Genomic DNA, 56,252 nt, shown 5'->3' on the forward strand with positions numbered 1-56,252 from the left:
TTTTCCTTAACAACTTCAACCACTTGCGCTTCCGATCTCTCGTCAGCGGGAGGCGAATTCTACAGCGTTACACGCTGCTGTCAACACCTCTTTTTCAACTCCCTTTTTGGCTTCGATGACCTGAAGCAACCCACTGTCGAAAACTGCGTAACTCGTTGTTTACCAAGGAGTTTTCCGTTTCGACTGCGCCGGAAGTGGGGCGAATTATAGACACCTGAGATCTGTCGTCAAGCATTGATTTCGCTTTTCTACTATTTAGGACTTAAACGCAAGAAACACAGGCTTCTTCTATATAGAAGAAGAGAACGACACTTGAGGATTTGAGCAAAAGCAGGCGCCTGACGAGCGCCAGACAAGGAAGAGAGGCAAGAAATATGGTGTCCCAGGGCAGGTTCGAACTGCCAACCTTCCCCTTAGGAGGGTCAAATCAGGGTCAACAGAATCAAGGTCGCGCCCGCTGCTACTGGGATTTTCCGTCCGGTTGAGTCCGTACAAACACACCGGTATAGTGTTTTTTGCTGCCACCCTGCTGTCACGGTCGAACCCTTGAAAACCAAAATCACTCAAAAGCTGATCGGCAGCCTGGCCGCCGAGCCGAAAGCATACCGCGTGCATGACACAGTGCAACCGGGCTTCTTCATTCGCGTGCTGCCCAGCGGGCACAAGTCGTACATGGTCACCTGGGGACGCAACAAGAACGCCACCTTGGGTCGCGTCGGCGTCCTAACGCTCGATCAAGCCCGAACCGAGGCCGCCCAGTACCTGGCAGACGCGCACGCCCACGGCGAGCCCTTGGCAGTCGCCCAGGGCCGTAAGGGGATCGCCCTACCCTCTCTGCGCGAATTCATCGACGACACCTATATGTCGTGGTTCAAGGCCCACCACAAAGGCCATGAAAAGACCCTGCATACGCTCGACAACAACTTCGAAGCGATCATGTCTCGGCGCCTGGGCGATATCACGGGTCGCGATCTGGAGCAGATCCGCACCGGATGGATGCGGGCCGGCAACAAGCCTTCAACGGTGAACCGAAAAATGGGTTCAATCAGCGGGGTATTCAGCAGGGCGGTCGAGTGGGACTACATCGCTGATCACCCGATGGCCAAGCTGAAACAACTCAAGGTCGATTCCAACGGGGTTATTCGGTACCTGAGCGCCGAAGAAGCCAGGCGCCTGCGTGAAGCACTGGATAACCGGCAGGACGAGGCGCGCGCCGAACGTGAGACGGCGAACAAGTGGCGCGCAGATCGGGGAAAAAAGCAGTTGGCCAGCCTGCTGCAGATCCCGTACACGGATCATCTGAAACCAATGGTGTTGTTGTCCCTGAATACGGGCATGAGACGCGGCGAGCTGTTTGATCTGAAATGGCCTGTTGTGGACTTCGAAACCAGGACGGTTACGGTCGCCGGCGACACCACCAAAACAAGCGACACGCGCCACATCCCAATGAACAAGGAGGCATTCGGAGTGCTGGAAGAGTGGAAAAAGCAGAGCGGGGATTCCCAGTATGTGTTCCCCGGGCAGGACGGCGGCCGCTTTGAGGATGTGAAAAGCGCCTGGCTCAAGCTACTGGAGCGGGCGCAGATCGAGGCGTTCCGATGGCACGATATGCGCCACGACTTCGCGTCACGCCTGGTGATGGCCGGCGTCCCCCTAAACACGGTGCGGGACCTGTTGGGGCACACCGATATCAAAATGACTTTGCGCTATGCTCACCTAGCCCCAGGCACGAAGGCTGCAGCGGTCGAACTGATTTAGAATGGCGGCTCGAACGGAACAATGGTTCGGCTATCTTTGTGTTCATCTACGTGCTCAAGTAGATATGCCCACCAAATACGCACGCTTGAGCGGTCAAGCCGACCAAGCCCCTCGACCTCCCAAAAAGTTTCCATAACGGTTGCATCTGTGGCCAGGAAAACTTTAGACGCCTTGATGGTTTCCCAGATTCGCTGCTCCTCGTAAGTGAGCAGCGTAGGCAGGTGATAGCAAGTGTTGATGAATCGCTCGCTCTCATCGGTTGACCAAACTTCGGTGATTACATTAGACAGCGACCAGGTGCTTGTCTCTTTTCCATAGAAAAAAGGCACATCCAAGTCGAATGCAATTTCTTCGATTGCCGCCTCAACCACTCCCGTAATGGATTGCCGCCGGATACGCGAGATCATCTCGATCATCATCTTTACCTTCGGGTCAAGACGTAGCGTCAAGGTCTCTGTCTTCCGTGCGCCCTGGCTGGGCTTGTTCTTAGCCATCTCGTCCACACCTTTCAAATTACGCTCAAATCGAATCCTACCTTTTGCGTCCATGGAAGTCCATGCGCTCACACCAATCACATGATTGCAGTTGACGTACAGCAAATACAGCAATAGCATTCCAGTGTCGCACTCTTACTCTCGACTGGAATTTGGAGATATCTATGGAACAAGCACAGCAACAAATGGCGCCGCTGTCGGTGAGTATCGAAGACTCCGCCCGCGTCCTTGGCATCTCGCGATCATCCGTTTATGAGCTGATCGCTCAAGGCGAAATCAAGACCTTCAAGATTGGGCGTCGGCGCCTGGCTTTGGCTTCCGACCTGGAGGCGTTCATTGGGCGCGCAGCAAAGGACGGCGCACGATGAAGTGCGGAAAGAGTAAGGAGCTGGAATTGCGCAAGGCAGCGCAGGGGATTGCTAAGGCGGTGTTCGAGCACCGCCTTAGCGAAAACACACTGGATAGCACCAACGTGAAGGCCAAACTATGACACGCCATTCTTCAACTGAGCAAGACCGCAAGATGATGGAGGCCCTACGAAACGGGCCGGTATCGACCATCGAAGCCGCCAAGAACCTGGATATCGTCCAGCCACCCAATACGATCCGGCGCCTCAGGAAAAAGGGGCACGAAATCCGCACCAACTGGACGCACCAGTCCACTGAGCCGGGCCGCCCGCCTCACCGCGTCGCCAAGTACATCCTCATGCGCGAAGCGTCGTAAATCAGAGAAGCGGGGGCGCCCTCAGTCTTGAGGATTCCCTCGCGCCTGCCTGTGAGCCGCTGAATGGCCAGAAAGACAAAATACAAAGTCGACTTTGGCGGCGGCCGAGTGCTGGCCCTGCCCTATCGACTGCTGGTCAGTGACGCCTTCGACAACCTGTCGACCAAGGCGGTAACAGTGCTGATCAAGCTGGCCAGGAATTACAACGGCCGAAATAACGGCGACCTATCTTGCACTGCCTCGATGATGGCCAAGGGTAAACCCATGGACGCCAAGACGCTTGCGTCTGCCTTGGCCGAGCTATTGGAGGCCGGATTGATCGTTCGCACCAGGGAAAGCCGCAAAGGGGGCAGGGAGCAGGGTATGGCTCGCTGTGCGCTGTATGCAATTACCTGGGCGGCGATAGATGACTGCCCTGGGAAAGAGCTGGAAATTGGCCCTGGCCCGCCGCGCTTCAAGTTCATTTGATTTCGAGTTTTTCGGTGGGAATTTTTCCCTCTAGTACTGGGAAATTCTCCCAGTCACAGAGCGCCCATTGTCCGGTTACGTCCGGTTGCGTCTTTGACCTGTTCGGGTACTGGGATTTTTTCCCACTACTTTCCAGTGAAACCGGGGCCTCCAGAAGCATGGGTAAAGGGAAAATATCCCACCCTTATTAAATTACCACCACCGGGGGTTAATAAGATGGGACCAACGACCTACAAACAAGAGCGCTGCCATCACCAGCACGCGGGTAAATGTAAGCGTGCTGGTGGCTTCACTTTTATCGTTGTCGAGTTCCTGCCTTGGACGCAGATCGGGATGTGTCGCCCGTGTGCAGAAGAGGTACGGAAGGATTTGATCTATCAAGTCGAGAAAGGAAAAGGCAGGTAGTTGACGATTTAACTCGACTCGCTTCCACAGCAAAAGGCACTACCCCGTTGCAGGGTAGTGCCTTCGATACAACGAAAGTTTGACAGTTTTTCAGTCAGTGTCCGTGGGAGCGAACGGCTCGGCACCATCACTAAGCGCGCGAAGCCCAATCACCGCCGCCCTGGCAAGGCGATCGATGAATCCGATTTCGAGGCTGGTGTAGTGCCCGCCCATGCCGCAGAGCGCGAATCGGATGGCGTCGAACGCTTCAGTTTCGTCATGGAGCGCCAGGTCGCGCACCTCGCCCTCGAAGTAGTCGATTCCCTTTTGCCAGTCCGCCGGCACTCCTGGATTGTTCCGAGGCCAGTTGATCAGTCGGCCCATGCCATCGCGTGCGGTGAAACTAAGATCGTCGCGATCGTTGATAGAGGTGATCATTGCCCACCTCCAACTGGATATCCGAGGCTCTGTACGCGAAGAACATCCAGTTCGTTATCCATGCACTCTGACCACTGAAAAACCTTAGTCGACCACTCATTCACCTCGGCGATACCGAGCTGAGCAAATGCGTGCGCAGTCCCATCCTCCGGGAACGTCTCGAGCATCAAGGTAAAGATTGCGTGGATGTTGTTGAAGGCGTTCTGCACCGAATACAGATCATCAAGACCTGTCTCAGCAATCTCATAACCTGAGCGATTCATTGCCCCCCCCCTACGCTCAGTCCGATGAATGCTGGAGCATCCGGCACCACCTTGACGTTGATCGCGCCCAGGGCTTTCAGCGGGGCCAAGTCGGCGAGCTTGATCCCGGCCGGCAGAGTCATGCTGCCGATGACTTCACCGCGCGCGTCGATGATTTGGATGGTATTCTGTTTAAATTGCATGACGTGTACCTTCAAGTTGTGTCGTGCGATAGCCGGCCCGGTGGTTGCACACCGGGTTGGCACTTCTTCTCTGATGGCTCGCATCTGAGCCATCGCTTCAACCGTTACTGCTTACCCTTCTCGCTTATCCAGCCTGCCGCCCAGCTTAAGGGGTCTTTCGACTCCATTGGCTTGAGTGGCTTTCCTTCCCGCGCCGCCAGCTTGCCCTCTTCCTCTGTTTCGGAATGAATCCACAACGTCTGCTGTTTGAACCCGGCTTCGCGCTGTCGCTCCCTGAATTCGCGTTGTCGTTCCGTGGTGCTCTTAGTCTTCTTGTCGTCTTTCATGCCCGCCTCGTTACCCGTAACACAAAACGATAATGGCACGCCGTTACGGGTAACACAATAGAGTAATGCGAAATAATTGCAGACCAAACACCTTGTTGTTGTGGTGATCGCAGGCGAAGATCGGCTACCTCTAACGGAAGGAAAATAGAATGACGGCACTGTTCGGGAAACGGTTCGGCGAGCTTGAGCAACAACTGATGGAACTACAAAAAAGCGCCGTCATGAGAAGAAATGGTTTTACCGACAAGATGGAGAAATACCTGTCGTGGGATGTCGTTCTGAATTGGGGGGTCAAAGCGAGATCCCTGATAGAGCGGACGTGTGGCGAGAATTCAAGCCAGCTTCAGATGTTTAATAAATCAGAGGAGCAGCGCTCGTATGACTCCAATGTAGATCGCCTTAACCGAATGGGCGCGGTGTTCCTTGCCACAAAGGAAGACTTTGAAGGAGGCTACCTCAACTCCCTCCGAAACCTGGTGCAAGCTGAGGTCTTCAACAACGAACTCGAGCAGGCTGAAGAGCTTCTAGGCAGAGGGTATGCAACGGCCTCGGCGGTAATTGCTGGAGTGGTGCTTGAGACCGCCCTCCGCGACCTGTGCTCCATCAGTGGAATAGAGCACGGCAGCATCAATAAGATGAATGATGATCTTGCAAAGGCCGGCGCATACAACGCCAACCAGAAAAAGCAAATCACGTCTCTGTCAGCGATCCGAAACAGCGCGGCTCATGGCAAGCCAGAAGAGTTCACTAAAGACCAGGTGAGGGGCATGATCGACGACGTGCAACGGTTCCTCGTCGCACATTTTTAATCGGCCTCGTAATCCGGTCAGGCGAGCCAAATCAGAAGTTACAGGCGCATCTGACTAATCACCTGGCGCGGATCGGCGCCGGCGGCTATCGCTGAGGCTGCGTCTCGGGTGAGCTGATCGAGCGCTTGCTGCTCGAAGGCGTCGGCAAGCGATGCGCCCTTGCGCACGATCAGCAGGGCCAGCTCGGGCGGGAATTTGGTCTTGGCCGGATTGGGCAGGCAATCGCAATCGATGATCGACATAGGGGCTCCGGGAGATGTACTCAGATTTGAGTGTATCTCCGAAGACAGGCATAACCACTGCAAAACAACGAATTTACAGAGAAATATCTCGCTGAAAACCACTGAGCCGAGCTTTCGGCCCTGTTGCCATCCGGTGCTTTCCGGGCAACTATGGACGAATTCTTGACAGACCCTAGACAGATTCAGCCCATGGCCGCGCTCAACAACGAAATCAAATCCTTTATCGTCCAGGCCCTCGCCTGCTTTGACTCGCCTTCTCAGGTCGCCGGCGCCGTAAGAGAGCGTTTCGGGGTCGCCGTGTCGCGCCAGCACGTCGAAGCCCACGATCCGACCCGAAAGAGCAGCAAGGGCCTGGCCAAGCGCTGGGTGACGCTGTTCAACGATACCCGCGAGGGATTCCGTGATGAGGCGATCAGGGAGCCGATCGCAAACCGCGCCGTTCGACTGCGTGCGCTGGGAAGAATGCTCGAGGAGGCCGAAGCGAGCGGCAACCTGGTGCTTTCCATGAAGCTGCTGGAGCAGGCCGCCCGGGAATGCGGCGACATAAACACCAAGCGCCGGGCAAAAACCGAGGGAGAGCCGATGGCGCCGGCCGCGCCAGTGGGTGTGGATTTCTCTTTCGCAGGTTCCGCCGCGGTCACGGCCTGATCGCGACCAGGCCTAAGTAACGCGCCCACCGTTACCTCACCGTTACCTCACCGTTATCTAACGTTAAAACGCCCCCTGACAGCAGGTCGGAGCAGGCCTATTTAATTGTGATCCTCGGTAACCTTTAAACCTTCAGACCGAAGTGGTTTTCCCTCACTTCGCCTTGGCCGCGAACCGCCGAGGATTTCTCGGTAGTTCGAAACCCCTAATATCCGAGGTATTACCCCGCTGGGAGAAGACTCATCCAAATCTGGATCATCAAGTACGCGACACCTTTTCAGATCTGACGAAACGTGTCGCAACACCTGCCATACCGAAATGGGAGGTCAGGCTCAGCCCCCCATTTGAGTTTCCACGAATACGAATGTGTGATGGGAAATCCGGCAGTACCTTGCGGCCACAAAGCAGTGAAACGACATTTGTGGGCTAGGGCTGGCAGAAGCGAGGCAAGCAGACGATGATGGCCTCAAGCCACGCCAAAAATGCACTGGAGCAAGCCTGACATGAAGTCCGAAGATGAGGAGTTCAAGCTGTACGAGAAAATCTATATGGCGGAAGCGGATCGGAAGGAGAAGCTGCTTTCTCGCCTTAATTTGCCCTTGGCGATGATCATCGCGTTACTGAGCTTCCTCTCCTACCTTCTTCCCAAGGCGCCGCCGACGGACACAACAGCAGGGATTTATTTTTGGATTCTTTACCTTGGAGCGGGCGTTTTCATCATCAGAGCTATGTGGCATTTCGCCCGAGCCTGGCGCATCCGGTTTGACGATCTAGCGATACCAGTAGCCGAAAAGCTTGAGGACCATCGGAAGACCCTGATCAGTTATTACGATGGAAGTGTAGAGCTCGCAAACAGCTTTTTCATGCAAATCATGATGGACTATTACGTCATGGGCGCAACAAAAAATGCAACCAACAACGATCGAAGAGGTAATGAACTCGACGCATTGTCGAAAAACGTTATCTACGCTGTCATCTGGTCAATGTTCTCCTTTCTCCCAGTATTCACTTACACCCGCACCTAGGAGTTACCGATGGCTGAGCAGAAGCCCCCCCCACCCCCCCCACCGCCGATGAGAAATATCAAAAGTGACGTACCGCTTCCTCGGCGCGACCCTCCTCCACCTCCTCCGAAAAAAGCTTAATAACAAGCCCTCTGAACGGGGGCTTTTTCTTGCCCGTTGCAGTTAGGGTAACCACAACATACTGCAACGAAAAAATTATTCTCAGCACGCTCAAAACCAACTATTTCAGTCCGGGTGCGTCCACTCACGTGTAACAGCTGAGGTGCACCCTAAAAGCACTGGATATATGCTCAGATCAGACGTAATTTGGTTCTCGTAAGGCTTCCAGCAGCTCATCGAGGACAGATCATGTCGACTACTACCAAGCCCCGCGGCCACCAGGCCAAACCAACCCGCGCCGAAGTCAAAGCCGCTTGGGGGCGTCTGCGCACAGCGGCAGACCAGGGCAGCGTGCAGGCAAGCGCCCTTCTGATCGCGCTCGTTGAGAACCGCCCGCTGATCGCCACCACAGACACCCTTTCGGCATAGCGGAACTAGACCAAATGAAAAGCAGCGTCGAAGAGATCCGCCAAATCGTCCGCCGGCGTGCCCAGTCTCTCGGCATCAGCATTGATCCCGTCCCTTCAGGTGGATATCGCATCCATGGCCGTAATGGCTACGTCGACTTCCGCGTGATTGACCTGGCGGACGTAGACGTTAAAGACCTTGCGCCGAAGCGCTGGGACTGACCCTGACAAAATTGGAGAAACGAACTCAGATGAAAACACTGCGCGCTGAATCCGGTGGCAAAAGCCGCCTGGTAGGGATGTGGAAATTCCCCGAAGCCGGTCCGTTTGCAGATCTCTACGCCGTCGCTCGCGAGGCCAGAAATCACGTCGAGGGCCTGCAAATCGCGGCAATGGGCATCATCAACGACGCCCGCCGCTCGGATAGTGCGAAACAGGAAGACATACGGGCAACCGCGAAAGATCGGCTGTACCTTCTGGGCCAATTGCAGCGCGACTTTGAGAAGTACAAGGAAAAGGTCAAGGAGCGCGCCGACAAGGTGACCGCCGTTAAGCCGTACCGGGATAACGACCCTATCGCCGTCCAGATCGACCTGGCCTTGGCCGCCCAGTTGCGAGCCATGAGCCCACCAGAGCGCAACGCAACGCTTCTGGCGGGCACTGACAAAGCCTACGTTGACGCCGCACTTCGCCTCCCTCGCGAACTGAGCGGTGTCAGCAGCGAGTGGTATGCCCGAATCACCAAGGAGGCCCTGGTGCGCGCCAATCCACGAGAAGCGCAAGAGATCGCCGACCTGACCGAAGCGGCAGACGCCGCACAGGACGCGCTCCGGACAGCCTTTGGCCTGATCAGTGCCGACGCGGGCATCAGTCTCGACGAGCGTGTTGATGCGGCAGGCGAGGCTGCAAAAGAGCTGGTGCAAGGTCCGGCAGAATCCACCATTGAGCGCATCCAAGAGCGCCTGGAGCGGGTCAAGCAAGAAGAGGAAGAGTCCGACGAGGCGCTCAAGAAGCAAATCCAAGGCGAAGGAGCTTAATCATTGTCCAAGCCGTTGCCACCAGCGGAGGCGGCGCCGGGCCGAGTTGCCGGGGGGCGATTCGCTCCCGGCCATTCCGGCAACCCAGGGGGGCGTTCAGGCCAAACCCAGGCTATTCGCGCGAAGTTGGCAGAAGGCGCTGAAGCCGTCACACGCAAGATTCTGGCTGCAGCCAAAAAGGGCGATATGCAAGCGTGCCGCCTAATCCTTGAGCGGCTCGTTCCGCCGATGAAACCCACATCCGAACCTGTGCAATTCGATCTCGACGATACGGACCTCCCGAGTGCTGCCCGCTCGATCATGCGCGCAGTCGCCGACGGCCAGCTCGCCCCCGATCAAGGCAAGTCGCTAATCGACGGCCTGGGAGCGGTTGCGCGGGTGATTGAGGTTACTGAGTTGCAGAAGGCTATCGAGGAGCTTCGCCAACAAATCGGAGGCCTGCAGTGAGCGTCAGAACAGAACTCGCGAAATTGCGCCAGCAGGCGCGCCAGGCGCTAAACGACAGCGACGTGAAGGCGATCAGCGACCTGATGGATGAATTAAGCGCCGAGGCCGCCGGTGGTGGCTCGGCTCGGGAGCACGACTCCCTAACCGCCGTATTTAATGAGGCGCAGAAGTCGAGCGCCGGGAGCCAGTTATGAATTCTCATCAGGAGCGTTTCGCCGAAGCCTGCAGGACAACCCGCTTTGCACCCTCCCCTTTGAAGCAGGGCGCCGACTCTGGCTACGTGGTGTGGGATGTACAGCATGTCCGCGATGGCCAGAAGGTGACGATTGACGGGCCGTTCTTCACCGAGGATGAAGCCAGGGTGTCGGCCGATCTTCTGCGCGGCACCTTCCGGGGTGCCAGAGCCTACCAAGGGATCTATGACCGGATCTGGAACTACGACCCGCGACACGAACAGGTGACGGTCGACCAGGCGCGTATGTCGCGCGCGCTGCTCGCCATCCGACTGGGCGTTTCGGTGCCCAACAACAGCGCCCAGGGCGCCAAGGAGTAAAATATGGCTATGGCCACCAACTACGGCACCAAAACCCGAATCCTGCTGGGCGGCTCGGCCGGCAAGCTGTTTGGACGCGAACACATTTACGAGCTTTCCACCGGCGACACGCGGGAGGCCGTGAAGGCGATCGACGTCAACCATCCCGGTTTTGCGAAGTACCTCGCTGACGCGAAAATGAAGGGTCTGGAGTTCGCGGTGTTCCGCAACAGAAAGAACATAGGCGAACAGGAGTTGAAGATGGGCGGAGCGAAGGAGATCCGCATCGTGCCGGTGATCGCGGGTAGCAAGCGCGCCGGTCTGCTGCAAACAATCCTCGGTGTCGCCCTAATCGTCATGAGTCCCTTCACGAATGGTGCAACGTTGGCGCCGGGTATCGCCCTGGCAGCGGGTGGTGTGATCCAAATGCTCAGCCCGCAGGCAACCGGCCTGAAGCAGAGCACCTCCCCCGAAAACGCCCCGTCGTATGCCTTTGGCAGCGCCAAGAACACCACAGCCAGCGGCAACCCGGTCCCGATTTGCATCGGCCATCGTCGGTGGGGTGGAATGATCATCTCGGCGTCGATCTACGCCGAAGACAAGATCTAGTCGACCTGGTGTAAAGTCAGCCCTCCAAACAATGAGGACGAATCATGCACAGGATTTTGCCAGCGGCTGCCGCTATCACGTTGATCGCTGGGTGCTCAAGCACCCCCGTGGATTCTGGCTCGGCAAAGCGAGTGCCAGTCGATCGCATTTACGCTTACCAGACTGAGACGTCCGGTGGTGGGACGCTCGTTGTCAGCCGTGATAATGGATTTTGGGCCTCAGGCGGATGCTTCGTTACCTTGCTCATTGATGGGAAAAGAGCGGCCCGCCTAGATACTGGAGAGGTGGCGAAATTCCACGTCAAGCCGGGTCGACATATCGTCGGCATCGGCGGCGACGAAGACGGTGGCGGCCTGTGCGCAATGCAGATCGGCCAGCCAGTGAAAGAGACGGCGACTGAGGTTGTCGCCGGTGAAGTGCAGAAGTACCGGATATCTGGCACTCAGAACGGAACGGATATACGCCCAAGCTCGATTTAATCAGTAGCGATCAAGCCTCGCTGTCAGCCGCAGATATCGTGAGCGCAGACGGGTCCTCTCCAGCTACAGCTTTAAGAAACTCACGCACAGTCAGGCGCGCCAAGGCAAATTCTCCTTTGGCTTGGCCGTCGACCAATGAACGGCACGCAGCCCTCGTCGCAAGATAAAAAACGAAGCGGCCGTGATTTAAAAAAACGTGTGCTCGAGATTGCTTCCACTTATCCAGCATCGTCCCACGCATGAACCACTCCATCCGGTAAAAGTCACGCCCCCCGACCTCTACCCGATTGTCCTCACTGAAGTTGAGGCACGATGCAAAATTGAATGAAAGGGCTGAAGTCCTGCCCATATTCAGAAGCCAAAACATTCGATTTTCTTTGGAGTAAAACTCCTCCCTGGCTGACCGCTCCTCTTCCGAGATTGAAGAGTGTTGTAGCTCTAAGACTACCCCTGCCCCTTCTGGCCGCGGACACAAAACATCAGCTCTATGGATTTCCTTTGTCTCTGGATCTCTCATGAACACTTCACAATAGTGAGGGCTGAAGAAACCTTTCCATCCCAGATGCCATTCACCTTCGGGCTCGCTCCACGGATCGCAATCGCCGCTGTCATGACGCCAATGCGCAGCCTTGAATTGCGGGATGACGGCCCTAAGCGTGCCGCCACAGCCGGCGCAGGTGGTTTGCTCTCCTTTCGCCTGGGGAGGCCTCTTTTCACCTTCTATCATCGCTGAAATCATTCCGCACTCCATGATGGCAAGTAGCGACCATGCTATGCCTCCTCCGACGCCATCTCAATGTGCTCTTTTCTGGTATGCCTGAGCTGATACGCGCAAATTCGTCTTTATTTGCGCATTTTTCTTGATAAGTGACACTCATAGTGCAACAGTATTAGTAGAACACCTTAACTGATACGGACAGCACATCATGTTCATCCGCGCATACCTCCGAGCATCAACCGAAGAGCAGGACGCCGGCCGCGCCCGGGCATCGCTCGAGCAATTCGCCACCGACCACAACAAGGTGATCGCGAGCGTGTACCTGGAGAACGCCAGCGGCGCGTCGGCAGATCGGCCTGAGCTGATGCGCCTGCTCAAAGATGCGCGCAAGGGTGACGTCCTGCTGGTGGAGTCGATAGACCGCCTCTCCCGCCTTCCTGTGGAGGATTGGCAGAAGCTCAAGGCTGCGATCGACTCCAAGGGCTTGCGCATCGTCGCGCTCGATCTGCCGACCAGTCATCAAGGAATGCAGGACACCAAAGGCGACGAGTTCACCGGCCGGATGTTGGGCGCCATCAACTCGATGCTGGTGGAAATGATGGCAGCGATAGCGCGAAAGGATTACGAGCAGCGCCGTGAGCGTCAGGCCCAGGGTATCGAGAAGGCTAAAGCTGCCGGCAAGTACCAGGGCCGGCCAGTCGATGAGGATCTGCATAAGCGTGTCACGGAACTGCTCGGCGCCGGCCTGGGCATTCGCGCAACCGCTCGGCACGCCAACTGCTCGACCACCACAGTTTTGAGAATCAGAGACCACGTCGCCCTGACCTTAAAAAAGTAATTGAAAGCCCATAGTTGAGTGTTCGTGCATTTGCCTTGGCGAGCGGTGGAAAGTACGCATATTCTCAAAGCGCCACTCGGCGCTTGCTGCCGAGCCAAATTTCCAACCTTGCGGACTAAAGAATGGAAGCTAATTGGGTTTTCGGAATCGGTACCATCATAGCCACACTGCTTGGGCCGATCCTAGCGGTTCAAGCGCAGAAATATCTCGAGCGCGTGAATGAGTCCAGAAACCAGAAAGCCTGGATATTTAGCACTTTGATGGCTACTCGAGCCGCTAGGCTTTCGCCGGATCACGTTCGAGCATTGAACATGATTGATCTCGCGTTTAACGGAGGCCGCTCAAACCGCCGGAAGGCCTCAGAAACAGAAGTTTTGGACACTTGGCGTGATTACCTCGAGCACCTCACTCTGACGATAAATGAGGCCAACGCGGAAAGGTGGGTCGAGAAACAGCAGGAGCTTTTGGTTTTAATGTTAAGCGCGATGGCTACAGATCTGAATCTCCGGTATGACCGTGTTCTTTTGCGAAACGGCGCTTACATTCCCAAGGGACACACAGATCTTGAGCTCGACCAGCAAAAGCTGAGGCACTACGCAATTGAAGTCCTATCCGGAAACCAACCGGTTAACATGAATGTTACCGGCTTCCCTTTCAGCGAGGACATGACAAATTCGCAGTTGAAACTACAGGAAGGCCTTGCCGCAGTTTTGGCTGGCCAAGGTCACCTGAAAGTTCGGATAGAGCCCGGCAGCACAGCGCAGACTGACGAAAAGCCTCCCGCCTAACACCGGTCGAGTAAGTCGGTCGCGCATAAAAAAGCCCCATCAGATGATAATGAGTGGGGCTTTTTTTGGCCTGGTGCTGCCACCCTGCTGTCATGAAGAAAACTAACTGTCAGGAGAATGGCTTCAAAGGCCCGTTTTATATGGTGTCCCAGGGCAGGTTCGAACTGCCAACCTTCCCCTTAGGAGGGGGATGCTCTATCCAATTGAGCTACTGAGACACACGTGCCTGCGAAGAAACGCATGGCGATGGACGGCGAGCATGTTAACGACCACGCCAGCCTTTGTCATGTCGTCCTTTTGCTTTTTAAGTGTAGGCATACGCCGTCTATATAGCAGGAAGCCTTTCACTGCGGCCCAGACCTACTCCAGATATTTCCAACGCCCCTCGAAAATCAGATCCGCACCAAGCAATGCAGGGCTCGCAAACCACACAGCAAATCCCGTCAGCGCACCAAAAACCGGCTGCCATCCATCCTAAATAGCTCTCAACAGCATCCTCCCCCTAGTAAATCGGCCATTTGCCACTATCCTATAAAGGTAAGGAACAGTGATCGAATTCGGACGCAACGCCCTCAAGAGTCTTGGACGCTACTGAGGGGCAGAGACGCGATCAGCGATACGGACCAGGCAACTTTCCAACCAGTCCGCATTTCTGACAATTGGTGCTGGCAGAACGCCTTTATCCAGTTCAATATTTGTCACAGAATTGGCGCCAATGATCTGGCTACTTTGAGGCATGATGCTCGCCTCTCTCAATTCAGGTTGAACATTTGGCTGCAACGCTTGTCCTAACTGACATCCTGCGGCCAATCCCGAGAACCGCTCCCCTGAACTAACCGGTTAAATATATGCGCCCATTGAAACAGGCAATTTATTCCAGCCGTACGGCTGACAAGTTCGTCGTACGTCTGCCAGACGGAATGCGTGAACGCATTGCCGAGGTGGCTCGCAATCATCATCGCAGCATGAACTCCGAAATCATCGCACGCCTTGAGCAGAGCCTGATTCAGGAAGGTGCGCTGGGCGAAGAGCTGAGCATGCGCCTGGACAGCCCAGAGCTTTCGTTGCACGAACGTGAACTGCTGCAACGCTTCCGCCAACTTTCCCATCGCCAGCAAAACGCACTCGTTTCGCTGATCGCTCATGACGCTGAAATGGCCGCAGACGCCTCCTGAGTCAGACTGACAATCCAAGCCAGCTTAAACGCTGGCTTTTTTTTGCCTGAATTTCAGGCAAAAAAAAACCCGCCAATTGGCGGGTTTTTTTATCAGAAAAACTACAGCAGGAAGATCGTTGCCAACCCCAGGAAAATGAAGAAGCCCCCACTGTCAGTCATGGCAGTAATCATGACGCTGGCTCCCATCGCAGGGTCGCGCCCAAGGCGCGCCAGTGTCATCGGAATCAAAACCCCCATCAACGCTGCGAGCAGCAAGTTAAGCGTCATGGCGGCCGTCATTACCACGCCCAGGGACCAACTCCCATAAAGCAGATACGCGACAACACCAATAACCCCTCCCCAGATCACACCGTTAATCAGTGCAACCGCCAATTCCTTGCGCATAAGCCGCGAGGTATTACCTGTGCTCACCTGGTCCAACGCCATGGCGCGAACAATCATGGTGATGGTCTGGTTACCAGAGTTACCACCGATACCCGCCACGATGGGCATCAATGCTGCCAACGCCACTAGCTTCTCGATGGAGCCTTCGAACAGGCCAATCACTCGAGAGGCCACGAAAGCGGTGATCAGGTTCACGGCCAGCCAGGCCCAACGGTTGCGCAGCGACTTCCAGACTGACGCGAAAATATCTTCCTCTTCACGCAGACCCGCCATGTTGAGAACTTCGCTTTCGCTCTCTTCACGAATCAGGTCGACCATTTCATCGATGGTCAGTCGACCAATCAGCTTGCCGTTTTTGTCGACGACGGGCGCCGAAATCAAGTCGTAACGCTCGAACGCCTGCGCAGCGTCGTAGGCATCTTCATCCGGATGAAAGCTCACCGGATCGCTGGCCATGACTTCAGAAACCTGCTTTTCCGGATCGTTGACCAGCAAGCGCTTGATTGGCAGCACGCCTTTGAGGACGCCGTCATAATCAACAACGAATAGCTTGTCCGTGTGACCCGGCAATTCTTTGAGGCGACGCAGGTAGCGCAACACCACCTCGAGACTGACATCCTCACGGATCGTCACCATCTCGAAGTCCATCAGCGCACCGACCTGCTCCTCATCATAGGAAAGGGCTGAACGCACACGCTCGCGCTGCTGGTTATCCAGGGTCTCCATCAGCTCATGGACGACATCTCGCGGCAGCTCGGAAGCCAGGTCAGCAAGTTCGTCGGCATCCATGTCCTTGGCCGCAGCCAGGAGCTCATGATCGTCCATATCGGCGATCAGGGTTTCACGAACGGAATCGGATACTTCGAGAAGAATGTCGCCGTCGCGATCGGCTTTTACCAACTGCCAAAGCGTCAGACGATCGTCCAGCGGCAGAGCTTCAAGGATGTAGGCGACGTCGGCGGAGTGCAGATCATCGAGCTTGCGTTGCAACTCGACGAGGTTCTGCCGGTGGACCAGGTTCTCGACCCGGTCATGATGCGGACCTTCCTGGCGATGGGTCAGGTCTTCAACCACTCGCTGACGCTGCAACAGCTCAACTACTTGAGCCAGGCGGTCCTGCAAGCTTTCTTGTGTTTTCTTTACTTCAACTTCAGACATAGGCGAACTCCACTCCCAGCAGCGGGGCACGCCGGAAGGATCAATCAGTCAATTCATGATTGGAAAAACGGGGTTTTGAGTAACTACTGGGTAAGTCCATGGAGGTATTCCACAAGCCCCGGCGGGGCTGACGGGCGCAATGATACACCGCTTGGCGGTTTGAAATGTTAAAAAATCGCGGCTGAAACAAGCGCTTGCAAGACAAACTTGAGCACTGTCCTGATCCTTCAAAGTACGACGACGCATCCTGAAAAGAAAACACACGACCCGAGCAAAAGGTGACGACTACGCTAAAAAGAAATCGTCATGGAGGACGCTTGATGTCAGCTTACGTACGCTATTTGTTACTGATCGCCCTGCTCTGCAAAACGGCGACGGCAGCCGCCACCACCATCCACAGATGCGAAGCAACCAACGGGCGCATCACCTTCACAACCCTCAGCTGTACAGCTGATGAGAGCCTTTCGATACACGAAGTCCGTACGTATTCGCCAGGTACCGAACCACTCGCCCTCATGCCCGGGCCCGAGTCTCGCGCCTCATCCGGTTCAAAAAGCAAAGGAAGCAACCCAACCATTGTCGGAAAGAGCGAAGACGGCTGCGGGAATCTGATCAGCGCCAGAGAACGGCGTGAAGCGATCATCAATCAGCGAGTAGTCGCCGGCATGAGCCAGCAGGATGTCGAAAGTGCGCTAGGCAAGCCAGACACGATCAGTATTCGCAATTCGAGTACGAGCTATCGCTACGAAAGCAAGCGAGGACGCCGCGCACAAATCGAATTCGATGAAAGAGGATGCACGAAAGGAAAAGCCAAATCCCAGACGGCAAAAAGCCCGCATTAAATGCGGGCTTTCTGTTGTATGGTGCACTCGACAGGATTCGAACCTGTGACCGCTCGGTTCGTAGCCGAGTACTCTATCCAGCTGAGCTACGAGTGCATTTGTGTTTTTATACCAGGTCACAACTGGTTGAAGCCAAGTTATTCGCATCACTGCAAACAACTCTTAAATGGTGCACTCGACAGGATTCGAACCTGTGACCGCTCGGTTCGTAGCCGAGTACTCTATCCAGCTGAGCTACGAGTGCATTTGTTGCCGCGCATTATAGGCCGTCTAATCTCTATGTCAAACACTTTTTCTAGTAATTTCAACAACTTACCGAAGAAGCCAGATTACAACGTACTAAGCAAATAATGGCGGAGAACGGGGGATTCGAACCCCCGACACCCTTGTGAGGTGTACTCCCTTAGCAGGGGAGCGCCTTCGGCCACTCGGCCAGCTCTCCGCAACACGGGGCGTATATTAACCAGCTTCTTCCCCGTTTGCAAACATAAAAAACGATAAAAATTAATGGCTTGGTTCTTCGTCCTTCTCTTTCTTGATGCGCAGGTAGATTTCCTCTCGGTGGACAGCTACCTCTTTCGGGGCGTTGACCCCAATACGCACTTGATTTCCTTTGACGCCGAGCACGGTTACGGTGATTTCGCCATCACCAATAATCAGGCTTTCTGCGCACCGACGAGTCAGAATCAGCATACCTTTCTCCTCACGCCTTACATTTCAGGGACAACAGTCTGCAAAAAAAAGGCACTCGACCTACAGCCAAACCGGCCGAAGTCCTACATGCCTGAGTATTGACTAGCGCGAGCAAAAGAACAGCCTGAGGGTCGCGCCTTTCAAAAAAACAAAGGGCGCGGTCAGACCGCGCCCTTTGGCAAACGCATCACTCGCCCTGGCGGGCCGGTGCGTCCAGTTCGAAAGCTGTGTGCAGGGCGCGCACAGCCAGTTCCAGGTATTTCTCTTCGATCACTACGGAGACTTTGATTTCCGAAGTCGAGATCATCTGGATGTTGATGCTTTCCTTGGCCAGGGATTCGAACATACGGCTGGCTACGCCTGCGTGAGAGCGCATGCCAACGCCGACGATCGATACCTTGGCGATCTTGGTGTCGCCGACAACTTCACGGGCACCCAGCTCGCCCGCGGTTTTTTCCAGCACGGCTTGCGCCGCCTGATAGTCGTTGCGGTGCACGGTGAAGGTGAAGTCGGTGGTGTTATCGTGCGCAACGTTCTGCACGATCATGTCGACTTCGATGTTCGCGGCACTGATCGGGCCGAGAATCTTGAAGGCAACGCCCGGGATGTCTGGCACGCCACGGATGGTCAGCTTGGCTTCATCGCGGTTGAAAGCGATACCGGAAATGATCGGCTGTTCCATGGTTTCCTCTTCATCAATAGTAATGAGGGTGCCCGGACCCTCCTTGAAGCTGTGCAATACGCGCAGCGGGACGTTGTACTTGCCGGCAAACTCGACCGCTCGGATCTGCAACACCTTGGAACCGAGGCTGGCCATTTCCAGCATCTCTTCGAAGGTAATCTTCTCCAGGCGCTGGGCCACTGACACCACACGCGGGTCAGTGGTGTAAACACCGTCGACGTCGGTGTAGATCTGGCATTCATCAGCCTTCAGGGCTGCTGCCAGCGCCACACCGGTGGTGTCGGAGCCGCCACGACCGAGGGTGGTGATGTTGCCGTGCTCGTCAACGCCCTGGAAACCGGCGACAACCACCACGCGACCGGCCTTCAGGTCACCGCGAATCTTCTGGTCATCAATCTGCAAGATACGCGCTTTATTGTGCGCGCTATCGGTCAGAATTCGAACCTGGTTACCGGTATAGGACACCGCTGGCACGCCGCGCTTCATCAACGCCATGGCCAACAGTGCAATCGTCACCTGCTCACCGGTGGAAACGATCACATCCAGTTCACGGGGAACCGGTTGATCTTCGCCACTGATTTGCTTGGCCAGATCGATCAGACGGTTGGTTTCGCCGCTCATTGCAGACAGCACAACCACCAGGTCATCGCCGGCATCGCGGAATTTCTTAACCTTGTCGGCGACCTGCTCGATTCTCTCGACAGTGCCGACCGAGGTGCCTCCAAATTTCTGTACGATCAAAGCCATTTCAAAGCCGCCTCTGCCCATGAAGGGCGCCCAAATAATCACTCAAACAGCGTTCCGGCCCGCCACTAGACTGCGGGCCGGAGGCACTGCCTTATAAACCCTGCTCTACAAACGGAACGGCCAGAGCCAGTGCTGCATCCAGTGCGCCGGCGTCGGTACCGCCGCCTTGCGCCATGTCTGGACGACCACCGCCCTTCCCGCCCACTGCCGCAGCGGCTTGCTTCATCAAATCACCGGCTTTGAGTTGGCCAGTCAGGTCTTTGGTTACGCCTGCAACCAGAACGACCTTTTCCTCATGGACACTGCCGAGCAGGATCACTGCGCGGCCGAGTTTGTTTTTCAGTTGATCGACCAGCGCCAGCAGCGCTTTGCCGTCCTGACCGTCCAGACGCACGGCCAGCACTTTCACATCCTTGACGTCCAGCGCTTGAGACGACAGATCGTCGCCCGCCGCACTGGCAGCCTTGGCTTGCAACTGCTCGAGTTGCTTCTCCAACAGACGGTTGCGCTCCAGCACAGCCGACAGCTTGTCGATCAGGTTGTCGCGGCTGCCCTTGACCAGGGTGGCCGCTTCCTTGAGTTGTTCTTCAGCTGCGTTCAAGTAAGCCAGTGCCGCAGCGCCGGTGACGGCTTCAATACGACGCACACCCGAAGCCACACCGCCTTCGCTGATGATTTTCAGCAGGCCGATGTCGCCGGTACGGTTGGCGTGGATACCGCCGCACAGCTCGACGGAGAAGTCGCCACCCATGCTCAGCACGCGCACGTTGTCGCCGTACTTCTCGCCGAACAGCGCCATGGCACCTTTTTGCTTGGCGGTTTCGATGTCGGTTTCTTCGGTTTCAACGGCAGAGTTCTTGCGAATCTCGGCGTTGACGATGTCTTCCAGTGCCTTGATCTGCTCAGGCTTGATCGCTTCGAAGTGGCTGAAGTCGAAACGCAGGCGCTGACTGTCGACCAACGAACCTTTCTGCTGAACGTGCTCGCCCAGCACTTTGCGCAATGCAGCGTGCAGCAAGTGGGTGGCCGAGTGGTTCAGCGAAGTGGCGTGACGCACGTCAGCCTCGACGTGGGTTTCCACTGGAGCGCCAACGATCAGGCTGCCCGAGGCCAGCACGCCGTGGTGCAGGAACGCGCCGCCGGTCTTGGTGGTGTCACGCACGTCAAAACGGGCATTGCCAGCCTGCAGGTAACCGCAATCACCGACCTGACCGCCGGATTCGGCGTAGAACGGCGTCTTGTCGAGAACGATCACGCCCTCATCGCCTTCGCTCAGTACGTCGACCGATTGGCCGTCTTTGTACAGGGCAACGATTTTTGCCGAACCGCGGGTATCGGTGTAGCCGGTGAACTCGGTGGCCACGTCAACCTTGACCAGGGTGTTGTAGTCCAGGCCGAACGAACTGGCCGAACGCGCACGAACACGCTGGGCTTCCATCTCACGTTCGAAACCGACTTCGTCGATGGTCAGCTCGCGCTCGCGGGCGATGTCGGCGGTCAGGTCCATCGGGAAACCGTAAGTGTCGTAGAGCTTGAACACCACGTCGCCCGGCACCACGGTACCTTTGAGTTCGGCCAGGTCCTGCTCCAGAATTTTCAGGCCGTGCTCCAAAGTCTTGGAAAACTGTTCTTCTTCGGCCTTGAGTACGCGCTCGATGTTGCTCTGTTGCTTTTTCAGTTCCGGGAACGCTTCGCCCATCTCGGCAACCAGTGCAGCAACGATCTTGTAGAAGAAGCTACCGGTGGCGCCCAGCTTGTTACCGTGGCGGCAAGCACGACGAATGATCCGGCGCAGCACGTAGCCCCGGCCTTCATTGGACGGCAGAACACCGTCAGCGATGAGGAAACCGCACGAACGGATATGGTCGGAAACAACTTTCAGCGAAGACTGATCGCCATTTTCACAACCGATCGCCGCGGCAGACGCGCTCAACAGGTTCTTGAACAGGTCGATTTCGTAGTTGGAGTTGACGTGCTGCATCACCGCACTGATCCGCTCCAGGCCCATGCCGGTATCGACCGATGGCGCTGGCAACGGATGCAACACGCCATCGGCGGTGCGGTTGAACTGCATGAATACGTTGTTCCAGATCTCGATGTAGCGGTCGCCGTCTTCTTCAGGCGAGCCCGGTGGACCGCCCCAGATGTGGTCGCCGTGATCGTAGAAAATCTCGGTGCATGGGCCACACGGGCCGGTATCGCCCATGGTCCAGAAGTTGTCGGACGCGTATGGCGCGCCCTTGTTGTCGCCGATGCGGATCATGCGCTCGACCGGCACGCCGATTTCTTTGGTCCAGATGTCATACGCTTCATCGTCCGAGGCGTAGACGGTGACCCAGAGTTTTTCCTTCGGCAGTTTCAGAACGCCGGTCAGGAAGGTCCAGGCGAAGGTAATCGCATCGTGCTTGAAATAGTCACCGAAGCTGAAGTTACCGAGCATTTCGAAGAATGTGTGGTGACGAGCGGTATAACCGACGTTTTCCAGGTCACTGTTCTTACCACCGGCACGCACGCATTTCTGGCTGCTGGTGGCGCGGGTGTATGCACGCTTTTCCTGGCCCAGGAAGCAGTCCTTGAACTGGTTCATCCCCGCGTTAGTGAACAGCAGGGTTGGGTCGTTGCCCGGAATCAAAGAGCTGGAGGCTACACGGGTGTGGCCTTGCTCTTCGAAGAAGCGAAGGAAGGCTTCACGGATTTCTGCGCTTTTCATTAGGTTCTTCCACGGAGGCTGCGGCCAAAGGCCTGTTCGAAACGTCAACAGACGAAGCGACGGCAAAGGGCCGCATTATATCGGCCCTGCGCGCGGGGTACAGCGTGTTTATACGATAGAAACGGTCAATTGGACGGCTAACGCTATCACTTGCGCGAAAAGTCGACGAATGTCGCGACGACCTGCTCGATTTGCGCCCGGCTGACGTCCATGTGCGTCACCAGGCGCAGACGAGCGGCGGCACTGAGCTTGATGCCTCGTTCGGCAGCGAACGACTTGATCGCCTCGGCCTTGTCGCCCATTGAGACGTAAACCATGTTGGTCTGTACCGGCTCGACTTCGTAGCCCGCCTCACGCAAGCCTTCAGCCAGCAACTGTGCATTGGCGTGGTCGTCGGCCAGGCGCTGAACGTTGTGATCCAGTGCATAAAGGCCTGCCGCCGCGAGAATCCCGGCTTGGCGCATCCCGCCGCCGACCATCTTGCGCAAGCGCCGGGCCTTGGCGATCAACTCAGCCGAGCCGCACAACACCGAACCCACTGGCGCGCCCAGGCCTTTGGACAGGCACACCGAGACGGAATCGAAATGCTGAGCAATTTCCCGCGCATCAACGCCTAGCTTGACCGCTGCGTTGTAGAGCCGTGCGCCATCCAGGTGCAACTGCAACCCGTGCTCACGGGTGAAACTACGCGCCCGGGCCAGGTATTCCAGTGGCAGAACCTTGCCTTGCATGGTGTTTTCCAGCGCCAGCAGACGAGTGCGGGCGAAATGGAAGTCGTCCGGTTTGATCGCGGCGGCGACCTGCGCCAGGTCCAGCGAACCATCGGCCTGCACTTCCAGCGGCTGCGGCTGGATCGAACCGAGCACTGCCGCCCCGCCACCTTCGTACTTATAGGTGTGGGCCTGCTGCCCGACGATGTATTCGTCGCCGCGTTCGCAATGGGCCATCAAGCCCAGCAGATTGCTCATGGTGCCGGTCGGCACAAACAGGGCGGCGGCGAAACCTAGGCGTTTGGCCAGTTCGGTTTCCAGGCGGTTGACCGTCGGATCTTCACCATAAACGTCATCCCCGGTGGTGGCGGTGGTCATCGCGTCGAGCATGCCGGCGGTAGGTTGGGTGACGGTGTCGCTGCGAAGATCGATAACGCTCATGAATCTGGCCTCGGTAAGCAGGGGAAATCCCTTTCAGAAAGAATTACTGCGGTCATGCCGGTGAATATTCAACCCTTGCGCACGGATAATGCCCATTAATACAGCGAAATACTCGATGACAATCATCTGAAAGCATCGATGCACGCGTAGGAAATATGTGATAAAAACGCTGCGCCGCCAAACATTCTGGCGGCAAAAACGTTCTCAGGGCGGGGTGCAACTCCCCACCGGCGGTAATTGCGCGCAATGCGCATAGCCCGCGAGCGCTTGGCGGCGACACTGTTTCGGCGGTGATTGGCGGCAAGGTCAGCAGACCCGGTGTGATCCCGGGGCCGACGGTCATAGTCCGGATGAAGAGAGAACGGGATTGGCGCCAAAGGGCCGTCCGCAGGCATTCGTGCCGGCGTGCATACCCTTAAATCCCATTCGATTCATATGCCCTGTTTTTTACACAAACAGGAGTCAGAACATGCAACCCACCGCAATCGACAGCAAAAGCAAAAACCATCAGGGCGAGCGCGTTGCGTTCATCCAGGCCTGCTGGCACAAGGATATCGTTGATCAGAGCCGTAAAGGCTTTCTCGCCGAGATGATTGCCCAGGGTTACCAAGAGTCCGACATCGATTTCTTCGAAGTGGGCGGCGCCTTTGAAATGCCCCTGCACGCCAAGTTGCTGGCCAAGACTGGTCGTTATTCAGGCATCGTCGCAGCAGCCCTCGTGGTGGATGGCGGCATCTACCGTCACGATTTCGTCGCCCAATCGGTTGTCAGCGGCCTGATGCAGGTTCAGCTGGAAACCGAAGTGCCGGTGTTCTCGGTGTCCCTGACCCCGCACCACTTCCATGCCGGCGAAGAACTGCATCACAAGTTCTTCTTCGATCACTTCGTGCACAAAGGCCAGGAAGCGGCGAAGACGTGTGCGGATACGCTGATGAAGATCCGCTCGCTACGTCGCACCGAGCCGCGTGCGGTAGCCGTCTAAGCCCGCAAAACCCTGTAGGAGCTGACGAGTGCAACGAGGCTGCGATCTTTTGATCTGCAAGAATCAAGATCAAAAGATCGCAGCCTTCGGCAGCTCCTACAGGGACTGTGTCAGGCCAGGTTTTCGTCGGTGGTCGGCACGATCAGGATGCCGGCGCGCAGGCCGTTCTTCACCTTGGGGTTCGGGAAGATGATCCGGGCGCCCTCTTCTTCGATGATCCAGCGGGTATTGGCGATGTCTTCCGCCAACAAATAGCCCACCTCCAACTCCGAAAAGTTCTCGATATCCACTGGCAGGTTCAGGCGGAAGCTGTCGCTGTGCTTGATGATCTCCCGCGCCACGCTGAACAGCTGCAAACCATCCAGTGATGCTTCGGTGATTTCCGGCTCGGTGCCACTAATGATCTGTTTGAGACGCGTCTCCAGCAGCGAAACGTTGACCCCGTCGTTCTGCCCGAATGGCCGCGCCTTGCCCAACTCCAGCGTGAAGGCCTCAGCGCCGAGCTTGTCGTAGGTGTAAGAACTGAACACGATGGATGGTTTGTTCTGCAGCAGCACCGCTTCCATGCCCGATGCGCGCAAGCGAGCGAGTTCCTGACGCGAGTGCTGGCGATCTTCCTTCCACGGGTACAAGGCGAACTGCTCGATTTTCGAACCACGAATCGCGGTGTGCAGGTCGTAGTGCAGGCGCTGGCGATCCGGCAGGCTGAAGAAACTCGCTGCCAGCCGCTCAAGCTCACAAGCGCGCAGGGCTTCGGAGCCGCTGCTTTGTTCGTGACGGCCATTGAACAGCCGGTTGACGTCCTGCTCGACGAAACGCTCGCCTTTGCGAATCGCCTCGGGGTTGCCGAACAGGAACAGAATACGTGCGCGCGGTTTCAGGTCGCCGCGGGCGATGTCATGCAACAGGCGATCAAGCAGCTCGATCGGCGCCGTTTCATTGCCGTGGATCCCCGCCGACAGCAGCAGGTCCAGGCCATTGTCGCGAGCTTCAGGTGGCCGGACTTCCAGCGCACCTTCGCTCAACCAGCGCATCCGCACGCCTTCGACAGTCAGTTGAGTCTTCTCCGCCGGTTCGCGGCCGGCGAGGGTCAGTTCAAGCAGTTTGCCGAGGGCGAGCATAGAGCGGTTTCCTTAGTGGTCGTGATTGCAATCCGGGCCGTGGACGTGGTCCTCGTCGTCGCCGACTTCAGCCGGTTCCATCTCCAGTTGCAGACTTACCAGATTAGTCGCCAATGGGCGCAACAGCAGGTTGGCGTATTCGGCATCACCTTCTTCGACGTCCACGCCGATCAGCAATTGGCCACGGCCGTCCTGCTGGATCCACAGCTCTTTGCCTTGCCACAGGACCGCAACACGGGTGCAGGAAGTCTCCAGTTGCGTGCCGTCGGTGTCTTCAAGGATCAGCTGCAGGGAATCACTCATTTTTTACGCTCTCGTTTGAGATGAAGCGACGCACTGCCATGGGAGACCGCGCGCCGTCGATCAATTGATCTGGAATGGATAAACCGCGCCCAGTTTAAGGATTTGCGTCAGTTCATCCAGTGCCGTCCGGCACTCAAGCAGCAATTGCGGGTCCGCCAGATCGTTTTCGGTCATGCGGTCGCGGTAGTGCTTCTCGACCCATTCGGTCAGAGTGCCGTACAACGGTGCCGTCATGATAACCCCTGGGTTGACCGCCGCCAGTTCGGTTTCGTTGAGCGCGACGCGCAGTCGCAGGCAAGCCGGGCCACCACCGTTCTGCATGCTCTGCTTGAGATCGAAGACTTTCACTTCGCGGATCAGGCCGCCGGAGCTGGTCAAACCTTGCAGGTAGTTCCAGACGCGTTCGTTGCCACGGCATTCTTCCGGCACGATCAATAGCATCGAGCCGTCAGGACGCGACAGCAATTGGCTGTTGAACAGGTAGGAACGAACGGCGTCTTCCACGGTTACCGCGGAACGCGGAACGCACACGGACTGAAATTTCCCACCGACCTTGGCGAGTTTGCTCTGCAATTCAGCGAGCATTTTCTCGGTCTCGAGGAACGCGTCCTCGTGATAGAACAGCACTTCACCGTTGCCGACTGCGATCACGTCATTGTGAAAAACGCCCTGGTCGATCACCGAAGGGTTCTGCTGGGCGTAGACCACGCCGTCATCGCTCAAGCCGTGCAAACGGGCCACGGCCTGGGACGCTTCGAGGGTCTGGCGCGCCGGGTATTTTTGCGGCGCCGGGTAGCGGGTGTCGAACGCGCTGCGGCCGAACACGAAAAATTCAACGCCGGCGTCGCCGTACTCACGGCAGAAACGCGTGTGGTTGGCCGCGCCTTCGTCGCCGAACTGTGCCACGGCCGGCAATGCGGCGTGGTGAGCGAAGTGTTGCTGATCGGCGAACATCGCCCCCAGCACACGGCTGGTGGTCGGGTGCTCGATGCTGCGGTGGTATTTGCAGTTGAGGTTGGCGGCGGTGAAATGCACGCGGCCGTCAGCGGTGTCGGCGCTCGGGCTTACGGTGGCGGCGTTGGCTACCCACATGCTCGACGCCGAGCAACTGGCGACCAGCAGCGGCATAGCTTCTTTGGCGGCGCGTTCGATCACTTGAGCGTCGGTGCCGGCAAAGCCCAGGCGACGCAGTGCAGCCACATCCGGGCGCTCTTGCGGTGCCAGTACGCCCTGCTGGAAACCCATTTCCATCAGCGCTTTCATCTTCGCCAGGCCTTGCAGCGCAGCTTCCTTGGGGTTGGAAGACTGCTGGCTGTTGCTCTGGGACGCGACGTTGCCGTAGGACAGGCCGCCGTAGTTATGGGTCGGCCCCACTAGACCGTCAAAATTGACTTCATAGGATTTCATCAGCGAGGCTCCACGAGAATTCTGTTGTTATAGGCTTCAGTAACTGGATTTGAGACCGGGGTGCGGCCATCGCCAGCAGGCTGGCTCCCACAGTGGATTGCGTCGTACACATAATGTGTGAACACCGCCGAACCTGTGGGAGCCAGCCTGCTGGCGATGGGCGTCACGCCATCTTCACGCCAGGCGTGAGGGTCGCAGGCAATACCAGGCTCGGCGTTTCCAGCGAGGCCACCGGGTACGCGCAATAGTCCGCCGCGTAGTAGGCGCTGGCGCGGTGGTTGCCCGAGGCGCCGACGCCGCCGAATGGCGCGCTGCTCGCGGCGCCGGTCAGTTGCTTGTTCCAGTTGACGATACCGGCGCGGCTTTCCAGCCAGAACTGCTGGTAACGCGCTTCGGAATCCGACAGCAGGCCAGCAGCCAGACCGTACGCGGTGTCATTGGCTTCAGCGATGGCCGCTTCAAAATCAGCGTAGCGGATCACTTGCAGCAGCGGGCCGAACAGTTCTTCGTCAGGACGATCGGCCACGGCGGTCACGTCCAGAATGCCCGGCGTCAGCAACGCCGATTGAGCCTGTGGCTGAGTCATTTCCAGCAGTGCCACGGCGCCATTGCCCAGCAGATGTTCCTGCGCATCCATCAACGCTTTCGCAGCGCCAAGGGAAACCACCGAGCCCATGAACGGCGCCGGTTGCTGATCAAAGGCACCGACCTCGATTGTCGCGCTGACCGCCACCAGCCGCGCCAGCAACGAGTCGCCCCACGCGCCTTGCGGCACCAGCAAGCGGCGAGCGCAGGTGCAACGCTGACCGGCCGAAATGAAGGCCGACTGAATAATGGTGTACACCGCAGCATCGAGGTCAGCGACCTGATCGACCACCAGTGGGTTGTTGCCACCCATTTCCAGCGCGAGGATTTTGTCCGGACGACCGGCGAATTGTTGGTGCAGGTGATTGCCGGTGCGGCTGGAGCCGGTGAAAAACAGACCGTCGATGCCCGGGTTCGCCGCCAGCGCGATACCGGTTTCGCGAGCACCTTGCAGCAGGTTCAATACGCCCGCTGGCAGACCGGCTTCGATCCAGCACTTGACGGTCAGCTCAGCCACTTTCGGCGTCAGCTCGCTTGGCTTGAACAGCACACTGTTACCGGCCAGCAGTGCCGGCACGATGTGGCCGTTGGGCAGGTGGCCCGGGAAATTGTAAGGACCGAAGACAGCGACCACACCGTGTGGCTTGTGGCGCAACACGGCGGTGGCGTCGCCCAACGGGCCACTCTTTTCGCCGGTACGCTCACGGTAGCTCTGCACCGAGATTGCGATCTTGTTGACCATGCTGGTGACTTCGGTCGCAGCTTCCCACAGGGGTTTACCGGTTTCTTCGCCGATGGTGCGAGCCAGTTCGTCTGCATTGTTTTTCAGGGCGCCAGCAAAGGCTTCCAGCACGGCGATACGCTCTTCCAGCGTGCGGCGTGCCCAATCCGGGAATGCCTGACGCGCGGCTTGCACGGCCGATTCAACTTGATCGACGGTGGCGCCAGTGCCGGACCACAGCACTTGCTGGGTCACCGGGTTCAGCGACTCAAAAGTTTCACCCTGGCCTGCCAGCCATTCACCTGCAATGTATAGCGACTTCATTATTTCGACTCCCGGGCAGCGGACAACGCCACGGCGCGCACTTGATCGCCTGCGTTGAGTTGAAGACGTTTGGCGGTCTGCGGATCGACCACCAGCGTACCGGCGGCGAGACGTGCAGGAGCGGCCGTGATCCGGCAGTCTTCGCGCTTGCGGTTGTGAATGATGAATGGCGTGGCGTCGTCGCCCGGCGTGCCGACGGCCAGCACCAGTGCCTGGCTGTCACGTACCGCACGAATCTTGCCGGTTTCACACTCGATGGCCGGGCCGGCGTCGAAGATGTCGACGTAGCCCTGATAGCTGAAACCTTCGCTCTTGAGCATCGACAGCGCCGGCTCGGTGTCCGGATGGACCTGGCCGATTACGTTGCGCGCGTCCGGCGACAGGAAGCAGGTGTACAGCGGGAACTTCGGCATCAGCTCGGCGATGAACGCCTTGTTGCCAACGCCGGTCAGGTAATCGGCCTGGCTGAATTCCATCTTGAAGAAGTGTCGACCCAGGCTTTCCCAGAACGGCGAACGCCCGGCCTCATCGGAAACACCGCGCATCTCGGCGATGATCTTGTTACCGAACAGCTGCGGGAATTCGGCGATGAACAGCATCCGCGCCTTGGACAGCATGCGGCCGTTGAGACCGCTGCGGTAATCGGCGTGCAGGAACAGCGAGCACAGCTCAGAGTTACCGGTCAGGTCGTTGGCCAGGAACAGCGTCGGGATCTCGCGGTAGATGTTCAGCTCTTGCGAAGCGCTCACCGTCAAACCGACGCGGAAGTTGTACCAAGGCTCACGCAGGCCAACGGCGCCGGCGATGGCGGAAATGCCCACCACGCGACCGTCGTCATCTTCAAGCACGAACAGGTAGTCCGCATCGCCCCGCCCGGCTTCGCCGCGGAAAGTCTTCTCGGCCCAGCCGACCCGATGGGCCAGACGTTCTTCGTTGGCCGGCAAAGTGGTCAGGCCGGTGCCGGTGCTGCGGGCCAGGTCGATCAGAGCGGGTAAATCGCTGCTGCGTACGGGACGAACGATCATGCTATCTCCTCAAACGGGCCGCTTGCGCCACCCGTGAAACTTCGCTGCTGTCTAAACAAGCAATCAGGCCAGGCAGGCGTTAAACCGCAACCAGGCGCACGCTGGCACCTTCACCGACGCCCAGGGCTTCGGCGGCTTCCAGATCCAGGGTGACGGGCTTGCCCGGCGCGTAATCGAGCTCGAGCAAGACTGCGCGGTAATCCTGCAACTGCGCGTTGGCGACCAGGTACTGACGGCCGACGCCTTTGACCGGCTCGCCGATTTTCACGGGTACCACACGGCTCTGGGCAATCGAACGGATACCCGATACGCGGGCATGCAGGGTCGGGCCGCCGTCGAAGATGTCGATGTAATGATCGGTCTCGAAGCCTTCGCGCATCAGGATGTCGAAGGTGATCTGCGCACGCGGATGCACCTGGCCCATGGCTTCTTGCGCGGAGTCCGGCAACAGTGGCACGTAGATCGGGTAATGCGGCATCAGTTCGGCGAGGAACGTCCGGCTCTTCAGTCCGCACAGGCGCTCGGCTTCGGCGTAGTTGAGGTCGAAGAAGTTGCGACCGATGGCGTCCCAGAAGGGCGAGTCACCGTTTTCATCGCTGTAACCAACGATCTCGGTCACTACGGAATCGGCAAAACGCTCAGGATGGCTGGCCACGAACAGCAAACGGCCACGGGAGTTGAGTTCCGACCACGGCGAACCCACCAGGTCGCGCTGCACGTAGAAACTGGTCAGCAAGCTGTTGCCGGTCAGGTCGTGGCACTGCGAGAGCACGTGGATCTTGTTGTGGATCTTCAACTCGCGGGAGGCGTGCACGAAGGTTTCGTTGCGGAAGCTGTAGAACGGCTCGGAGTAACCGGCCGAAGCGACGATAGCCGAGCAGCCGACCAGTTTCCCGGTAGCGGAGTCTTCAAGGACGAAGAAGTAGCTCTCTTCACCGTTGAAGCTCACTTCGGCGGCGAACGAAGCTTCGCTCGCGGCGATCTTGTCGCTCAGGCGTTCAACGTCATCCGGCAAGGAAGTGACACCAATCGGGCTGTCCGCAGCCAGACGCTGTACCTCGCCCAGATCAGCCATTTGCGCAGGGCGCATCACCAGCATGGTGTCACTCCTTAATCTCAGAACTCAGTGAAGAAAATCCCGGGCCATCCCTGACACAACTCAGAGTCAACTGTGGGAGCTAGCCTGCTAGCGATATCGTCCTGTCAGGCAACAATGATGTTGACTATCAGGCCCTCATCGCTAGCAGGCTAGCTCCCACATTTTTGATCCAGCCCGGAACAAAAAATTGGGTTCGACGCCTGAAAAGGTCAGGCGTCGAAGGGTCTATCAGGCTTGCGTCAGTTTTGCAGCGGCACGCTCGAAGCGGTCCAGACCGGCATCGATGTCGGCGTCTTCCACCACCAGGCTCGGGGCAAAGCGCACCACGTCCGGGCCGGCTTGCAGGACCATCAGGCCTTCTTGTTCAGCGGCGTTGAAAATGTCCTTGGCCTTGCCTTTCCAGGCATCGCTCAGCACGCAACCGATCAACAGACCCATGCCGCGCACTTTGGTGAACAGGCCGTACTTCTCGCCGATCTGCTCAAGGCGCGCCTTGAACTTGTCGTGCTTGGCATTAACGCCAGCCAGCACTTCAGGGGTGTTGATCACGTCGATCACGGCTTCCGCGACCGCACACGCCAGCGGGTTGCCGCCGTAAGTGGTGCCGTGGGTACCGACGACCAGGTGCTTGGCCAGGTCTTCAGTGGTCAGCATCGCTGCAATCGGGAAGCCGCCGCCCAGGCTCTTGGCGCTGGTCAGGATGTCCGGGATCACGCCGTAATGCTGGTAGGCGAACAGATGGCCGGTACGGCCCATGCCGGTTTGCACTTCGTCGAAGATCAGCAGCGCGTTGTTCGCGGTGCAGAGGTCGCGGGCGCCTTGCAGGTATTCGAGTTCGGCCGGAATCACACCGCTTTCGCCCTGGATCGGCTCCAGCACCACCGCGCAAGTCTTGTCGGAAATGGCGGCTTTCAGCGCGGCCAGATCGTTGTACGGCACGTGGGTGATACCGGTGATTTTCGGACCGAAACCGTCGGAGTACTTCGACTGGCCACCGACGTTGACGGTGAACAGGGTACGGCCGTGGAAGCTGTTGAGCGCGGCGATGATTTCGTACTTCTCGCTGCCGAAACGGTCGAAAGCGACACGACGGGCCAGCTTGAAGGCGGCCTCGTTGGCTTCGGCGCCGGAGTTGCAGAAGAAGGCGCGGTCGGCAAACGTGGCGTCGATCAGCTTATGGGCCAGGCGCAGGGCCGGCTCATTGGTGAACACGTTGGACACGTGCCACAGCTTGTTCGCCTGTTCGGTCAAGGCACCGACCAGCGCGGGGTGCGCGTGGCCCAATACGTTAACGGCAATGCCGCCGGCGAAGTCGATCAGCTCGCGTCCGGACTGGTCCCAAACGCGGGAACCGGCGCCACGCACAGGAATGAATGCGGCAGGCGCATAGTTGGGAACCATTACCTGATCGAAATCGGCGCGTTGTACCGCAGCGTGCTCAACGGACATCGGAGTCTCCTGAAGAGAAAACACTCGCCTGAAACTGGCGAGCTTGGTGAGGATTGTAAGGACAGTTTTCAGCCCGGCCTTGCCGCCAAGCGACAACTTCTTATAGCGCAAACCCCGGATTTTCCCGGGTTTACGGCAATGCGACATATAGGGTCGCAAAGGCGCAGTTTAACTGGCGGCGAGCGTTTACGGCAGGCTTGCCCGGACGTAACACGCGCTGATGGGTCCCGTGCGGTAAATATGTACCGCACATCGTCCACCTTCACGGGTTTTCCTAGGGGCCAATCAAACACCCACGGCCACCCTCACCGCATGAATACCGACCCTACCGCCCTCATTACCTCTGACGCCTTCCGGCCGGATGCCCACTTTGAGCATCTGCAAACCGCCATTCCGCTCTGGCTGCGCCAGTCAGCGCCCGACAGGCGCGAAGCACTGCGCAACGTCACACCCAGGTTGCCCGCGGAAATGAGCAACGCACCGAAGCATCAACAGGCAGAGCTAAACAGGCTGATCGCCCGTCACATTGCCAGCCAGATTCAGGTCGACAAGGCGCTGGCCAATCTGCAAAACCCAGCGGACTTCGCCGAGCCACTGCTCAAAACCGAAATCAAGCGTCGCTTCGGCCTGGATCTGGACGTGCGCGAGACGTTTCTTCGGCTCTACATTCCAACTCACCTGCCCTGGCTGCGTTTGAAGTCGGGGGGCGCGCGCGTCTGGACGGTGTCGCTGCTCGACGCAGCACTGCATAACTTCGAAACGGCTGAAACCGGCAAGGCTGCCTTCGAGCCCGCCTCGACTTACATCAGCACGCCATCCGCCAACGGGCATTTCCGAACCTTGCCGCATGTCGCTGGCCAGATGCCCATTTCAGCTTTTACCGGCCTGTGCCGAGAGCTTGACATAGGCGAGCGCTATAAAGCGTATCTGGAGGACAATCTGGGCATCAGCAACCCGGTGGCCGCAGCGATCCTGCAACCGAAAATTCGCGACAGCGAGAAGTCCGCGCTCACCGCTGCATTGCACATGGCGCAGGCACAGAATCGCCTGAGTAGCGATATTCACATTCTGATTCTCGGTTTGCTCGATAACTTGCCACACCTGCGATTGCGCGGTCAGCTGTGGGGTTGCCATGACCTGACGATCCTGAACGCACGCCTCACCGGGATCCTGCTGTTTGCTCCAGACCTGGAGAGCGCCCGGGAAGTGGTGCGGGTGGTGGCCTATATTCCAGGCGATCCTGAGCATCCGGTGAAGGAGTATTCCTCGACGGCAGCGTTCGCCGAGGACCTGACCCAACGCCTGCGCGCTCCCGCCTACCAACAGTTTTTCAGCCGTTTTATCAACCATGAAGATCGTGGTCGTTTCTTCGCACAGCTGAACAACCTGCTTGCGCCCATCAGCTGGCAGCCTGTGCAACCGGACGACCCGCGCCCGACCTGGAGAGAATCACCCGACCCGCGGGCCAATTTGCGCCTGAGAGCAACGCCCATCCAGGGCGAGCTATGGACACACCTCTATCAGCGCAAGCTCGACAAGATTCTCAACGACGCCCGGGTGATCGCGGTATCCACCGCAACGGTCGATCAGAAAGCTCGCTGGGCGCTGTGGGATTCCTTCGCGGAAATTGCCTCGACACTGCTGAACATCGCGGCGTTCATTGCCCTGCCCTTCGTGCCGTTTCTCGGTGAAATGATGTTGGCCTACATGGCCTACCAGTTACTCGACGAAACCTTCGAAAGCGTTGTCGACTGGGCCGAGGGCCAGACTCGCGAAGCCTTTGGTCACCTCATGGGCGTGGTCGAATCGGCGGTGCAACTGGGGGCGTTTGCGGCAGGTGGCGTGATCGCGGCAGGTGAGTTTCGCGCAGTGCTGCCCCGGGAGATCGTTCAGTTCATCGACCGCTTCAATCCGGTCAAAAGGCCAAACGGCGACACCCGCTACTGGCAGCCAGACCTGCTCACTTACGAACACGCTGCGGCATTGCCCAAAGATGCAAAACCGGATGCACTAGGCCTGTATCAGCACCAAGGAAAAACCCTGCTCCACCTGGACAACAAACACTACGCAGTGAGCAAGGACCCGGTCACCCGCACGCATCGCATCGACCACCCCACCCGACCTGAGACCTACAAACCCCAACTCCAACACAACGGTGCCGGCGCCTGGCAAACCGAACTCGATCGGCCACTGAACTGGGATCAGGCCACAGTGCTTGCGCGCATCGGTCCGGACATGCAGCGCTTTGAGGCAAGCACCCGCGAACGCATGCTCAGCATCAGCGGCTGCCACGAAGATGTATTGCGCCGAATGCATGTTCATAACGGACAGGTTCCGCCACTCCTCGCCGACACCCTCAAGCGTTTCCAGATCGATCAGGACCTACACACCTTCATTGATCGAATTGGCAGCGAACAGCCGGCTGACTATCTGAACGCCGACCCCGCCTTGCAGCTTGAGTTACTTCATGAGCACGGTTATTGGCCCGCAAACAAAGGCCTCAGGTTGATCGACGAATCGGCGCAAACCCTGTGGCAAACCCGAGCAGCCGATGGGCCGGTGTTGCAGTTCAACGTCACACAACTCAATAACGGTGATGTGCTCAATACGTTTTTGTCGGCGCTGTCGGAAACCGAAATCAGGACCTTGATGGGCGAAGCGTTCGGTGAGCCATCCCCGCGCCTGGAAAGTCGCACTCGCCGCCTTCGTCAGATACTGGCGCAACTGGCCAAGCGCAAACGGCAAAGCCTGTTCGAGCAACGCTACCGCAAGCTTGAACAGGGGGCCTCGTCACTGGCACTAAAAATCATGGACGCCGAACCTGGGCTGCCGCGCGCCCTCGCCGAAGTCTTGGCAGATTCGGCCAGCGACTTCGAACGGCAGCAACTCCAACGCGGCAACGTACCTGCACGGCTGGCTGACGTCGCCCATGAAGCACGATTGCAGGTGCGCATTACGCGCGCCTACGAGGGCCTTGAATTGCCGTCGACCAAAGACAACCTCGACACCGATCGATTGGCATTGCGTTCGCTGGCCGAGCTACCGGGCTGGACCGCACAGTTGCGCCTGGAAATCCGTCACTACCATTTTGAAGGCCGGTTGATCGACAGCCTCGGAGGTGCCGAAGCGCCCCTGCGCAAGGTGTTGGTTCTGAGCGATGAGGGTTCGTACCAGCCTTACGATGAAGCAGGAGAAGAACTCAGCGGTTCGGGTTCGCTATACGCCAGCCTGTTACAGGCCTTGCCAGACAGTGAACGCGCAGCATTGAACATCCATATCGGTGAAGGCGATCGACTCAAGCAACTCATCCGGCAACATGCCCTCAGTCGTGATGCGCTGCGCATACTGTTTGCGGAACACCCGAACTTCAAACCCACCTACGACCCGAAAGTCATGCGTCTCCTGGGCGGTGGCGATGGTTACCGGCTGATGCCGAGAAACACGCCCACGCTGCAACAGCGGGCGCAAATGCTGTTCCCTCAATTGTCCGCCGATGAACTGGAAGCGTTTGTCCTGCGCCTGCAACAACACCCACAAGGACCTCGCGCCGAACTCCAGCGGCTCATCACGCAACACGACCAACTCTGCGAAAGCCTGAATGTCTGGCGTAACGACGTCCCGGTGTTTGTGCCCGATAGCCAGGTCAGGGTCACGCCTGAGCAATTCGCGTCTCAAAAGCAAATAAGGCAGCAGTTCATGATCGATGTGCTGGACTGCTGGCGCCAGCAATGGACGCTTCCTGAAACTGCCGCCGAAACAATCTTCTTTAACTTTTTCCATCCGATCATCGGTGAGCTACCGTCGCTGACGGGCGACTTCAGCAGCGTAACCATACTCAGACTTGAAGGCAGCAGCGCTACGCGAGGCATGCATGAGTTTCTTAAAAACTTCCCCGGGTTACGTGAGCTGAAATTACGCTACGTCAACTTGGGTCGTCTGCCGGACAATCTTTCTTCACTGCAACTCAGGGAGCTGATTCTCAGCGATTGCGCCGTGGCCCTCAGCCCCGAGAGCCACGCCACGCTTGCCAGTCTGCATCAGCTCACAACGCTCGACTTGTACAGGAATCCACTGGGTCTGGTGCCTGACTTCGGGGCCATGCCCAACCTCAATTACGTCGACTTGTCACACACCGGCATCACCGAATTTCCAAACGATTTGTTCACGCGCCCACGCCTGCGAACCGCCCTGCTCAACGACAACCAGATCAGGGAATTGCCCGCCACCCTGTTTATACAGCCAAGCAGAACCCAGGATGGTTTCGACCTGGGCAACAATCCACTTTCAAGCGGTTCGCGCGAACGCCTCAAGCAACATTTCCAGCAGTCCCGTCAGGATTTCGGTATCTATGCCGAAGCCGCCGATATTCGTCGCGCGCAGTCGCTGTACCCCACACTGGATCAAGAAGAGGCCAGCAAATTCGTTCTCCTGTTACCCGGCACACTGGACGAAGGCCGAGTAGCGTTGACACGCCTGGAAGCCGAACTCGCCACCCTGGAAAACCAACTGGCGGCCTGGACCGCCGATATTCCGCAAGTCCACCCACACAGCAATCAACCATTCACGGCGCAGCAACTGCTGATCGAGCACTCGACCAGAGACGAATTCAAACAACGGGTAATGCGCTGCTGGCGTCGGGAAAGTGAACCGGATGAATTCAGCGATTTGCTGCTAACAACTTTCGACTTGAGCGCTGACACCATGATCACCGGTGACCTGCCGGCCCTGAGTGCTGATTTCAGCCATGTGTCAATGGTTTATTTGAACAGTGACAGTGGCTATACCGCTGGCGTCACGCGTTTTCTGGAGCAATTCCCCAAACTCAAGACCATCAGCATTCGTCACTTCCGCCTGGGTGATATCCCGGACTCGATTTTCCAGATGGGCAATCTGAAATCGGTAAACCTCCCCAACTGCAACATCACTCTGTCCCCTCAGAGCGTGCTGAACCTGGCCGAGATGACCCGCCTTGAGTTCCTCGACCTGAGCAACAACCCACTGGGCCTAGCACCCGACGTCAGTCAGATGAGCGAACTGACAACTCTGCAACTGGATGATTGTGCACTCAGCGAATTACCCGTCGGGCTGTTGCAGCTCAAGACCCTTGAAACCGTTGACCTAAGCTCAAACGCAATCACGCAGGTACCCAGCGACATTCTGGAACTGCCGATGGATGTCGCCGAAAGCATCGACTTGCGCGGCAATCCGTTTTCCGAAGAAAGCCTGAAAATCCTGATTGAGTACTTCAGGCGCACCTACATCGACTTTGGTGTTCAAGCCGTTATCGAGCGGGCGGAACTGGAGATGTCGACGTCCGAGCCATCAGACGCCGAAGATTGATCAACCGCGCTCGGAAGGCACCGACGACAATTCGAACGGGCTGCTGCTGCGCCGCTGGTTGCGATCTTCCCGCGGCGTGGCGCCGAAGAAATTGCGGTAGGCGCTGGAGAAGTGTGGCCCTGAAGAGAAGCCGCACGACAGGCCGATCTGAATGATCGACTTGCTGGTTTGCATCAACATCTGCCGGGCCTTGTTCAGGCGCAGTTCCAGGTAGTACTGGCTCGGCACACGGTTGAGGTATTGCTTGAAGATGCGCTCCAGTTGCCGACGGGACACGCACACGTGCTGGGCGATTTCATCGGTGGTCAGCGGTTCTTCGATGTTGGCTTCCATCAGCAACACCGCTTGGGTGAGTTTCGGATGGCTGGAGCCGAGGCGGTTCTGCAACGGGATGCGCTGGCGTTCGCCGCCTTCGCGGATGCGTTCGACCACCAGTTCTTCGGAGACGGCGCCTGCCAGTTCAGCGCCGTGATCGCGAGCCAGTACTGCCAGGAGCAAGTCGAGTACCGACATGCCGCCGCACGCGGTCAGGCGATCGCGATCCCAGTCGAACAAGTGGCTGGTGGCGATGACTTTCGGGAAGCGTTCGGCGAAATCGTCCTGCCAGCGCCAATGCACGGCCGCACGATAACCGTCGAGCAAACCCAGTTGCGCCAACGGATAGACACCGGCCGACAGACCGCCAATCACACAACCGGAACGCACCAGTTGCTTGAGCGCACTGCTGAGTGCCGGCGCCAAAGTGGTCGGTGGCTCGTCCGCCAGCAAGAACAATTTCTGGAAGTTTTCGAGCTTGCCGGTCCAGGCTTCGCCGGGCAGTTGCCATTCGCCTTCGATCGGCGGTTCGGCTTGCAGGAACGACAGTTCGTAGACAACATCCGGATGCACACGCTGAGCAACGCGCAAGGCCTCCTCAGCCAGCGCAAGCGTCAGTGCTTTAGTGCTGGGCCAAATCAGGAAACCAATTCGATGGGCAGTCATGGCGGGCAATCCGAAACGAACAACAGTGATGAAGGCATGGGCCAATGCTAGCCCGTAAATGAACGCAAATCTTCAAACCAGCAACGATCAAACCTGTAGGAGCTGTCGAGTGAAACGAGGCTGCGATCTTTTGACTCGAAAAATCTAGATCAAAAGATCGCAGCCTTCGGCAGCTCCTACAAGGTGCACAACGTCAGTCTTGATTACTTCAGGCTGCCCGAGAGGAATTGCTGCAAACGCTCGGATTGCGGGTTCACCAGCACTTCGCGTGGGTTGCCGCTTTCTTCGACCACACCTTTGTGCAAGAACACCAACTGGTTCGACACTTCACGGGCGAAGCCCATTTCGTGAGTCACCACCACCATGGTCCGGCCTTCCTGGGCCAGGGCCTGCATGACCTTCAGTACGTCGCCGACCAGCTCCGGGTCAAGAGCCGAAGTCGGTTCGTCGAACAGCATCACTTCCGGCTCCATCGCCAGCGCACGGGCAATCGCCACGCGCTGCTGCTCGCCGCCGGACATGTGGCCTGGGTAAGCGTCTTTGCGATGAGCCACGCCAACCTTGTTCAGGTAGTGCTCGGCCTTCTCGCGCGCTTCGGCTTTTGAAACGCCGAGTACGTGAACCGGCGCTTCCATGATGTTTTCCAGCGCGGTCATGTGCGACCACAGGTTGAAATGCTGGAACACCATCGACAGGCGCGAACGCATGCGTTGCAGTTGTTTCGGGTCGGCCGCCTTCAGCGCGCCGTCCTTGTTCGCCACCAGCTTCAACTCTTCGTTGTTGAGCAGGATCTTGCCCGCGTGCGGCTGCTCCAGCAGGTTGATGCAACGCAGGAAAGTACTTTTGCCGGAGCCACTGGAGCCGATGATGCTGATCACATCGCCAGCCGCCGCTTTCAGGGACACGCCCTTGAGCACTTCGTGACTGCCATAGCGTTTATGCAGGTCTTGGACTTCAAGTTTGTACATGCGGTCGGTTCTCACAAAAACAGTCAGTCAGTCGTTGAGCAAGCGCCCGTGACGCAGCGCTTCGCGCCCCGCCACCTTGGCCAGCCAGAAACCGGGTTGGGCATAACGCAGCCGCTCAATGGCAAACAGCACCCCGGACGTACCAGCACACACCGTGCTGACCCGATCCGCCAGCGGATCGATCACTTCAAAAATTTCATCACCGGCTTCAACCCATTCGCCGGGCTGACGCAGAAAACTCACCACGCCGGGATGCGGCGCGAACAACAATTCGGTGCCTTCGAACGGCATGCCTTCGCAGGCTTCCTGCGCTGGCTTCGGCCATTCGCCGCTGATCAAACCCTGCTCGGCGAGGAACGCCAGAATGCCTTCGGCATACGCCTCGGTTTCAGCGCGACCGGTGTCGGCCTGACCACCCAATTCAATGGTAGTCGCCAGGCACGCCAGCGGAATCTGCGCGTCCGGGAACAAACGGGACAAACGCAACCACGGTAGCGAACAGGCTTCGTCGAACGAACTGCCGCCGGAATCTTCCGCCAGCAAACCGACCCGCACGTTCAGGTGCGCGGCCAGCGAACGCCACTGCGGCCAGTGTTGCGGCAAGGCGTACATGTGCAGCGCGGCTTCGGCATCGCAATGCAAATCCAGCACCACATCAGCGGTGCAAGCATGGCTGAGCAGGATGCGTTGCATGCCCTGCAACTGGCTGCTGGCGGGTGGCAACGCGGCCAGATGATCGCTCATGGTCTGGCGGATCAAGCGGATGTTAGCGTGCGGATCATCGCCGAGATGGCCATCGAGTTCTGCGGCGACAGGCGCGCTCAGCTCGACGAAATCGCGGTTGAAGTTCTTGCCGCTGCCCGCCTCGAAACGCCCTTGATGGTTGCCTTGCAGCAGTTGACCGAGGCCCAGTGGATTGGCCACCGGTACCAGTTCGATCACGCCGTTGAGCAAGCCTTGGGCTTCGAGTTCGGCCAGGCGTTTTTTCAGCGCCCAGGCGGTGCGCATCCCCGGCAGTTCATCGGCGTGGAGGCTGGCCTGAATGTAGGCCTTGCGCTCGCCACTGCCGAAACGGAATACCGAAATTTTGCGCTCGCTGCCCAAATGGCTCCACGGCAGTGAATGATCGATGCGTTCCATATCAGTGCTTCCGCGGGGCCAGGTAGCCCAGCCAACGGCGCTCGGCCAGTTTGAACAGCTTCACCAGAATGAAGGTCAGGCACAGGTAGAACACGCCGGCGGTGATGTACGCCTCGAACGGCAGGTAGAACTGAGCGTTGACCGTGCGTGCGGCACCGGTGATGTCGATCAGGGTCACGATGGACGCCAGACTGGTGGTCTGCAGCATCATGATCACTTCGTTGCTGTACTGCGGCAGCGCTCGGCGCAGGGCCGATGGCAACAGGATGCGCTTGTACATCTTGAACCGCGACATGCCCATGGCCTTGGCCGCTTCGATCTCGCCGTTCGGCGTGGCGCGCAGGCTGCCGGCAATGATTTCAGCGGTGTAGGCGCTGGTGTTGATCGCGAACGCCAGGCACGCACAGAACGTTGCACTGGACAGCCACGGCCAGAGGAAGCTTTCGCGTACCGCTTCGAATTGCGCCAGACCGTAGTAGATCAAAAACAGCTGCACCAGCATCGGCGTGCCGCGAATCACGTAGGTGTAGAGCCAGGCCGACATGTTGACGACGGCGTTTTTCGAGACCCGCATCAGGCCCAGCGGCAACGCACACAGCAGGCCAAAAAACAGCGACAGTCCGAGCAACTTGAGGGTAGTCAGCAGGCCGCCGAGGTACAGCGGCAACGACTCCCAAATGACGTTGTAGTCGAAGATCATAGATCAGCCGCCCTTACGCCTACCGAGTAGCGCTTCTCAAGTTGACGCAATGCCAGCAACGAGACGCTGGTGATCACCAGGTACATCGCCGCCACTGCGAGGAAGAAGGTGAAAGGTTCGCGGGTGGCGTCTGCCGCCTGCTTGGCCTTGAACATCATGTCTTGCAGACCTACCACCGAAATCAGCGCGGTGGCCTTGGTCAGAACCAGCCAGTTGTTGGTGAAGCCCGGAATCGCCAGGCGGATCATCTGTGGCACCAACACCCGGAAGAACACCTGAAAACTGCTCATGCCGTAAGCCATGCCCGCTTCAGCCTGCCCCTTGGGGATCGCCATGAACGCGCCACGGAAGGTTTCCGACAAGTACGCACCGAAGATGAAACCCAGGGTGCCGATACCGGCAGCCAACGGATTCAGGTCGATGTACTCGTCGTAACCGAGCATCGGTGCGACGCGGTTGAGCAGGTCCTGGCCGCCGTAGAAAATCAGCAGGATCAGCACCAGGTCGGGAATGCCGCGAATCACGGTGGAGTACAGATCGCCCAGCCAGGCTAGCCAGCGTACCGGCGACAGACGCAGTGCCACGCCGATCAGGCCCAGAACGATGGCCAGGGCCATGGACGACAAGGCGAGCTGAAGCGTCAGCCAAACGCCATCGAGGATGACAGCCCCGTAGCCTTTCAACATGATTCAGGTCCTCGAAAGTTGGGATGAAAAAATGGCGCAAACCTCAGAGATCCTGTTGCTTGCGCCATTTCGGACTTGTCGCGTGGACGGATTACTTGCCGTAGATATCGAAGGCGAAGTACTTGTCCTGGATTTGCTTGTATTTGCCGTTCTCGCGAATGGCCGCGATCGCGGTGTTGATCTTGTCTTTCAGCGCATCGCCCTTGCGAACCGCGATGCCTACGCCGTCGCCGAAGTATTTGACGTCGGTGAACGCAGGACCGACGAACGCGAAACCTTTACCGGCGTCGGTCTTCAGGAAACCGTCATCCAGCAGCGTAGCGTCTGCCACGGTGCCGTCGAGGCGACCAGCGGCCACGTCGAGGTAAATTTCGTTCTGCGAACCGTATGGCTTGATCTCGGCACCCAGCGGGGCCAGGACTTCGCGGGCGAAACGCTCGTGGATCGAACCACGTTGCACGCCGATGTTCTTGCCCTTGAGCTCGGTCAGGCCTTCGCTGACCTGAGTGCCGGCCTTCATGACCAGGCGGGCCGGGGTGTTGTAGTACTTGTTGGTGAAGTCCACGGACTTCTTGCGGTCTTCAGTGATCGACATGGACGACAGGATCGCGTCGATCTTGCGCACTTTGAGTGCCGGGATCAGACCGTCGAACTCTTGCTCGACCCACACGCACTTGACCTTCATCTCTTCGCACAGGGCGTTGCCGATGTCGTAGTCGAAACCGACGATGCTGCCATCCGGTGCTTTCGAGGCGAACGGAGGGTAAGCCGCTTCGATACCGATTTTCAGAGGCTTTTCATCGGCGAAAGTTGGCAGGGACAGCACAGTGGACAGTGCCAGGGCGCCAAGCAGCACGAGTTTCTTCATCTTGGGACTCCATCGGTAAAGGGCTAAAACGGCAGAGTGAGCGACAGCCCATTATGCGAATGAGTGGGACCGGAAAGCATTGCTGCGTCCTAGGAAGCGGGTGTTGAAATTCAACACGAGCAACGACGAGCGAGTGATCGGCATTCTAACGACAGGCCCGAAGCCGATATTTCTTCAATGCGACAACTAATTACAGAAGCACCGAGAAAGCCGTTTAGGCACGTTGACAGCCCTGCAAAATCATGCAAGAGCAAAAGACATTGAACCGATCTATGTAGCAAATTGCGGGCCTATTATTGGCAAAGCCTTCTAATCCGGCAAGCGCAGCGTGGAGTCTTATTTTTTCGAGAGGGCTTCAAGGCCCTGAAAGGAAGCGCGGCGTTTCCCAATGCCCCGAATCGGCGCGAGGCGGTTACACATTCAGTAACCTGAAAGATCACGGGTAACAGTAGGAATGTTCCGAGGGTGGAAGCCGATAATTATTGGCCGGGTTTAAGTGGTGTCTGACAGATCGACATCGCTAGCAGGCTAGCTCCCACAATGGTTTTGTGTCGTACCCACAATTTTCACCCACCTCAAATCCCCTGTGGGAGCTAGCCTGCTAGCGATGAGGCCAGCCCAGCCAACACAAAACCCTCAGCCACAAAAAAGCCCCGCCAGGCTCACACCTGACGGGGCTTTCAGTGACTCAGAATCAGCGCTTACGCCACATTCATCGTCTTGTGCGTATCAATCAAATGCTGCACCACACCCGGATCGGCCAGGGTGGAGATATCACCCAACCCATCATATTCAGCCGTCGCAATCTTGCGCAGAATGCGGCGCATGATCTTGCCCGAGCGGGTTTTCGGCAGGCCCGGCGCCCACTGGATCACATCCGGCGAAGCAATCGGACCAATCTCCTTACGCACCCAGTTTTTCAGTTCCAGGCGCAGTTGCTCGTTCGGCTCTTCGCCATTCTTGAGGGTGACGTAGACATAAATGCCCTGCCCCTTGATGTCGTGCGGCACGCCAACCACTGCGGCTTCGGCGACCTTCGGGTGCGCAACCATCGCGCTTTCGATTTCAGCGGTGCCCATGCGGTGGCCGGAAACGTTGAGTACGTCGTCGACGCGACCGGTGATCCAGTAGTAGCCATCGGCATCGCGACGCGCGCCGTCACCGGTGAAGTACATGCCACGGAAGGTTTTGAAGTAGGTGTCGACGAAGCGGTCGTGATCGCCGAACAGCGTACGCGCCTGGCCTGGCCACGAATCGAGAATCACCAGGTTGCCCTCGGCCTCGCCTTCGATAATGTTACCCAGATTATCCACCAGGGCCGGCACCACGCCGAAGAACGGGCGTGCCGCAGAACCCGGCTTGAGGGCGTGAGCGCCCGGCAGCGGACTCATCATGTTGCCGCCGGTTTCGGTCTGCCACCAGGTGTCGACGATCGGGCAACGGGACTTGCCGACATTCTTGTAGTACCAGTCCCAGGCTTCCGGGTTGATCGGCTCGCCCACCGAACCCAACAGACGCAGGCTGCTGCCATCGGCGCCTTCAACAGCGGCGTTGCCCGCGGCCATCATCGCGCGGATTGCGGTCGGTGCGGTGTAGAGGATGTTGACCTTGTGCTTGTCGACGATCTTCGCCACCCGGGTGATATCCGGATAGTTCGGTACGCCTTCGAACAGCAGCGTGGTCGCGCCATTGGCCAGCGGGCCGTAGACGATGTAGCTGTGGCCGGTGACCCAGCCGACGTCGGCGGTGCACCAGTAGATTTCGCCCGGACGGTAGTCGAACACGCGCTCGTGGGTCATGGCCGCATACAACAGGTAGCCGCCAGTGGTGTGTTGCACGCCCTTCGGCTTGCCGGTGGAGCCGGAGGTGTAAAGGATGAACAGCGCTTCTTCAGCGCCCATCTCTTTTGGCGCGCACACGGTGCCCGCCACTTTCATCAGGTCCTCGAACCAGATGTCGCGATGCTGGTTCCACTTGATGTCGCCACCGGTGCGCTTGCACACGATGACTTTCTGGATGCTGCTGGTTTCCGGGTTGGTCAAGGCGTCGTCGACGTTGGCCTTGAGCGGGATCTTCTTGCCGGCACGAACGCCTTCGTCGGCAGTGATCACCACTTTGGATTTGCAGTCAATGATGCGGCCAGCCAGTGCTTCCGGCGAGAAACCACCGAACACCACCGAGTGAATCGCGCCGATCCGGGTACAGGCCAGCATGGCGACCACGGCTTCGGGGATCATCGGCATATAGATAGTCACCACGTCGCCGCGGTGCACATCCTGGCCGCGCAGGGCGTTGGCGAATTTGCACACTTGCTCGTGCAGTTCGCGGTAGGTGATGTTGCGGCTCTCGGCAGGGTCGTCGCCTTCCCAGATGATTGCGACTTGATCGCCGCGCTCGGCCAGATGACGGTCGAGGCAGTTGTAGGAAACGTTCAGGGTGCCGTCGGCGAACCATTTGATGTCGACATGGTGATCGTCGAAGGAAGTCTGCTTCACCGTGGTGAAAGGCTTGATCCAGTCGAGGCGCTTGGCTTGCTCGCGCCAGAAGCCATCCGGGTTGACGACGGACTGCTGGTACATGGCCTTGTAGGTCGCCTCGTCGGTCAGCGTATTGGCCAGAACCTCGGGACGAACGGGATACAGGGAAGCCGCACTCATCTTTCTTACCTCGGTGGAATAGTTGTTTTTGTATGACCCCGTTTTAGCCGGGCCGCGGCTATAGAACCATTCGACGATGGTAGTAACAAGCCCCTACAAATTGTCGTGATTAGCTGCGCAGCCTGCCAGACCGGGCATTTGCGGCCATCCCCCAAACGCACCAGGTAAACGCAAATTTCTGTAGGAGCTGCCGAAGGCTGCGATCTTTTGATCTTGCTCCTTGAAAATCAAAAGATCGCAGCCTCCGGCAGCTCCTACGGGGATTGTTACAGGATCTGTCAAAGGTGTTTATCAAAACCACGGCTATATGGACGAAGCGCCCGCGACTAAAATCTGCTCCGCCAACCAGGCAAATCTGATTAACCCAGTTACAGCCCCCACGAAGGCCGTTAATCAAAACACCGAGTACTAAAGCTCCACACGCAATCCCAAAAAGGTTGCGTGTCCCCTCTCGCCTCAAGAAAGGTAAAACTTAAATGAAAGCTTTATTGGTTCTGGCCCTCAGCAGTCTGTGCGCAAACGCCATGGCAGACGAGGTCCAGACTGATGTCGCGCAGCAACAACCCCCTATCGAGGAATACACTTACTCGATGCACCTGGACATCGCCAAAGTTGTTTCCATGAGCGAAGTTCCCAATGTATGTGAAGTTGTCCCGGCGAAAATGGAATACGACGACTCAAAAGGTCAGCGCCATATTCTGCGTTACAGCGTGATGGGCAACGGCTGCTCCAGCGGCTGATTCAGACTGCACCGAATCGGATCATTTCAGCGTAGGCTGAGGGTCGATTCCAGCCCGGCTTCGGTCGGGCTCAGTTGTGTTTGCAGTCGTCGAAAAGCGTCACCAAACACAAGATGTAGTGAAAAATGGCATTTTTTGACTACTTTTTGAACAAAACCGGATTCAAGCAAAATTTACGAAAAAAAATCTTCACCCGCCAAAGCCCTGTAAACCCTCGCTCCGACCGAAAAACCCGCCCTCTCGTCCGCTTCATGCGCGGATTCGCCCCACCACGACCGTAAAAATTTCCCTATAATGCGGCCTTAAACGGGCCTGCAATATCCCCTTACAGGGATGAATAGCCAGTCTGAAGCCCCGCAACGGCATTCGATGCTGATTGCGCCCATCAGAGGCTCTCGGATCCCCGTAAAAAATTCTGTTTTATGGCCTGCCTTGGCGGGTGCAAAAACGATTCCTTTAGATCCAACGCGGTCAGTACGACCGTGTGAAATACCAACCCATCAATTTCACACGGGCACACTGGCCCTCACGCAGGAGACGACACGTCATGCTGAGCTGGGACGAATTCGACAAAGAAGACACGGAAGTAGCAGTCAAGGGCAATAACGCTGGCCACGCCACCGAAGCCAACATGGACCGTCTCGACAGCGCCGGCGGTGCCGCCGCCCTGGAAGCCCGTGCCGTGACCGCTGCTGACTCCGCCGCCGTTGCCCGCGCCAAAGCTGCCCTGGATTCCCTCGACGTCGCCGAAGGCCTCGCCGAACTCGAAGGCGCCTCCGCCCGTGTCGCCGTTGACGAAAAGCGCATGATCAACTGCCGCGCCGACCTCAACCAACTCGTGCCCTTCAAGTACGACTGGGCCTGGCAGAAATACCTGGACGGTTGCGCAAACCACTGGATGCCGCAAGAAGTCAACATGACCGCCGACATCGCCCTCTGGAAAAACCCGGAAGGCCTGACCGACGACGAGCGCCGCATCGTGATGCGCAACCTCGGCTTCTTCTCCACCGCCGACTCCCTGGTTGCCAACAACCTGGTCCTGGCCGTGTACCGCCTGATCACCAACCCGGAATGCCGCCAGTACATCCTGCGCCAGGCCTTCGAAGAGGCGATCCACACCCACGCCTACCAGTACTGCATCGAATCGCTGGCCATGGATGAAGGCGAAATCTTCAACATGTACCACGAGATCCCATCGGTCGCGAAAAAAGCCACCTGGGGCCTGAAATACACCCGCTCGATCTCCGATCCGAAGTTCGAAACCGGCACCGTCGAAACCGACAAAGAACTGCTGCGCAACCTGATCGCCTACTACTGCGTTCTGGAAGGCATCTTCTTCTACTGCGGCTTCACCCAGATCCTCTCCATGGGCCGCCGCAACAAAATGACCGGCGTCGCCGAGCAGTTCCAATACATCCTGCGCGACGAATCCATGCACCTGAACTTCGGCATCGACGTGATCAACCAGATCAAAATCGAAAACCCACATTTGTGGGATGCTGAGATGAAGGAAGAGGCTTCGCAGATGATTCTGCAAGGTACTCAACTGGAAATCGAATACGCCCGCGACACCATGCCTCGCGGCGTGCTGGGCATGAACGCGGCGATGATGGAGGACTACCTGAAGTTCATCGCTAACCGTCGCTTGTCGCAGATTGGGTTGAAGGAAGAGTACCCAGGGACGACTAACCCGTTCCCTTGGATGAGCGAGATCATGGACTTGAAGAAAGAGAAGAATTTCTTTGAGACGCGCGTAATTGAATACCAAACCGGTGGTGCGCTTAGCTGGGATTGATTCCTGAGCTCGCCACAATTTGACGATTGCACTCTGAACCGACAAATCAAAAATACAAAAGCCCTGATCTGATCGGGGCTTTTTTTTGAAAATCTACCAGTTTTTATACCTATTCATCTTCGGTCACACCGCGCGGGCTAAGCCTATAGAAGTGAAAACTGCAAAATGACATTATACACATGCGCTTAGAGCGAATGCAGCCATAGAGCTTGAGCCATATGGACCTAAGCACATTTTTTACAAAGTAAACGGAGGTTCACAGACATGCTGGAAGCGCGATTTTATGATACTTATTACTTTTGCAATATCATAAAAAACATCCTTTTACTTTCCGGACGATCATCTTAGAACACTTAATGAATTCCATGGTGATGGTCGAATTTATTTTAGGTTGTGCGCACTTAGGAAATACCCAGCCTTACATAAGCTCATAGAGTTTATAGTTCAGGATGTTTATTACGAGCAGGCGGACGAATCTGCCTTAGCAAAAAAGAAGAACATGTTGAAGCGCCTTCAAGAGCTACCTATTCTTTTGTAGCACATGAGACCAAGCATGCTGCCAATTGAGCGCGCACTGGAATACCACAACATGAAGTATCAAAGCTTCGAAGCATTCCTTGATAAGCGTGGAAAAAAACTTAATCGATTGCGATGTGGATGACGTATATGAATTCATCCATGAGCTTCGAGAGGACGGCGTGTTTGATCAACTAATCGAGCATATCACAAAGGAAGTGTTTCATGTGTTATTCCAAAATCGTGAACTAATAAAAATTTTCAACATTATGTTGGCCAATGCTCCTACAGACTGAGGCAAGCTACAACGCCCCAACAGAACTAGAATATCTCTTTTTGAGGCCTGGCATATTGAAACGTGTAACCATTCCAAAATGGGTCCGTCGTGCAGTTTTCTATCGCGACCGAGGTCGCTGCGTACTTTGTGATAAAGACTTATTTGGTCAAATAAATCTAGAAAACCATAAAAATTATGACCATATAGTGCCGCTGGCTAAACATGGGCTTAATGACACATCAAATATTCAGTTGCTTTGCAAAGAGTGCAACCAGATGAGAAGCACGCCGGCGAAGCCGTCACATCTAACAAAGACCAAACTTGGTATAAATACTAGCTTTACGGATCACCAGGTATCGCCAATGCAAGCAATCAGACGACATTTCATGACTCCAACATAAAGTGCGATGATGCTCGCATACCTACATGGAGCGATTACGCGCCAACTTGACCATTGATCTATGGGTAGTAGGGTTTTCAATGATGGCGGCTGCGACTGGGAGATTGGCCACTTCTACGATTACCTGTTTCGAAGTGACCAAGTAAAGAGCATTTATTTGCCAATCTATGCATTTGTCGAAAATGCAACTGACGATACCAGAGCATCACAAAGATACTCTCGTTCTTTCTCTAGGTTTTTCTTGCACACTACGTCATACACAACCGAAGCAATCTTGTTAGCCAGCAATGGTGGCACTGCATTTCCAACCTGATGAAACTGTTGGGTTCGATTACCTTGAAAAAAATAATTATCAGGAAACGTCTGAAGCCGAGCCGCCTCTCTTACCGTCAAGCTTCGACATTGCTTGGGGTCGTAGTGGATGAAGTAGTGACCATCCTTGGATATATGACTAGTGACGGTCGTTGCCGGAAGCTCCTCCAGCTGAACCCTGAAACGATCACTAAACTTGCCGCTTTCCCAGTTCTTGTGAGCAGGTGCAAGACCTGAAAGGCTAAACTGTTGATGCCCTTTTGGAGACGTCTTGTAGGCTCGAGCATAGACACTGGCAAACATGTATCTGCGCAGGTCAGAAGACATGTGCCCGCGCGCATCGTGATTGAGCCAATTTTCTAGGTTGTCATCGCGATACCATCGGTCCAAATTTTTATCGCCGGTTCTGCCGTCCCCCTTGCGGCGAGCTACTCGAAGCGCGCCGACATCTAGAGAGGTTGACAAAAGAGCCTCACGTGCGATTTTCATCGCAGAATCGAGCTTCGGCTCGATTCTCGAGTCGACTTCAGATCTGAGCTCATCGAGCTGGTTTGCAACTTCCCTGTACCAAGCTTCGCTGTCATCACGCTGCTTGGTCAGTCGACTGCGCAACTCTGGGAGGTCACCGAGTACCTGCTTCGTACTGACTCGCCCAGTGAGTTCGGGGACGCTTCCGTACTCGGGAATATTTCCTTGATCGTCCAAGGCAATACCTAGGAGGATTACCCGATGCCTGGCCTGAGGAATGCCGTGTTCCTCGGCTTTGATAATGAAGCCGCGAGGATCCACTTTATTCACATCATCACCAGGGCCGAAGGATTGGCCCGTCACGAGGGAACAGATACGATACCTTGTGCCGGGCGCGGGATCATCTAGAGCCTTGTTTGGGTCAGTAAGGTCCTGCAGTATTTGCGTAAATATACTTTCACCTGCAATTTTCGAGGACAGAATCCCCTTCACGTTTTCCATAACGAAAACTGCCGGTTTCCTTTCCTTGATGATTCGCAGATATTCTTTGTAGAGGAAATGGCGATGATCATTTTCGGCGCTGTAATCGGCCTTTCCCTGATTGCGTGATCGACCTACGATTGAATAGGCTTGACAAGGAGGGCCACCAATAAGCACCCAAGGTCGATCTTCGAGTCGTTTGTCGAGAATCTTATCGAGTTCTTTGTCACCTTTGTCTGAACCTAAGGTGATACACCTAGCCTCTTCTTCGGCCTCAAGCCACAGGGATTTGCTTGTATCACTGAAAGGCGTTTGACTACGGCCGTTGCAAAAATCGTAGTAATCGCAGAGCCGATCAGGTTTCTTCAGCTTTAGTAGCCTGTAGAACGCTCTCAGCTTTAGTGTTTCCCGAGCAACAGGGTCCATTTCAGCTGAGACCACTATCTCGAACCGGGTTCCGCTACCCGAAGATGCGAACCCCTCGCCAAGCCCTCCAGGGCCTGCAAAGAGATCAACGATCTGGATCGGCTTCGAAAGCTCAGTTTTGCATTCGACAGCTTTATCTCGGGCTAACGGCAAATTCATCTGGGGCTCGGTCATGGACATAGTCAGCAAAGAGGTCAGGTCTCGCATGATGGCCGCTATTCGCGGCAGCAATACATCTCCCGAGTTGAAGGTCCGGAAGCTGCTGCATCGGCATGGCTTCAGGTATCGACTGCACTCTCGGAAGCTTCCAGGTCGGCCAGACGTAGTGCTTCCTCGCTACAACGTCTGCATTTTCATTCATGGCTGCTTCTGGCACAGACACCCGGGCTGCAGATATGCCACAACCCCTCGAACTCGCGAAGAATTCTGGCGACTGAAATTCGACCAGAATGTGAAGCGAGACCTCAGGAACAAAACCGAGCTGCTTCAGCAGGGGTGGCGTGTCTTCGAGCTTTGGGAGTGTGGTATCCGAGGGCCTGAAACAGAAATGAACTGGCTTCTGGAAGCCGTGCCGGATTGTAATCAAAAATACGTCTCCTGGCCCGACTTTCCTGTGATGGATGCATAATACCCTTCCATCGGTCGATGCCTGATAGATGGCGTGCCTGATGCGCGTCTTTCCCGAATTAATTCAATCAGCTGTCTTCGCAAAATGGACTGGGCCAATCACGCATTAAGTGGCAAAGTGATGCCACACATTGCAGGTGGCCTGGAAGTTGGACGGTACATGCTCAGCGAGCCAGCAGCGCCTATACCTATGGATTGAAAGTAAGGATTGCTTCGATGACAAACCCGCAGGTTGAAACCTTCGCCCGTCAGATCCGCGAGAAACTACCTACGCACGATTCTCCAGAGCAGGCTGCAGGAGCCCTAAAAAAAGATCTCACCAGCATTGGTTTCTCCTTTACCTCCGAGATGGACCAGAATCTTGCAGTAGCGCTTGAGCAGGTAGTCGCGTCGTTGGAGGATGTTGAGATCTTGCGTCGCAGCTCTTTGATTAAGAAAAGGGATCCTTGGTACAAGGGACCTAGCTCTAAGGATGTTCACTGGCCGGCACTGAAGGGATATCTCAAGAACAGCAAGGGTTGGGACGAAAGCACCATTGCGTCTATCGATGAGAGCTCGTCAGAGGTTGTATCGCTACTTGCAAATCCAAATAACGAAAGTTTTCGCCATCGAGGCCTTGTAGTGGGCTATGTCCAGTCTGGCAAGACCGCGAATATGACCTCCGTGATCGCCAAAGCGGTGGACGCCGGATATAACCTAATCGTGCTGCTGGGCGGAGTGACCAACAAGTTGCGGGCGCAGACCCAACGACGTATAGAACACGACATCGTAAATCGTCACCGCCATTTCTGGCAGCTTTACACCACCGAGCAGAACGACGGGGATTATACATACCCTGCGAATGGTTCGTTTACGATGCCTGTTCCCGGACGAGCGCAGTTGGTCGTGATGAAGAAAATCACCTCGAGGCTTGAGACCTTCAGAAAGACTATTATCGATGACAAAGGCAAGCCTAAGACTCCCTTGGCAATACTTCGGCAGCTCAAGGTGCTGCTGATTGACGATGAGTGCGATCAAGCGTCGGTTAACTCGTCGAATAATGATTACGACATGACACGGATCAATGCGGAGATCCGCAAGATTCTAAGAGCACTTCCAGCGGTATCTTATGTGGGGTACACCGCAACACCATTTGCCAACGTGTTCATCGATCCCTACCCATTAAATCAGAACGATCTCGACGACCTCTATCCGGAGGATTTCATTACCACTTTGCCTCGCACTGACGGATATTTTGGTGCGAGGGAGGTGTTCGGTTACGCTCCAGCCGATCCTGATGGCCCTGAGTCGCCAGAAGAGGCCGGCAGAAACATGATTCGACATGTGCCGGAGGAAAAGCTCAAAGTCTTGCGCCCCGTCCGCATCAGCGAAAAAGATTCATTCCACCCGCAGATGACTGAAGAACTGGAAAATGCAGTGCTTTGGTTCCTTCTTAGTTGTGCAATCCGAAGAGCCCGCGGGCAGCATGACCAACATATGACGATGCTGGTCCATACATCCCCTTACATCATCCAGCACGAGCGGATGGCGAAGCTCATTAAGCAATGGATCGAAGGCAACCTAGCTCAACTAACCAGCGATTTTGGTGAGCTCCAAAATAAGATGAAGCAAGTACTCAAGGAGGAGACAGACCAAGTTCCGCTAGAGTATGACGGTATATATTCGCTGGCCAACCTTCGCCCTCATCTCAAGAGCACTCTCGATACTCTGGAATTCGCTATCGAAAACGGAGAGAGTTTTGAGCGGTTGGATTACACCCAAGAACCCAAGACTTACATCGTGGTTGGGGGGACAGTGCTAGCCCGCGGACTGACACTTGAAGGTCTTTCAGTTTCATTTTTCCTGCGCACTTCCATGCAATATGACACCCTGCTTCAGATGGGGCGCTGGTTCGGCTATAGAAAGGGTTATGAGGATCTTCCTCGCCTTTGGACGACTGCTGAACTCGCGTCCAACTTCCGTGCGCTGGCGCGTATTGAGGAAGAGATCCGCGAAGACATCAGCAACTACCGCAAGCATGGCGTCACTCCCAAAGAGTTCGCGGTCAGGGTTCGTTCCATCCCAGGCATGGCGATTACTGCTGCATCCAAGATGCGGCATGCCTATCGCAGCAATATCAGCTTCGAGGGCCGACATGTGCAAACCATCCGCTTTGATCATCAGAGTGATACCAAGGTATCGGGCAATTGGGACGCTGCCGTTCAGTTCGTTGACCATGTATTCGCTAAGCACCCATTCGAAACTCAAGGTGGAGGCAAGCGTCATCTCGCACGAGAAGTGTCCCTCCAGGAGGTCCGCAAATTTCTGGTGGCTTATGACATATGTGAACACCACATGGATCTAAAGAAAGATCTTCTTCTCGGTTATATCGACCAAGCAGCAGACAGACTACAGAAATGGAATGTCGGCATCATCACTCCCACTGGCAAGAGAGAGGCTGAAAAACCACTGGGCGTTCTTGGCCAGGTGAATGCTGCTCGCCGCTCTCAGTTGAAAGACAACGAGAGAGGATATGCCGACATCAAAGCGTTGATGTCGAAAAGCGACATCCTTATCGACACCATGGACCCGGAGACAGTGAAAAGTAATGGAAGCTGGGCGGAAATCAAAAATGACCGCCCACAAATCCCGCTCCTCTTGCTATACGTGATCGACGGTAAGTCCGAGGCGCAGTCGACATCTCGCAAAGACTTGGACGCCGTTAGTGACTTGATAGGTATTGGTATTGTTTTCCCAGGAGCACCGGATCAAGCGGGCGACTATTTCTCGGTTGAGCTGGACGCCCCTGTACCTGAGCAGATTGCATCGGAAGAGGAATTGTTGGCCGAAGCGTTGGATGGGGCGGTTGATGAGTAAGAGGGCGATCGAGCGCTGGAAGCGTCTGAAGGAGAACGGCTCGGGTGATGGGGTGATTGAGGTTCCCAGTATTGATTCGGGTATCGCGACGGGTTTCGGCACAGCGCGCTACGCGATCGGAGCTCAGGGACAGCCTCGGCTTCTAGTGCCTATAGGGGGACGGGTTGCAGCCCGTGAGCTGACGTCAACTTCCAAACTCCTCGTGACAACCTCGAGCTACCTGGTATCCAGCAAGACAACATTGTTTATCGACATCATGTGCCTGGAACTAGCTCTTGATGTGGTGTTTGCTGAACTGGCAGAGGAAATCCTTCGAAGGATCAAGGAGGGGTTTTCACCATTCAAGGCAGTCACTGCATCTATCGATGATTTCCGGGAACTGTTGAAAGAGAAGACTCGTGAAGAAGTCCCGGAAAACAAGATTCAGGGATTGGTAGGGGAGCTTGAAGTAATGCGGCACCTTGTCGCTCACAATCAGGTTGCCACGGTAACGTGGACTGGACCTTTTGAACTTCGCCATGATTTTCGTCGAGGTATCCATGCGCTCGAGGTGAAGACATCTGGTCGATCCGATAAAACTCGAGTGTCTATCCATGGCATTGACCAGTTGGCTCCTCCAGACGGAGGTACACTTCACCTTGCCCATGTTCGGCTGGAGCGGGTAGAAAATGGTCAACTTTCGGTAGGCTCGGTTTTTGACGATCTGCTGAGATCAGGGGCGGATAAAAAATCGCTTGAAAGGGGGTTAGAAGCATTGGGATGCTCAGATCCTCATGGCGAGGAATGGAATCGCCTTTCCTTTGACCTAGAAGGACTGAATGTCTACAGGGTCACTGAAGGATTTCCGCGAATCATTGGCTCCAATTTCATTGGAGGATTTTTGCCAGAAGGGGTTTCGGCTATTGAGTATCAGATAGATCTGAGCTATGCAAAGACCTTCGAACTCTCGACAAATGAATTCGAAATCGCATTAAAAAGGATTGCCGGATGACGCGACTCGAGCTTTTTAGCGAACCCTTTGCCAAGACAGGAAACATAGCAGCGGACGGTTTTAGACGGCTGCTGGGCTGCCCCGCTCAAGATCTTCTGCAGACAGTTCTCCGAGAATCTATCCAGAACAGCATCGATGCTGCTCTGCCTGGGGCTGGTCCATCTTTGTTGATTCGATTTCGTACGCTGACATCTCATCAGTGCATGGCCTTGAGAGAGTTTGCACTCGCAGACCTTCCGTTGGGCGATCACACACGAAACGAGATAGCAACTTCAATCGGGACGGTTGGCCTCAAGGTGCTGGAAATCTGTGACTTCCGCTCCATCGGGTTGGGTGGGCCGACGTCGGGGGATGTTGCTTCAGATGGGGGCGAAGCGCTCAATTTCGTGAACTTTCTGCGTAACGTAGGCGTTGCTCGCGACACATATCACGGAGGAGGGACCTACGGTTACGGGAAAACATCTCTATATGCAATGAGTGCGTGTTCGACGATTCTCGTAGATAGCCAGACCACCTGTGAAGGTAAACCCGTACGAAGATTCATGGGTTGTCACTTGGGGTCGGCATTCGATGCAGATACAGCCGATAACAAGCGCAGACGATTTACGGGGAGGCACTGGTGGGGCATCAGCGATGGAGATGACGGCATCGATCCCGTCACTGGACCCCATGCGGCTGAACTGGCGGTTTCGCTTGGGTTGCCTGAGCGAGACTTGAACAATACGGGTACTTCAATTCTTATCCTTGATC

The 56,252-nt window shown here is 56.6% G+C and carries 55 protein-coding genes, 4 tRNA genes and 1 riboswitch (1 of these 60 running past the window's edge); of the genes, 28 read left to right on the forward strand and 31 right to left on the reverse strand.

Going from position 1 to position 56,252, the window contains the following annotated elements:
* Positions 1-546 precede the first annotated feature (546 nt).
* Positions 547-1,758, forward strand: a complete 1,212-nt coding sequence (locus tag KVG88_RS21175; protein ID WP_217872666.1) for a site-specific integrase — start codon at positions 547-549, stop codon at positions 1,756-1,758.
* Here the strand turns inward: KVG88_RS21175 and KVG88_RS21180 are convergent.
* A complete protein-coding gene (locus KVG88_RS21180) occupies positions 1,755-2,252 on the reverse strand; it encodes a hypothetical protein (protein ID WP_217872667.1) in 498 nt (165 codons plus the stop codon). The genes KVG88_RS21175 and KVG88_RS21180 overlap by 4 nt on opposite strands.
* Before the next feature lie 164 nt (positions 2,253-2,416).
* On the opposite strand from KVG88_RS21180, the gene KVG88_RS21185 reads away from it, so the two are divergent.
* The 3 genes from KVG88_RS21185 to KVG88_RS21195 all read left to right on the forward strand — a co-directional run bounded on the left by KVG88_RS21185 (position 2,417) and on the right by KVG88_RS21195 (position 3,443).
* Positions 2,417-2,620, forward strand: a complete 204-nt coding sequence (locus tag KVG88_RS21185; protein WP_217872668.1) for a helix-turn-helix domain-containing protein — start codon at positions 2,417-2,419, stop codon at positions 2,618-2,620.
* A 118-nt stretch (positions 2,621-2,738) separates the two neighbouring features.
* Positions 2,739-2,975, forward strand: a complete 237-nt coding sequence (locus KVG88_RS21190) for a helix-turn-helix domain-containing protein (protein ID WP_217872669.1) — start codon at positions 2,739-2,741, stop codon at positions 2,973-2,975.
* A gap of 63 nt (positions 2,976-3,038) precedes the next feature.
* Entirely contained in the window at positions 3,039-3,443 is a 405-nt protein-coding gene (locus KVG88_RS21195; RefSeq protein ID WP_217872670.1) for a hypothetical protein, read from the forward strand.
* 495 nt (positions 3,444-3,938) lie between these two features.
* On the opposite strand, the gene KVG88_RS21200 is transcribed toward KVG88_RS21195, so the two are convergent.
* The 4 genes from KVG88_RS21200 to KVG88_RS21215 form a co-directional block, all read right to left on the reverse strand.
* Positions 3,939-4,265 (reverse strand): hypothetical protein, encoded by a 327-nt coding sequence (locus KVG88_RS21200; RefSeq protein WP_217872671.1) that lies wholly within the window; start codon positions 4,263-4,265, stop codon positions 3,939-3,941.
* Entirely contained in the window at positions 4,262-4,528 is a 267-nt protein-coding gene (locus tag KVG88_RS21205; protein ID WP_217872672.1) for a hypothetical protein, read from the reverse strand. The genes KVG88_RS21200 and KVG88_RS21205 overlap by 4 nt, the downstream gene beginning before the upstream one ends.
* On the reverse strand, positions 4,525-4,710 hold the full coding sequence (locus KVG88_RS21210) for a hypothetical protein (RefSeq protein ID WP_217872673.1): 186 nt from the start codon (positions 4,708-4,710) through the stop codon (positions 4,525-4,527). Before KVG88_RS21210 ends, KVG88_RS21205 begins: the two co-directional genes overlap by 4 nt.
* A 104-nt stretch (positions 4,711-4,814) precedes the next feature.
* Positions 4,815-5,036: a hypothetical protein gene (locus KVG88_RS21215; protein WP_217872674.1), complete on the reverse strand. Its 222-nt coding sequence runs from the start codon at positions 5,034-5,036 to the stop codon at positions 4,815-4,817.
* A gap of 149 nt (positions 5,037-5,185) precedes the next feature.
* Here KVG88_RS21215 and KVG88_RS21220 point away from each other — a divergent pair, with 149 nt between their 5' ends.
* Positions 5,186-5,845: a DUF4145 domain-containing protein gene (locus KVG88_RS21220; protein ID WP_217872675.1), complete on the forward strand. Its 660-nt coding sequence runs from the start codon at positions 5,186-5,188 to the stop codon at positions 5,843-5,845.
* 38 nt (positions 5,846-5,883) lie between these two features.
* On the opposite strand, the gene KVG88_RS21225 is transcribed toward KVG88_RS21220, so the two are convergent.
* The gene (locus KVG88_RS21225) at positions 5,884-6,087 is read right to left on the reverse strand and encodes a hypothetical protein (RefSeq protein WP_217872676.1); all 204 of its coding nucleotides are present in this window, start codon (positions 6,085-6,087) and stop codon (positions 5,884-5,886) included.
* Between the two features lie 189 nt (positions 6,088-6,276).
* On the opposite strand from KVG88_RS21225, the gene KVG88_RS21230 reads away from it, so the two are divergent.
* From KVG88_RS21230 to KVG88_RS21275, 10 genes are all read left to right on the forward strand, one after another.
* Positions 6,277-6,735: a DUF2280 domain-containing protein gene (locus KVG88_RS21230; RefSeq protein ID WP_217872677.1), complete on the forward strand. Its 459-nt coding sequence runs from the start codon at positions 6,277-6,279 to the stop codon at positions 6,733-6,735.
* Positions 6,736-7,238: 503 nt separating this feature from the next.
* The gene (locus KVG88_RS21235) at positions 7,239-7,760 is read left to right on the forward strand and encodes a hypothetical protein (RefSeq protein WP_217872678.1); all 522 of its coding nucleotides are present in this window, start codon (positions 7,239-7,241) and stop codon (positions 7,758-7,760) included.
* Between the two features lie 348 nt (positions 7,761-8,108).
* Positions 8,109-8,288, forward strand: coding sequence for a hypothetical protein (locus KVG88_RS21240; protein WP_044267641.1), 180 nt, complete (start codon positions 8,109-8,111; stop codon positions 8,286-8,288).
* Between the two features lie 14 nt (positions 8,289-8,302).
* Complete coding sequence (locus KVG88_RS21245; RefSeq protein WP_150652979.1) at positions 8,303-8,488, forward strand: hypothetical protein; 186 nt, start codon at positions 8,303-8,305, stop codon at positions 8,486-8,488.
* 29 nt (positions 8,489-8,517) lie between these two features.
* On the forward strand, positions 8,518-9,303 hold the full coding sequence (locus KVG88_RS21250) for a hypothetical protein (protein WP_217872679.1): 786 nt from the start codon (positions 8,518-8,520) through the stop codon (positions 9,301-9,303).
* 3 nt (positions 9,304-9,306) lie between these two features.
* Complete coding sequence (locus KVG88_RS21255; RefSeq protein ID WP_225934101.1) at positions 9,307-9,750, forward strand: DUF5681 domain-containing protein; 444 nt, start codon at positions 9,307-9,309, stop codon at positions 9,748-9,750.
* Complete coding sequence (locus KVG88_RS21260) at positions 9,747-9,944, forward strand: hypothetical protein (RefSeq protein ID WP_217872680.1); 198 nt, start codon at positions 9,747-9,749, stop codon at positions 9,942-9,944. The genes KVG88_RS21255 and KVG88_RS21260 overlap by 4 nt, the downstream gene beginning before the upstream one ends.
* The gene (locus tag KVG88_RS21265; protein ID WP_217872681.1) at positions 9,941-10,303 is read left to right on the forward strand and encodes a hypothetical protein; all 363 of its coding nucleotides are present in this window, start codon (positions 9,941-9,943) and stop codon (positions 10,301-10,303) included. The genes KVG88_RS21260 and KVG88_RS21265 overlap by 4 nt, the downstream gene beginning before the upstream one ends.
* Positions 10,304-10,306: 3 nt before the next feature.
* A complete protein-coding gene (locus KVG88_RS21270; protein ID WP_217872682.1) occupies positions 10,307-10,891 on the forward strand; it encodes a tail assembly protein in 585 nt (194 codons plus the stop codon).
* Positions 10,892-10,935: 44 nt separating this feature from the next.
* Positions 10,936-11,370, forward strand: a complete 435-nt coding sequence (locus KVG88_RS21275) for a hypothetical protein (protein ID WP_217872683.1) — start codon at positions 10,936-10,938, stop codon at positions 11,368-11,370.
* 10 nt (positions 11,371-11,380) lie between these two features.
* Here KVG88_RS21275 and KVG88_RS21280 read toward each other — a convergent pair whose 3' ends face one another.
* The gene (locus KVG88_RS21280) at positions 11,381-12,109 is read right to left on the reverse strand and encodes a competence protein CoiA family protein (RefSeq protein WP_217872684.1); all 729 of its coding nucleotides are present in this window, start codon (positions 12,107-12,109) and stop codon (positions 11,381-11,383) included.
* A gap of 187 nt (positions 12,110-12,296) precedes the next feature.
* Between KVG88_RS21280 and KVG88_RS21285 the strand changes: the two genes are divergently transcribed.
* Both KVG88_RS21285 and KVG88_RS21290 read left to right on the forward strand, forming a co-directional pair.
* Positions 12,297-12,926, forward strand: a complete 630-nt coding sequence (locus tag KVG88_RS21285) for a recombinase family protein (protein WP_217872685.1) — start codon at positions 12,297-12,299, stop codon at positions 12,924-12,926.
* A 122-nt stretch (positions 12,927-13,048) separates the two neighbouring features.
* Entirely contained in the window at positions 13,049-13,714 is a 666-nt protein-coding gene (locus tag KVG88_RS21290; RefSeq protein ID WP_217872686.1) for a DUF6680 family protein, read from the forward strand.
* Positions 13,715-13,855: 141 nt separating this feature from the next.
* Here the strand turns inward: KVG88_RS21290 and KVG88_RS21295 are convergent.
* A tRNA-Arg gene (locus KVG88_RS21295) sits at positions 13,856-13,932 on the reverse strand.
* A 630-nt stretch (positions 13,933-14,562) separates the two neighbouring features.
* On the opposite strand from KVG88_RS21295, the gene KVG88_RS21300 reads away from it, so the two are divergent.
* Positions 14,563-14,889: an Arc family DNA-binding protein gene (locus KVG88_RS21300; RefSeq protein WP_003178899.1), complete on the forward strand. Its 327-nt coding sequence runs from the start codon at positions 14,563-14,565 to the stop codon at positions 14,887-14,889.
* 101 nt (positions 14,890-14,990) lie between these two features.
* Here KVG88_RS21300 and mgtE read toward each other — a convergent pair whose 3' ends face one another.
* Positions 14,991-16,433: a magnesium transporter gene (mgtE, locus tag KVG88_RS21305; protein WP_150705109.1), complete on the reverse strand. Its 1,443-nt coding sequence runs from the start codon at positions 16,431-16,433 to the stop codon at positions 14,991-14,993.
* A gap of 320 nt (positions 16,434-16,753) precedes the next feature.
* On the opposite strand from mgtE, the gene KVG88_RS21310 reads away from it, so the two are divergent.
* Positions 16,754-17,275, forward strand: coding sequence for an outer membrane protein assembly factor BamE (locus KVG88_RS21310; protein ID WP_150705110.1), 522 nt, complete (start codon positions 16,754-16,756; stop codon positions 17,273-17,275).
* A gap of 19 nt (positions 17,276-17,294) precedes the next feature.
* Here KVG88_RS21310 and KVG88_RS21315 read toward each other — a convergent pair.
* The 7 genes from KVG88_RS21315 to ltaE all read right to left on the reverse strand — a co-directional run bounded on the left by KVG88_RS21315 (position 17,295) and on the right by ltaE (position 23,258).
* Positions 17,295-17,371 (reverse strand) — tRNA-Arg (locus KVG88_RS21315).
* A gap of 71 nt (positions 17,372-17,442) precedes the next feature.
* Positions 17,443-17,519: transfer RNA gene (locus KVG88_RS21320), tRNA-Arg, on the reverse strand.
* A gap of 107 nt (positions 17,520-17,626) precedes the next feature.
* Positions 17,627-17,717: transfer RNA gene (locus KVG88_RS21325), tRNA-Ser, on the reverse strand.
* A gap of 62 nt (positions 17,718-17,779) precedes the next feature.
* Positions 17,780-17,968, reverse strand: a complete 189-nt coding sequence (gene csrA, locus KVG88_RS21330; RefSeq protein ID WP_002554426.1) for a carbon storage regulator CsrA — start codon at positions 17,966-17,968, stop codon at positions 17,780-17,782.
* 187 nt (positions 17,969-18,155) lie between these two features.
* Positions 18,156-19,397, reverse strand: a complete 1,242-nt coding sequence (locus tag KVG88_RS21335) for an aspartate kinase (RefSeq protein ID WP_150705111.1) — start codon at positions 19,395-19,397, stop codon at positions 18,156-18,158.
* Between the two features lie 91 nt (positions 19,398-19,488).
* Positions 19,489-22,107 carry an alanine--tRNA ligase gene (gene alaS, locus KVG88_RS21340; RefSeq protein ID WP_217872687.1) on the reverse strand — a complete coding sequence of 873 codons (2,619 nt, stop codon included), beginning with the start codon at positions 22,105-22,107 and terminating at the stop codon, positions 19,489-19,491.
* Between the two features lie 146 nt (positions 22,108-22,253).
* The gene (gene ltaE, locus KVG88_RS21345) at positions 22,254-23,258 is read right to left on the reverse strand and encodes a low-specificity L-threonine aldolase (RefSeq protein ID WP_217872688.1); all 1,005 of its coding nucleotides are present in this window, start codon (positions 23,256-23,258) and stop codon (positions 22,254-22,256) included.
* Positions 23,259-23,454: 196 nt separating this feature from the next.
* Positions 23,455-23,625: riboswitch (FMN riboswitch) on the forward strand.
* A gap of 102 nt (positions 23,626-23,727) precedes the next feature.
* On the opposite strand from ltaE, the gene KVG88_RS21350 reads away from it, so the two are divergent.
* Entirely contained in the window at positions 23,728-24,240 is a 513-nt protein-coding gene (locus KVG88_RS21350; RefSeq protein ID WP_150705114.1) for a 6,7-dimethyl-8-ribityllumazine synthase, read from the forward strand.
* Between the two features lie 110 nt (positions 24,241-24,350).
* Here the strand turns inward: KVG88_RS21350 and astE are convergent, their stop codons facing one another.
* The 7 genes from astE to KVG88_RS21385 form a co-directional block, all read right to left on the reverse strand.
* Positions 24,351-25,361 carry a succinylglutamate desuccinylase gene (astE, locus tag KVG88_RS21355; protein ID WP_150705115.1) on the reverse strand — a complete coding sequence of 337 codons (1,011 nt, stop codon included), beginning with the start codon at positions 25,359-25,361 and terminating at the stop codon, positions 24,351-24,353.
* A gap of 12 nt (positions 25,362-25,373) precedes the next feature.
* The gene (locus KVG88_RS21360; protein ID WP_150604280.1) at positions 25,374-25,664 is read right to left on the reverse strand and encodes a topoisomerase II; all 291 of its coding nucleotides are present in this window, start codon (positions 25,662-25,664) and stop codon (positions 25,374-25,376) included.
* Positions 25,665-25,724: 60 nt separating this feature from the next.
* On the reverse strand, positions 25,725-27,071 hold the full coding sequence (gene astB, locus KVG88_RS21365; RefSeq protein WP_217872689.1) for an N-succinylarginine dihydrolase: 1,347 nt from the start codon (positions 27,069-27,071) through the stop codon (positions 25,725-25,727).
* A gap of 163 nt (positions 27,072-27,234) precedes the next feature.
* Positions 27,235-28,704 carry a succinylglutamate-semialdehyde dehydrogenase gene (gene astD / locus KVG88_RS21370; protein ID WP_191630570.1) on the reverse strand — a complete coding sequence of 490 codons (1,470 nt, stop codon included), beginning with the start codon at positions 28,702-28,704 and terminating at the stop codon, positions 27,235-27,237.
* On the reverse strand, positions 28,701-29,726 hold the full coding sequence (gene astA, locus KVG88_RS21375) for an arginine N-succinyltransferase (RefSeq protein WP_150705118.1): 1,026 nt from the start codon (positions 29,724-29,726) through the stop codon (positions 28,701-28,703). Before astA ends, astD begins: the two co-directional genes overlap by 4 nt.
* A gap of 79 nt (positions 29,727-29,805) precedes the next feature.
* A complete protein-coding gene (gene aruF, locus KVG88_RS21380; RefSeq protein WP_150705119.1) occupies positions 29,806-30,825 on the reverse strand; it encodes an arginine/ornithine succinyltransferase subunit alpha in 1,020 nt (339 codons plus the stop codon).
* A gap of 228 nt (positions 30,826-31,053) precedes the next feature.
* Complete coding sequence (locus tag KVG88_RS21385) at positions 31,054-32,274, reverse strand: aspartate aminotransferase family protein (protein ID WP_150705120.1); 1,221 nt, start codon at positions 32,272-32,274, stop codon at positions 31,054-31,056.
* Between the two features lie 312 nt (positions 32,275-32,586).
* Between KVG88_RS21385 and KVG88_RS21390 the strand changes: the two genes are divergently transcribed.
* Entirely contained in the window at positions 32,587-37,614 is a 5,028-nt protein-coding gene (locus tag KVG88_RS21390; RefSeq protein WP_217872690.1) for a leucine-rich repeat domain-containing protein, read from the forward strand.
* Here KVG88_RS21390 and argR read toward each other — a convergent pair whose 3' ends face one another.
* From argR to acs, 7 genes are all read right to left on the reverse strand, one after another.
* Positions 37,615-38,595 carry a transcriptional regulator ArgR gene (argR, locus tag KVG88_RS21395; RefSeq protein WP_217872691.1) on the reverse strand — a complete coding sequence of 327 codons (981 nt, stop codon included), beginning with the start codon at positions 38,593-38,595 and terminating at the stop codon, positions 37,615-37,617.
* A gap of 203 nt (positions 38,596-38,798) precedes the next feature.
* Entirely contained in the window at positions 38,799-39,563 is a 765-nt protein-coding gene (locus tag KVG88_RS21400) for an ABC transporter ATP-binding protein (RefSeq protein WP_007971015.1), read from the reverse strand.
* 27 nt (positions 39,564-39,590) lie between these two features.
* Positions 39,591-40,703, reverse strand: coding sequence for a M14 family metallopeptidase (locus KVG88_RS21405; protein ID WP_217872692.1), 1,113 nt, complete (start codon positions 40,701-40,703; stop codon positions 39,591-39,593).
* A 1-nt stretch (position 40,704) separates the two neighbouring features.
* Positions 40,705-41,403 (reverse strand): ABC transporter permease, encoded by a 699-nt coding sequence (locus KVG88_RS21410; protein ID WP_150705124.1) that lies wholly within the window; start codon positions 41,401-41,403, stop codon positions 40,705-40,707.
* Complete coding sequence (locus KVG88_RS21415) at positions 41,400-42,089, reverse strand: ABC transporter permease (RefSeq protein ID WP_150705125.1); 690 nt, start codon at positions 42,087-42,089, stop codon at positions 41,400-41,402. Before KVG88_RS21415 ends, KVG88_RS21410 begins: the two co-directional genes overlap by 4 nt.
* A gap of 91 nt (positions 42,090-42,180) precedes the next feature.
* The gene (locus KVG88_RS21420) at positions 42,181-42,957 is read right to left on the reverse strand and encodes an ABC transporter substrate-binding protein (protein WP_150705126.1); all 777 of its coding nucleotides are present in this window, start codon (positions 42,955-42,957) and stop codon (positions 42,181-42,183) included.
* A 701-nt stretch (positions 42,958-43,658) separates the two neighbouring features.
* Positions 43,659-45,614 (reverse strand): acetate--CoA ligase, encoded by a 1,956-nt coding sequence (acs, locus tag KVG88_RS21425; RefSeq protein ID WP_217872693.1) that lies wholly within the window; start codon positions 45,612-45,614, stop codon positions 43,659-43,661.
* A gap of 476 nt (positions 45,615-46,090) precedes the next feature.
* Between acs and KVG88_RS21430 the strand changes: the two genes are divergently transcribed.
* From KVG88_RS21430 to KVG88_RS31280, 3 genes are all read left to right on the forward strand, one after another.
* Positions 46,091-46,354 carry a DUF2790 domain-containing protein gene (locus KVG88_RS21430; protein WP_217872694.1) on the forward strand — a complete coding sequence of 88 codons (264 nt, stop codon included), beginning with the start codon at positions 46,091-46,093 and terminating at the stop codon, positions 46,352-46,354.
* Between the two features lie 547 nt (positions 46,355-46,901).
* On the forward strand, positions 46,902-48,149 hold the full coding sequence (locus KVG88_RS21435) for a ribonucleotide-diphosphate reductase subunit beta (RefSeq protein WP_217872695.1): 1,248 nt from the start codon (positions 46,902-46,904) through the stop codon (positions 48,147-48,149).
* A 795-nt stretch (positions 48,150-48,944) separates the two neighbouring features.
* Entirely contained in the window at positions 48,945-49,343 is a 399-nt protein-coding gene (locus KVG88_RS31280; RefSeq protein ID WP_225934102.1) for an HNH endonuclease, read from the forward strand.
* Between the two features lie 164 nt (positions 49,344-49,507).
* On the opposite strand, the gene KVG88_RS21445 is transcribed toward KVG88_RS31280, so the two are convergent.
* Positions 49,508-51,202, reverse strand: coding sequence for a DNA cytosine methyltransferase (locus KVG88_RS21445; protein ID WP_367616852.1), 1,695 nt, complete (start codon positions 51,200-51,202; stop codon positions 49,508-49,510).
* Positions 51,203-51,236: 34 nt separating this feature from the next.
* Between KVG88_RS21445 and KVG88_RS21450 the strand changes: the two genes are divergently transcribed.
* The 4 genes from KVG88_RS21450 to KVG88_RS21465 all read left to right on the forward strand — a co-directional run.
* Positions 51,237-51,656 (forward strand): very short patch repair endonuclease, encoded by a 420-nt coding sequence (locus KVG88_RS21450; RefSeq protein WP_367616855.1) that lies wholly within the window; start codon positions 51,237-51,239, stop codon positions 51,654-51,656.
* A 215-nt stretch (positions 51,657-51,871) separates the two neighbouring features.
* Positions 51,872-54,511 (forward strand): Z1 domain-containing protein, encoded by a 2,640-nt coding sequence (locus KVG88_RS21455; protein WP_217872698.1) that lies wholly within the window; start codon positions 51,872-51,874, stop codon positions 54,509-54,511.
* Positions 54,504-55,502 (forward strand): PD-(D/E)XK motif protein, encoded by a 999-nt coding sequence (locus KVG88_RS21460; protein WP_217872699.1) that lies wholly within the window; start codon positions 54,504-54,506, stop codon positions 55,500-55,502. Before KVG88_RS21455 ends, KVG88_RS21460 begins: the two co-directional genes overlap by 8 nt.
* Positions 55,499-56,252 carry the 5' portion of a hypothetical protein gene (locus KVG88_RS21465; RefSeq protein ID WP_217872700.1) on the forward strand. It continues 1,100 nt past the right edge of the window, so the window shows 754 of its 1,854 coding nt (coding positions 1-754); it begins with the start codon at positions 55,499-55,501; its stop codon lies beyond the right edge, outside the window. Before KVG88_RS21460 ends, KVG88_RS21465 begins: the two co-directional genes overlap by 4 nt.

Origin of the sequence: Pseudomonas azerbaijanoccidentalis (genome assembly GCF_019145495.1) — a bacterium.
GTDB lineage: Bacteria > Pseudomonadota > Gammaproteobacteria > Pseudomonadales > Pseudomonadaceae > Aquipseudomonas > Aquipseudomonas azerbaijanoccidentalis.

Excerpts from the sequence above, each read along its gene's own strand:
- KVG88_RS21180 (WP_217872667.1), bottom strand. The coding sequence starts at position 2,252 with ATGGCTAAGAACAAGCCCAGCCAGGGCGCACGGAAGACAGAGACCTTG.
- KVG88_RS21185 (WP_217872668.1), top strand. The coding sequence starts at position 2,417 with ATGGAACAAGCACAGCAACAAATGGCGCCGCTGTCGGTGAGTATCGAA.
- KVG88_RS21190 (WP_217872669.1), top strand. The coding sequence starts at position 2,739 with ATGACACGCCATTCTTCAACTGAGCAAGACCGCAAGATGATGGAGGCC.
- KVG88_RS21195 (WP_217872670.1), top strand. The coding sequence starts at position 3,039 with ATGGCCAGAAAGACAAAATACAAAGTCGACTTTGGCGGCGGCCGAGTG.
- KVG88_RS21200 (WP_217872671.1), bottom strand. The coding sequence starts at position 4,265 with ATGATCACCTCTATCAACGATCGCGACGATCTTAGTTTCACCGCACGC.
- KVG88_RS21205 (WP_217872672.1), bottom strand. The coding sequence starts at position 4,528 with ATGAATCGCTCAGGTTATGAGATTGCTGAGACAGGTCTTGATGATCTG.
- KVG88_RS21210 (WP_217872673.1), bottom strand. The coding sequence starts at position 4,710 with ATGCAATTTAAACAGAATACCATCCAAATCATCGACGCGCGCGGTGAA.
- KVG88_RS21215 (WP_217872674.1), bottom strand. The coding sequence starts at position 5,036 with ATGAAAGACGACAAGAAGACTAAGAGCACCACGGAACGACAACGCGAA.
- KVG88_RS21220 (WP_217872675.1), top strand. The coding sequence starts at position 5,186 with ATGACGGCACTGTTCGGGAAACGGTTCGGCGAGCTTGAGCAACAACTG.
- KVG88_RS21225 (WP_217872676.1), bottom strand. The coding sequence starts at position 6,087 with ATGTCGATCATCGATTGCGATTGCCTGCCCAATCCGGCCAAGACCAAA.
- KVG88_RS21230 (WP_217872677.1), top strand. The coding sequence starts at position 6,277 with ATGGCCGCGCTCAACAACGAAATCAAATCCTTTATCGTCCAGGCCCTC.
- KVG88_RS21235 (WP_217872678.1), top strand. The coding sequence starts at position 7,239 with ATGAAGTCCGAAGATGAGGAGTTCAAGCTGTACGAGAAAATCTATATG.
- KVG88_RS21240 (WP_044267641.1), top strand. The coding sequence starts at position 8,109 with ATGTCGACTACTACCAAGCCCCGCGGCCACCAGGCCAAACCAACCCGC.
- KVG88_RS21245 (WP_150652979.1), top strand. The coding sequence starts at position 8,303 with ATGAAAAGCAGCGTCGAAGAGATCCGCCAAATCGTCCGCCGGCGTGCC.
- KVG88_RS21250 (WP_217872679.1), top strand. The coding sequence starts at position 8,518 with ATGAAAACACTGCGCGCTGAATCCGGTGGCAAAAGCCGCCTGGTAGGG.
- KVG88_RS21265 (WP_217872681.1), top strand. The coding sequence starts at position 9,941 with ATGAATTCTCATCAGGAGCGTTTCGCCGAAGCCTGCAGGACAACCCGC.
- KVG88_RS21270 (WP_217872682.1), top strand. The coding sequence starts at position 10,307 with ATGGCTATGGCCACCAACTACGGCACCAAAACCCGAATCCTGCTGGGC.
- KVG88_RS21275 (WP_217872683.1), top strand. The coding sequence starts at position 10,936 with ATGCACAGGATTTTGCCAGCGGCTGCCGCTATCACGTTGATCGCTGGG.
- KVG88_RS21280 (WP_217872684.1), bottom strand. The coding sequence starts at position 12,109 with ATGATTTCAGCGATGATAGAAGGTGAAAAGAGGCCTCCCCAGGCGAAA.
- KVG88_RS21285 (WP_217872685.1), top strand. The coding sequence starts at position 12,297 with ATGTTCATCCGCGCATACCTCCGAGCATCAACCGAAGAGCAGGACGCC.
- KVG88_RS21290 (WP_217872686.1), top strand. The coding sequence starts at position 13,049 with ATGGAAGCTAATTGGGTTTTCGGAATCGGTACCATCATAGCCACACTG.
- KVG88_RS21300 (WP_003178899.1), top strand. The coding sequence starts at position 14,563 with ATGCGCCCATTGAAACAGGCAATTTATTCCAGCCGTACGGCTGACAAG.
- mgtE (WP_150705109.1), bottom strand. The coding sequence starts at position 16,433 with ATGTCTGAAGTTGAAGTAAAGAAAACACAAGAAAGCTTGCAGGACCGC.
- KVG88_RS21310 (WP_150705110.1), top strand. The coding sequence starts at position 16,754 with ATGTCAGCTTACGTACGCTATTTGTTACTGATCGCCCTGCTCTGCAAA.
- csrA (WP_002554426.1), bottom strand. The coding sequence starts at position 17,968 with ATGCTGATTCTGACTCGTCGGTGCGCAGAAAGCCTGATTATTGGTGAT.
- KVG88_RS21335 (WP_150705111.1), bottom strand. The coding sequence starts at position 19,397 with ATGGCTTTGATCGTACAGAAATTTGGAGGCACCTCGGTCGGCACTGTC.
- alaS (WP_217872687.1), bottom strand. The coding sequence starts at position 22,107 with ATGAAAAGCGCAGAAATCCGTGAAGCCTTCCTTCGCTTCTTCGAAGAG.
- ltaE (WP_217872688.1), bottom strand. The coding sequence starts at position 23,258 with ATGAGCGTTATCGATCTTCGCAGCGACACCGTCACCCAACCTACCGCC.
- KVG88_RS21350 (WP_150705114.1), top strand. The coding sequence starts at position 23,728 with ATGCAACCCACCGCAATCGACAGCAAAAGCAAAAACCATCAGGGCGAG.
- astE (WP_150705115.1), bottom strand. The coding sequence starts at position 25,361 with ATGCTCGCCCTCGGCAAACTGCTTGAACTGACCCTCGCCGGCCGCGAA.
- KVG88_RS21360 (WP_150604280.1), bottom strand. The coding sequence starts at position 25,664 with ATGAGTGATTCCCTGCAGCTGATCCTTGAAGACACCGACGGCACGCAA.
- astB (WP_217872689.1), bottom strand. The coding sequence starts at position 27,071 with ATGAAATCCTATGAAGTCAATTTTGACGGTCTAGTGGGGCCGACCCAT.
- astA (WP_150705118.1), bottom strand. The coding sequence starts at position 29,726 with ATGATCGTTCGTCCCGTACGCAGCAGCGATTTACCCGCTCTGATCGAC.
- aruF (WP_150705119.1), bottom strand. The coding sequence starts at position 30,825 with ATGCTGGTGATGCGCCCTGCGCAAATGGCTGATCTGGGCGAGGTACAG.
- KVG88_RS21385 (WP_150705120.1), bottom strand. The coding sequence starts at position 32,274 with ATGTCCGTTGAGCACGCTGCGGTACAACGCGCCGATTTCGATCAGGTA.
- KVG88_RS21390 (WP_217872690.1), top strand. The coding sequence starts at position 32,587 with ATGAATACCGACCCTACCGCCCTCATTACCTCTGACGCCTTCCGGCCG.
- argR (WP_217872691.1), bottom strand. The coding sequence starts at position 38,595 with ATGACTGCCCATCGAATTGGTTTCCTGATTTGGCCCAGCACTAAAGCA.
- KVG88_RS21400 (WP_007971015.1), bottom strand. The coding sequence starts at position 39,563 with ATGTACAAACTTGAAGTCCAAGACCTGCATAAACGCTATGGCAGTCAC.
- KVG88_RS21405 (WP_217872692.1), bottom strand. The coding sequence starts at position 40,703 with ATGGAACGCATCGATCATTCACTGCCGTGGAGCCATTTGGGCAGCGAG.
- KVG88_RS21410 (WP_150705124.1), bottom strand. The coding sequence starts at position 41,403 with ATGATCTTCGACTACAACGTCATTTGGGAGTCGTTGCCGCTGTACCTC.
- KVG88_RS21415 (WP_150705125.1), bottom strand. The coding sequence starts at position 42,089 with ATGTTGAAAGGCTACGGGGCTGTCATCCTCGATGGCGTTTGGCTGACG.
- KVG88_RS21420 (WP_150705126.1), bottom strand. The coding sequence starts at position 42,957 with ATGAAGAAACTCGTGCTGCTTGGCGCCCTGGCACTGTCCACTGTGCTG.
- acs (WP_217872693.1), bottom strand. The coding sequence starts at position 45,614 with ATGAGTGCGGCTTCCCTGTATCCCGTTCGTCCCGAGGTTCTGGCCAAT.
- KVG88_RS21430 (WP_217872694.1), top strand. The coding sequence starts at position 46,091 with ATGAAAGCTTTATTGGTTCTGGCCCTCAGCAGTCTGTGCGCAAACGCC.
- KVG88_RS21435 (WP_217872695.1), top strand. The coding sequence starts at position 46,902 with ATGCTGAGCTGGGACGAATTCGACAAAGAAGACACGGAAGTAGCAGTC.
- KVG88_RS31280 (WP_225934102.1), top strand. The coding sequence starts at position 48,945 with ATGCTCCTACAGACTGAGGCAAGCTACAACGCCCCAACAGAACTAGAA.
- KVG88_RS21445 (WP_367616852.1), bottom strand. The coding sequence starts at position 51,202 with ATGACCGAGCCCCAGATGAATTTGCCGTTAGCCCGAGATAAAGCTGTC.
- KVG88_RS21450 (WP_367616855.1), top strand. The coding sequence starts at position 51,237 with ATGGCCGCTATTCGCGGCAGCAATACATCTCCCGAGTTGAAGGTCCGG.
- KVG88_RS21455 (WP_217872698.1), top strand. The coding sequence starts at position 51,872 with ATGACAAACCCGCAGGTTGAAACCTTCGCCCGTCAGATCCGCGAGAAA.
- KVG88_RS21460 (WP_217872699.1), top strand. The coding sequence starts at position 54,504 with ATGAGTAAGAGGGCGATCGAGCGCTGGAAGCGTCTGAAGGAGAACGGC.